Here is a 57,671-nt window from a genome sequence, read left to right on the forward strand (position 1 = left end):
AGTCGGTAAACGTTTGCACAATGTTATCCACGCTCCCCGAAGCAATAATCCTTCCGGAACCAAGGAATGCGACATGGTCGCACACTCTTCCCACATCAGCCATGGAGTGTGTCGAGAAGAATACTGTCGTGCTGCGACGAATGGCTTGAATCAGATGGAGGACTTCGACGCGTGCGATGGGGTCCAGTGCCGAGGTAGGTTCATCCAAAACCACCACCCGCGGACCGTGGACGAGAGCGTTGACAATGCCAAGCCGCTGGCGCATACCTCGAGATAGCCCACCGATGCTGCGGTTGACATTGCTGAGGTTGGCTAATTCAAGCGCCGCGGCCACCCGCGGGGTGACTTCTTCGGTGGGCACACCCGTGAGCTTGGCTGTTTGGCGCAAGTATTGCTCTGGAGTTAACCAAGGGTCGAACACGGGTACGTCCGGTAGATATCCGACGTCATGACGTGCCTGGACTGCGGTCGATGGAATGCCAAAAATGCTGACGTGGCCAGACGATGGTTGGGCAAAGCCCATGAGGATGCGCAGCGCAGTGGTTTTACCAGCGCCGTTTTGTCCCAGAAGTCCGAATATGGTTCCGGGTGGCACAGTCAGGTTCAAGTCATCCAAGACCGGATGGGCGCCAAATCTCTTCGTCACCGCGGAAAAATCGATGGCACTGTTGGTAGTTAAAGAGCGATTCTGGCGAGGGAAGAGAACGTCAACTGGCTCCAAAGCAAGCGCGGAGCGCTTGGCTGCAACGAGCGGTGCACGACGGCGTTCTCGGCCAACAATGAGGAAGGCAAGAGGTCCGGCAAAATTCGCCAGAACGATGACAATAAGCCATCGTATTTGAGTGAGTTCCCGCAGGTCCTGCTTTGGTGTGCGAAACAGGACAACAATAGCTACAGTCATCAAGATCAGCTGTAGCGTGCCTGCCGCCACAATCCATGGGATGAGGTCGTGGGGGATGGTGGAGTTCATAGTCCGGCGCTCCTTAGTGTCGACGGATGAGATCTAAAAACTCATTGTGCTACTTATGCTAGCACTTTAGTCCTATTGAAAGCCAGTGTTTTCGAATAGCCAAAATTTAGCGCCGCAACAGTGAGAACTGCGCGGCGAAATTCCGGGGCGTGACAACGCCCAGTGGTGTTAGTGGTTACGAGGAACAGCGCTCAGGTGCTTTTCCTGGGCAGATACCACCTTTGTTTCGTAGTCGTTGTGTTTGTCCAACCACTTCTTCACATAAGAGCACACCGGGACAACCGAAAAGCCCTGCGCGATTGCATCTTCTACAGCGAACTGGACCAGCTGGGAAGCTAATCCCTTTCCGCCGTAATCTTCAGAAACTTCGGTGTGGAACAGTACTCGGTCGCCGGGGCCCTCCTCCGCAGGGACATCGACGTACTCCTCCTTGCCGATCACTTGGTCGCCTTCTGGCAGCTCAGTGTCGAGCAATAAATAGGCGTTTTGTTGAGGGGAAAGTCGGACAACAAATTGATCGTTCATGTCGGACATTATCGAATCACCTTTCCGGCTACGTCACGGGGACGAACCTGATGGCCGCTCAGAATCGAGATCCGATTGAACATGTTGATCGCCGCAGCAATCCATTCCGCTGCCACAAACTGCTCGTCGCCAAGCAGCTCCTGTGCGTCAAAAAGCTCAATCCTGGAATCGTCGGTGAGCGGTAGGGACGTGGCTGCTTCCGCAATGGCCAACACCGCCTGTTCGCGGTCACTAAATAGCTGGGAATGCCGCCACAGCGGCAGTAAATCCAACTTCTGCTGCATCACGCCGGCTTGGCGAGCCTGCCGAGCGTGGAGGTCTAGACAAAAAGCGCAGCCGTTTAACTGCGATGCACGAACCTTAATCAGTTCGCTTTCCTCCGCGCTGATACCGGCAGCGTCCGCGGCATCGCGAACAACCGTTGAAAATTTGGTGGCGCCCCGCCACGCATCCGGCATCAACTTGTCCATATACGGGCGCATTATGCTCCTATCCGCGGCTGAACCTTCAGCACCGCTCACCATCCACTGTAGGCATGAGCGACAATCCGTGGATACGGAAGCAGATGTTCGTCATTCTAAGTCAATGCCGGGGTGGCCCAGAAGAGTCCGCTGCTGCCAACATCGCGGCGAACAATCCATTAGAGTGCGCGAGCGAGTTGAAAGTCCCTTGTTCTACAACCCGACCTGCCTCAAGAACATAAATCTGGTCCGCGTGTTGGAGCGTTGTCAGCCTATGCGCGATGAGAACAACAGTGGCACCGAGACCACGCACTTGTGCGATGATGCGTTGCTGCGTCAGCGGATCCTGATGGCTGGTTGCCTCATCGAGAACGAGGATGGCATTACTCAAGTTGGCGTTGTTCAGATCGACACTATCTGAGCTGGCGGTGGCGCGCACCAACGTTCTAGCCAAGGCTAGGCGTTGCTTCTGTCCACCACTTAAATTGTCGCCGCGACGGCTAATGCGTTTGTCCAGCGAGAATTGATTGCGATCCAGCTCAGCGATGCCCAGTGCCCAGAGCAGCGTATCTTCCGTCGCTGTCGGTGCTCCCAGGCGGAGGTTTTCTGCAATGGTTCCTTCGACGATGAACGGGTCTTGGTCTGCCACCGCGACAAATCGATGCACGTATTCCGACCCGAGGTCGGCCACGTTGACACCGTGAATGCTCACAGTGCCCGATGTTGCATCGAAGTGCCTCTGCACGAGTCGAGCAATAGTGGATTTACCTGACCCGGTTGGGCCTGCAATGCCCACGAAGTGGCCCGTGGGAATGTCAATGCAGACCTTGTCGAGAACTGGCGCATCCGCACCGGGGTAGCGGTAGCCGACGTTGTTCAGTCGCACAGAAACATCGCTATGCGACGGCACCTGCTGTGGCTTCTTGGGTTCAGTAACACTGGGGTCGGCATTGCCTAGCTCACGGATCCGCCGTACAGCTTCGAGACCGGCGGGTAGCGAACCCGCGAGTCGCTCTATAGAGTTCATTGAATTGGCTGTGCCCGCGACGAGAGAGGCTGCAAGCAGAATTCCAGGTAGCGCACTCATATTAGAAGTCAGTGTCGGAATGCCTGCCGCCAGCATCAGAACTGTGCCACCCCATACCCGCAGCGTATTGACGCCATATCTCACTCCCGCTGTCGCGCCAGAGGCAGCGAGTTTCGCGCCAAGCTCGCTATCAATTTCGGCGGCACGGTCAAGCCGGTGCGGAACAGAATCGTAGACGAGAAGATCCTCTCTAAGACGAATGCTGTCTGCAATGAATTGAGCGAGATCGGCCCGCGTAGCTGTTGACTCTTTAGCTGCCAGACGGCTCTTCTTGGCCCCTGCCAGAGCCACGGCGAATCCCACCGCATAGACAGCAGTCAGTGCGAGGGCGGGCAGGAAACCAGCAGTCATGAAGACGGTGATGACACTGACGAGCGGAATTAGTACCGCAGTGATCGCCGGCGCAATAGTGTGGGCGAAGAAGACTTCGACCCGGTCGACGTCCCGCACCGCAATGGTATGAATACGTGCCGCGCCGAGGCCATCGGTGACGGCTGGTGCCTGGGGGATGAGCCGATCAATAGTCCATACGCGCATTTCCCCCATCAGACGGAAAGCGGCTAGGTGGCCGAGGAACTGCTCGACGTATCTGAGGACTGCTTTGGCCAAGGCTGCCAGGATGACCAGTGCCACGACCCACCATACAAAGCTGCTATCTGTACTAGCCGCACTTGAAGTAGGTACATCTATATTGGGCGGTGATGTCTGCGACTCTAAGGCGTCGACGGCTAACGTCCCGACTGCCCATGCTGGCACTGCCAGAGCAATAGCACCTAGCGTATGTCCAAGTATGCGCGCGAGGATTGAACCGAGCAGTGGAAGCGAAGCCTGCCGTGCAAAAAGTAGTAACCAGCGAATCTCACTCATCGGTCTGGCCCCTTCCAGTCAGAGAATTCGACTCCGCGCGCAGCGCATTTAAGAAGTAACCATCGGAGCTTTTCAACTCTTCCGGAGTGCCACTGGCGACGACGTGGCCGTCGGCAAGCACGATGACCATGTCAGCGTCGGTGACTGCGTCGAGCCGGTGGGCGACTGTAATAGTTGTTCGACCGTGGGTGAGCTCGGCCAAACTACGGTGGATGAGTCGTTCGGTTGTGCGGTCCAAGTCAGCCGTAGGTTCGTCGAGAAGCACAAGCTGGCTAGGTCGCAGGAACGCTCGTGCTATCGCGAGGCGGCGGCGCTGTCCACCCGAAAGCTGACTGCCCCGATCTCCGACAGAACTTTCCAGCGCTCCGGGGCGATCCGCAATCTCATCCCACAGGTGCGCGCTGCGGAGAGCTTCTTGGAGTTCCTTGTCCGAGGCTGTGGGGTTGGCCACGCGGAGGTTGTCGGCGACAGTTGTGCTGAATATTCCAGGTACTTGGTTCGCGAGGAAAACCTTCCCGCGGCGCGACGCACAATCCGTGAGTTGGTCATTGAAAAGTACTTGACCGTCGCATTCTTGGAGTCCGGACAGAACGCGCAGCAGGGTTGATTTTCCGGAACCGGATGGGCCGACGATAGCGACGTGTTTGCCTGGGGCAACATCTAGAGTGATATCGCGCAGGATGTGGTTGCCTGCTATGTGGACGTTGATATTGCGGAGGCTGACAGACAGGGGTGCCGAAGCTGTACTGTCCTGCGCGGACTGCAGTGCTCTGCAGCTGGTACATGTGTCGGCCGTGCGATAGTCGGGCTCTCCGACCATAGCGACGAGACTATCCCGGTGGGCGCGTCCTCCAAGTCCGATGTAGAACGTGCGGCCAACGCGGTCAATTGGTTCGTACAACAGCACGGATACAAATACACCGGCGAGTGCATCACCTGGGGAAATCGCGCCGTCGTGCAGCCGATAGAGAACAAGTGCGATAGCAGTGCCAGACATGAGAATGCTGAAGACCGCGTCATTGACCACAATCATGAGCTGGTTCTGTGCCAGCAATCGGGTTAACTCCCGCATTGCAGTGCGCGCACTAGCGGCAAAAGAATCGCGAGCTTTGCCCATAGCTCCAAGTACCTTTAAAGTGCCAAGCCCTTCGAGCATCTCCAGATATCTGTGGGTGGCATGGGCTTCCTTACGGCGGTATTCCGCGTTTGAACGCCGAAGTAACTTACCTGCCCAGTAAATGACGAGCGGTACTGCCACAATAAACAGTGCGAGCAAACCAGCGCTGACGGCGTCGATAAGCAAAGCCCACAGCAGCAGAATGATTAACGGAGAGGTGAAAGAACCAAGTGTCGGAGTGAGAAAGGTAGCGCGGTATCCCGCCGTTTGCGCGACGCAGCTGGTCGCAGCGTCAATAAGTATGCCTTCCTTTGTCTCCTGTGATGTGGACTCCTGTGGGGTCGGGCTTTGCCCCGGATGACCACTTCGCGGGCCCGGAGGCGTTGCCTTTACCTCTCCCGCAATCGCTGCGGATAGGACGGCACGCCGCCATAGTTTTTCTTCTCTGCCAGCAAGGTATCCAGGCTGTGCTTCGGCGAAACCACCGCACAGCGCCGCTGTGAGAGCGGAAACTCCAGCACCAATTAGTGCGCTGGTAGCACCGGTGTTGCCGTCGAAAAGCAAACTGTCAACGGCTGCGCCAATAAAGACCGCGCTGATTGTGAGCAACGCTGAGCGTGCCCACCCCAGAAACAAGCCGAGGCGGGAACCTCGAGGTGGGGAGGTTAATGCCTCGTGAATCCACATGGTGTAGTCAGAGCTTCTTTCCGGGGAACGGATGCGTTATTTCTTCTGGTGTAGCGCCTCGGCGACTTCCTGGAGGCCCTCCCCAATCTTGGTGCCAGAGGTTCCAGATGTGGTCTTCGCATTTACAACGCTCACACGGTCGTCCTTGATGGCCGGGACATCCGCCAGCGCTGGATTTGAAAGCAAATCCGCGAACTGTTCCTTACCGGCACCGTGGAATCCTTGAATGAGAATGACATCTGGGTTGAGCTTCACAATCGTCTCCGGATCCGCTGGCACTGCGCCCGGGCGACCTCCCTTAGGTGAAAGGGCCTCACCGCCTGCGAGTTCGACCAGGTTCGTCGTCGCAGAATTCACGCCCATAATCATCTTCTTGCCACCGCGAGCAAAAAGTGTGAGCGTGCGTGGCTTGTCCTTTGCATCCTTGGCAGCTGCCAGTGCCTGCTCGGTATCGGCATTGAGCTTCTCGACAAGCTCCGCAGCCTTATCCTCCGCACCGAGCAAAGCGCCGAGGGTGGTGATGGATTCAGCTACTGCCTTGGGGGATGCGAAATCAGCACTGGCGAACTGAGCGGTCGGCACTCCGGTACCTTCCATGAGCTTTGCTGCGGATTGCTCCTTGTCGTGACGGCCAGTGATGAGAACCAAGTCAGGGTTGAAGGACAAAATCTGCTCTGGTTCTGGCTTGGTGGCGTTAGCGATGGAGTTTTCTACCTTCTTGGCCAGCTCCACCTGATTACCTGCCTTGTCGTCCAGAGCGGTCTTTGGTACTGCCACAACGCGCTCCGGGCCGACCAACTGCAGAGCGAGGTCTGCCGTTTCCGTCGACAGCGCAACTACACGCTGTGGTTCTGCGGAAACTTTGACCTCGTGCTTGCCAACCTTCACCGAACGCGGCCACTGTGCCTGCTCGGCAGGGCTGGATTCGGCACTGCCGTTGGTGCCACTATTTGTCGTTTCGGTGGAGCCGCAAGCTGACACCGTTGCGAGTGAAAGGGCAGCGAGACCAGTTACTGCAATCAGTTTGGCAGCATTCTTGCGTGCCGAGGCAATGCGAATGTTCTTCAATGTCTTCCTTCTTGTCTTTATGAGGATGGGTCCGTGAGTGAATTGGGGTGGCAATCCTGTCGACCTGTCAGCGGTTGGCGAGTCAGTGCTGTCACTCGAAGCGAGGTGGTCGCCGGATCGATGTCAACCGAACTGGTAATGCCATAGAGCTCGTTCACTACTTGTTCGGTGAGTACGTCCTCGGGCGGTCCTGTCTGCCTCACGACCCCGTGGTGTAGAACCGTCAGTCGGTCACAGAATCGCGCAGCTAGGTTCAGGTCATGCAGAACTACCGCAATACCGTGACCTTCGAGGGCTAGTTCTCGGAGCAGCTGTAAAACCTCTAGCTGGTAACCGAGGTCGAGTGCTGATACCGGTTCGTCGAGAAGCAGCACACGAGATTGTTGCGCCAACTGCTTGGCGACGAACACCAACTGCTTTTGGCCACCGGAAAGTGAGACGATGGCACGCTGCGCTAGGTGTGCGATACCGACGCGCTCGAGTGCAGCATCGACTGCTGACGAGTCCTGCTTAGTTGAGCCAGCACGAAAACGATCAAGGCGTGACTGGTGTGCATAGCGGCCGAGAGCGACGACCGTGCGTACGTCGAGGGCTGCGTCGACGTAGGTGTGCTGGGGGAGAAACGCGAGGCCGCGGGCGCGCTGCTTGGCGGAGAGACTATGCAAGTCAGATCCCAGTAGCGAAATGGTGCCGCTGTGCGGTCGAACTAACCCGGCTAGGGTCTTGAGCAACGTCGATTTGCCGGTGCCGTTAGGCCCAATGATGCCGTGGACTTCGCCGGCGCGAGTTGCAAAATCGACACCATCGAGGACGGTGCTACTGCGGTATCGGAAGGTGAGTCCGTGTGCTTCCAACAGCGGTGGGTGGTCGCCTTGCGAGTGGCCGCCCGACGAGTGGTCGGCCGGGAAAGTATCGGACAATGGTTCGCCGACACGTGGAGAGTTAGGCATTCCGGTTAACTCCTTGACGCAAGATGAGTGCGAGCAATACTGGAGCTCCCAAGAAAGCTGTCACGGTGCCAGTTTGTAGAACAACTGGGCTAAAAAGATTCCTGGCGACGACGTCTGCGAGGATTAAAAACACTGCGCCAAAGCCCATCGAAACTGGAAGCAAGATGCGGTGGTTAGGGCCGATGACTAGTCGGATGAGATGGGGTACCACCAGCCCGACAAAGGAGATCACGCCGGTGACAGCCACACCTGCGGCCGTGACGAGCGCTGCGAGGGCAAGCAGAACCTGGCGCATCCAGGTTGCTCTTACGCCGGTGGTGGAGGCGTGTTCATCTCCAAGTAGGAACAGGTTGAGTTCTGGAATGAGTACCAGCATTCCGATTGTGCCGATGAGAATTGGCGTAACAGCGAGTGAGACATCATCCCAGTTGGCTGCGGTGAGATCACCATTGAGCCAGAACATTGCCTGCTGGGCATCTTCACTGTGCGGTGCGTTCGCGATTGCTGCCGAGATTACGGCGCCGAGGAATGCGTTCAGTGCAATGCCGACGAGTAGGAGTGTGGCGCTGCTGCCGCCCCGAACACCAGCAACACTTTGCACAAAAGTCACTGCGATCAGTGCGCCGAGAAAAGCGCCGAGTGGCAGGATCCAGGGTGCTGTCCCCGCCACACCTGTGATGATAAGCAGCACAGCTACCACTGCGGCGCCAGAGGAGACACCTGTGATTCCCGGTTCAGCCAGGGGGTTGCGAAAGACTGCTTGCATGACAGCACCGGCTACCGCTAGCGACGCACCGACGAGGCCTGCCAGCAGTACTCGAGGTAAGCGAATATTCCACACCAGAGTGGCTGAGGTTTCGGAAGTCCAAAAACCGCCACCGGCTGGGCCAATAGAGATTGCGCTCAGCACAGTCAGAGGAAGAATCACGAGAAAGAGCCCACCAATAAGGACTGCATGCTTGATTCTAGGGGAGGATATCACTTCGATAACATTGCTAAAATTGAAAACAATTGTCAATAACGTGACTATTGAAATGCGTTTACAGGAGTAGGCAAATACCCCGGTAGGTATGACCGGTTATACTGGTTGTCATGTCAACAGCAGAATTTTGGAACGAAAGATTTAACAAGGACGAAATCGAGGGCGGGGTGTTCGCCGGTGGACCGAATCCAATCGTCGAAAAGCTCATTGAACCGCTAGCGCCTGGACGTGCGATTGACCTTGGGTGCGGTCGCGGCCGTCACGTCGTGTGGCTGTCTGCTCAGGGTTGGGAAACCACCGGTCTCGACTTTTCGGAAGTAGGTATCCAGCACACCAAGCAGGCGCTCGATGCCAAGGGGCTCGAGGCCACCTTGATTCAGTCGGACCTGGACGGTTGGACCCCAGAGCCGGAGTCCTTTGAATTGGTGCTCAGCTCGTTCATGCATTTCGCGCCCGAAGTGCGCGCCGCACTGTGGCGAAAAATTGCGGTATCCCTCGCGCCGGGTGGTCACTTGGTGCTCATCGCACACCATCCGGACAATACCGGCCACGGTCCGAAGGACCCGGCAGTGCTTTACGACGCCGATGAGGTGGCATCCGTCTTTACTGCAGTGGGGAAGGACCTCGGCGCGCAGTTTGACGTGAAGGTCGCGCAACGACGAGTTATTAAAGAGACCGCGAATGAAAAAGTGGTCGACGCTGTCGTAATGATTCAACGTCGACCACAGGACTAATTAGCAGCACCTAGTCTTCGGGTGGGCCAGCGCCCCTAGGGTTGAGCACTAGCTGGAAGCCATCGCGCACGCAGAACAAGCGTGTCGGAATGCCCGTGCTCGGATTAGATAGAATTCTTGCGTAAAAACTTCACTGAGAACCGAGAATTCATGTCTACTTCATCAAACACTGCCGTGAGCAAGGAAGACTCCTCCGCGAAACTCGCGGTTACGGTGTTCCCGTTTATCATCCTCGTTGCGTTCGCACTGGGTTTCTGGCTGCCCGAAACCATCAAGCCTTACTCAGGGCAGGTAACTATCGCGCTGGGCATCATCATGTTCGGCATGGGGCTCACGCTGACATTGCCGGACTTCGGCTATGTCGCAAAGCGCCCGCTACCGGTGCTCATCGGCGTGATTGCACAGTTTGTCATCATGCCTGGTCTGGCCATCCTGTTGGTGAAAATCTTCCGTCTATCACCAGAACTCGCAGTCGGTGTGGTGCTCGTCGGTTCTGCGCCAGGCGGTACAAGCTCCAATGTGATCTCCTATCTGGCCAAAGGCGATGTTGCGCTGTCGGTTACCATGACCACAATCTCCACGTTGCTTGCGCCCATTTTTACTCCACTGTTGACGCTGTGGCTGGCGGGGCAGTACCTTCCTGTTTCTGCTTCGGCCATGTCAATCTCTATCGTGAAAATGGTGCTTGTCCCGGTCGTCCTGGGGCTGGCGGTACGAATGCTGCTGCGCAAGAATGTGGACAAGATTCTGCCGGCGCTGCCATGGATTTCCGTCCTCGGCATTGCCTACGTGGTGGCGGCTGTCGTGTCGAAGTCTGCAGACTCGCTGGCACACGCTGGCCTGCTAGTGTTCGCCATCGTTGTGGTGCACAACGCGCTTGGCTATGTCCTCGGTTACTTCTCCGCTAAGTTCTTGAAGCTCGACGAAAGTGCAGCGCGCACTACTTCCGTCGAGGTCGGCATGCAGAACTCCGGACTTGCCGCAACATTGGCAACCACCTACTTCTCCCCACTATCTGCTCTGCCAGCGGCCGTATTCAGTGTGTGGCATAACATTTCCGGCGGCCTGCTGGCATTGCTTTACCGACGCATCGATGCGCGACGGCAGGCTCACTCCGAGTCAATCGGCTAGCAACCTGCCCCCCGGAGCTTGCCGTATGGGGTTGATGCAACCGGGGTTCGCAGTGGCGATGGAACGGCCGCCTGCTGATGGCGGCCTTGTGAGCCAAGGAAATCGGTACTCGGCCCCAGAATAAAAAACGCCCTTGGCCTCACACGGAAGCCAAGGGCGGATTAGGGGTGACTGACGGGGCTCGAACCCGCGACACCCAGGATCACAACCTGGTGCTCTACCAACTGAACTACAGTCACCATCACTACCCGTCTGGGTAGCGAGATACATGTTAACCCACAACACTGTGAGTAACCAAAACGCCTGCCCCCGAAGGGATATCCGCAGGTTACGCGCCTGGAATTGGGAAGCGGTCGGCAGCTTCTTCGGCCGCGGCATCCACTAGTTCAGCCGTGGGACCATCTGCTGGCACGAAGGCACTGCGGCGGTAGTAGTCCAGTTCCCGAATCGATTCGACAATGTCAGCGAGCGCACGGTGCGACATGCCTTTTGGTGGCTGCCCGAAGTACACACGTGGGTACCAGCGGCGCGCCAGCTCCTTAATGGAGGAGACATCAATCATGCGGTAGTGCAGCCAGTTATCGAGTTCCGGCATGTACTTGGCAATGAACGCGCGGTCGGAGGCAATGGAGTTGCCTGCTAGTGGCGCCAACCGTGGCACTTCCACCCACTGTTTAATGTAAGCCAGCACCTGCTGTTCCGCCTCGGCCACGCTGACTTTCGACGCGCGGATTTCAGTGTCCAGCCCCGACTTCCGGTGCATTTTCGTCACCACATCATCCATGCGGGACAGCTCTTCCTCCGTCGCGGAAATGACAATGTCAATGCCCTCTCCGAGGATATTCAGTTCCGCATCGGTGACATGTGCAGCGATTTCCACCAGCACATGCTGCTGCGGATCCAGCCCAGTCATCTCGCAGTCAATCCAGACGATGCGGTCCTGCCGAGCTTTCTGATTCGGTGTAGTTGGGTTCTCCACCACCGGTTTTACGCCATCCCCTCATAGAATTTGCCAATAATCGGCGCCGCCACCCGCCGTGGCACATAGGTCGATGCCAGGTTCATGCCCTTCGACAAAATCCCAGGCACCACCCGCAGCCTGTTCTTCGCTAGGGCGTTTAATGTGTCGCGCGCACATTCATCCGTGCTGGTCCACAAGAAGTCCGGCACGGCTTCATCGACTTCATTTGCGCCATCATCGCGGGCATCTGGACGCACTGGTCCCGGCGCCAACAAGGTGCAGTGCACCCCGGTGCCCTTCAGGTCATAATGCAGCGCTTCGGTGAAGGTGTTCACAAACGCCTTGGTGCCGACATAGGTGGCATTGCCTGGAATAGCGGTGTTTCCGGCCGCGGAGCCAACGTTGCAGATAGCGCCCGACTTACGCGCCAACATCCCCGGTAGCACCACCGCGGTCAGTTCATAGAGCGCAGTGGCATTGAGCTCAAACTGCATCCGTTCGCCAGCTGGGTCCTGGTCTTGGAACTTGCCGAACGTTGCGATGCCCGCCGAGTTGATCAAAATGGATACGTCGGTGCGTTCCAATTCGTCAATAAGCTCCTGGCGGGCGGTGGCATCAGCCAAGTCGCACGGACGCACGTCGATGGTCACCGTTGGGTTTGCAGCTTCCAGCTCCGCTTTCAGTTCATTGAGCTTATTGACGGAACGGGCCACAATAATCTGGCTGTGCCCCTCCCGCGCAAGCTGTCGTGCGATAGCTTTTCCGATACCGCTAGATGCTCCGGTCACAACGGCGCGGACATCGGATGAAGGTGGCGGCAATGCCATAAAAAGCTCCTTAGCTCAGGGTTTCGGAGATGAACTGCTTGACGGCGTCGGTGTCATTCGGCATGTCAGTGACGTGGCGTGGGCCATCGAGGATGCCTTCGAAACGCTCCGGAACCTCTGGGTCACGGCCAATGGCTTCCTGGATGGTTTCGCCGAACTTCACCGGCAGCGCTGTTTCCAAGCAGACAATTGGGGTGCCGACCAGTTCGCGGTTATCGCGGGCGGCCTTAATGCCGTCAGCAGTGTGCGGATCGACCACGACACCTAGGCGCTTCCAGCAATCCGCGATGGTGTCTAGGCGGTCCTGGTGGGTGGAGCTGCCGGAGAGGAAACCGTACTTGACGGCAACGTCGTGGAACACGGCGTTGTTGGTCAGGCTGAACCCACCAGTTTTAACGCGGTTACCGAACAGGTCCGCGGTCTTCTCTGCGTCGCGGCCAAGCAGGTCAAAGATGAAGCGCTCAAAGTTGGAAGCGCGGGAAATATCCATCGATGGGGAAGAGGTTGCCAAGGTTTCGTCGGCGGTGCGCACGCGGTAGGTGCCGGTGCGGAAGAACTCATCCAACACGTCGTTTTCGTTGGTGGCCACAATCAGACGGTCAATCGGCACACCCATCTGACGGGCAATGTGGCCGGCACAAATGTCACCAAAGTTGCCGGTTGGTACCGAGAAACTCACACGCTTGGAGTTGTCATCGGTGACATGAATCCAGCAGTTGACGTAGTACACGACCTGCGCCATGAGTCGGGCCCAGTTAATCGAGTTCACGGTGCCAATACGCCACTTATTCTTGAACTCTAGGTCGTTGGATACGTCCTTGACGATGTCCTGGCAGTCGTCGAAAACCCCGTCCAGTGCAATGTTGTGGATGTTTGGGTCATCCAGGCTGTACATCTGGGCCTGCTGGAATGGGGTCATGCGGCCTGCTGGGGTGAGCATGAACACCGAAATACCCTTCCGGCCACGCATCGCGTACTCGGCGGAAGAGCCAGTGTCGCCGGAAGTTGCGCCGAGGATGTTGAGGGTTTCACCGCGGCGGGCGAGCTCGTATTCGAAGAGTTCGCCGAGCAGTTGCATCGCCATGTCTTTGAATGCGGCAGTCGGTCCCATTGACAGGTGACCGATGTACATGCCGTTATCCAGCACGGTGACCGGCACAATGTCTTCGTCCGAGAACTTCGGAGTGGTGTATGCACGAGCACAGATGGCTTTGAGGTCGTCGGAGGGAATGTCGTCGACGAAGAGGGAAATAACTTCGGCGGCCAGTGCGGCGTAACCCTCGTCTTTAAGTACATTGCGCCAACGAGTCAGCGTGGCGTCATCTACCTGTGGGTATTCCTTCGGCAAGTAAAGGCCGCCGTCGGGCGCAAGCCCTCCGAGCAGGATGTCCGAAAACTTTGCGGGCGTAGCCTGCGGATCGCGTGTCGAAATGTACTCCATGCAGCTAACCGTACCTTTTCAGCAGCAGCTGTGGTGAATAACATCACCTATGAAATCTAATCGAGATGAAGCTGCAGGGAGCGCGACCTGCGGATTGGGAGATTAGCGGGAGGGGTACCCAAACTCGTTACCGAGCCAGCGCGCCAGGAGCTGACTTATTCTTCAAAGAGCGAACTACTGGAAGGCGGCCCACCCATGCAGGCGAATTCTTTTGCGGTCATCGATCTGGAAACAACCGGGTTTGGTTATACCGACCGCATCATCGAAATCGGTGTGGTGCTGCTGGACCAGGACGGCAACGAAGAGGGCCGCTGGGAAACGCTCATTCAGCCGCACCGCGATATTCCGAACACCTTCATCCATGGCATCACCGCCACCGACTTGGTGCACGCCCCAACTTTCGCAAGTGTCGCCAAAGACCTAGCGGAAGTGCTCAACGGTCGGACAATGGTCGCCCATGGTGCATCCTTTGAATACCGTTTCCTTAATAATGAGTTCCAACGAGTCGGCCTGAGTTTTCCGGAATATGGCGGCTGGACACTTGACACGGCAATGCTGGCTCCGAAGCTGCTTCCGGGGCGCCCGAAATCGCTGAAGCTGGCGCTTGCGGTCGCGGGGATCGTCAATAAGCAACCGCACCGGGCAATTACTGACGCTGAAGCTACCGCCGAGCTATTGCGCTACCTGCTGCCGAAAATTGACACGCTGCCGGTGAACCGGGGTGCTTTTCAGCTGGATACTGCGCAAGCAGCGGCGATGGATTGGCAGCCAGTAGTGCGTGGGGATGTGTCCGTGGCGACGAACTGGGTGGGCAAGATTGCGCGGAAACTCGGCACCACCGGTGATGGTGCGCTCAATAAGTACCGGGCGGCACTGCAGGCCGCGCTGGCTGACCGGGAGATTACGGACACCGAGCTCGCGCATCTGCAGCAGCAGGCGGAAGAGTTGGAGTTGGGGGAGCAGGACGTTGCCGACATTCACGACGAGTTCATTCGGCAGTTGGCGGTCGAAGCCTGGCTCGATGGTGTCGTCACGGCGGAAGAGAAGGCTGTGTTGGAGGCCGCAGCGCAGCGGCTATGTGTGGACGCGGGCACCGTGGCGGCGTTGCTGGCCGCGCCGGTCAGCGGCACGGCGCCGCAAGAGTTTCAGTTGCGGCCAGGTGACCGGATTGCGCTGACGGGGCAGATGGAATTGCCGCGTGACCAGTGGGAAGCGCGCATTTGTGCGGCGGGGATGTCCGTTGGTGGTGTGTCGAAGCGCTGTGTGCTGCTGGTTGCCGCGAACCCGGACACTCAAAGCGGCAAAGCGAAGTTGGCGCGGCAGTACAACATCCCGGTGATTAATGAGGTGACGTTTGCCCGGCTGCTGGGCGCAGCAGTCGACCAGGCGGACACAGAGGGGTTGGCAAGCGCACGATTCGGCAGCTTCGCAGAAGTCGACGGTTTTGATGACAGCATCTATTACGACGGTGGGGACCAGTCGGCGGTCGGGGAGAACTTCGCGACCCGCTTCCCGTGGCTCGCGCACGTCGATGCCGCGCCGGGGACGGCTGAAGCAGTGGCTGCGGCGTGGATCAGCCAGTTCGCCGGCAAGATGCTAGCTGAATTGTCGCCGACATTGACTGCAACGCAAAAGCCGGAGCTCATTGGTGGGTCGGCGCTCATTTATAGCCGGCTACTGGGCCGTTTCGAACACCCGCTGATGGCGACGGTGCACGACCTGCAGGATATCAACGGGGTGGGTCATAAGCGGCTGCATGACCTAGTGGTTGGTGTGGTGCTGATGGCCTTGGACGCGCAGGAACAGCAGGTTGCGCCGGATGCGGAAGCGGCGCAGGAGAACCAAGCCGGTGCGCAAGAACAAGTATCCGCAGAGGACACTGCCCGCGCCGCAGAAGAAGCTGCCCGCGCCGCGGCGGAGCTCCTTGCGCAGGGGGAGCAATCGTTGCGGGATTCAGCGCTTCCGACGGATGCGGGCAATCAGCTGCTTGCCCAGCTCGGTGACCAGCTTGATGCCATGTTTGCCGCGGGCGACGCACGCTACGGCGATATTTTTGTCGGCCGCTTGGTGCAGGGCAAAACGTTGGATGAGCTCGGTCAGTCTTTGAATGTCACCCGGGAGCGGGTGCGGCAGCTGGAAAAGCAGATGCGTGAGACCATCGCTGAGCAGGTCCCGCTGCAGACGACGGTGGAGGCTGCGCTGGCAGAGCGCTGCTGCCCAATGACCGCAATTATGCAGGTTCGCCGGGATTTTCCGCAGTTGAGCCGAGAAGTAGTTGGGGTCGGCATTACGGTTGGGCAGTTGCTTTCGAGCTTGTCGACGAAATGGGAGCTGTCTGATGAATGGGTTATCGAACCCGACTTGGACCAGCGGATTAAGACTGTTTGCCAAGAACTAGCGGACCCGTATGGCGTGGTGGAAGCTGCGGCGGTCGCAGGTGAGCTGGGAATTTCCGTCGGAGATTTGAAGCAGCGCATCGAAACTGGGCAAGGCTACCGCTACCTCATTATTGATGAGCAGATTTTGACGATGGCGAATTCGCATAACGACCGCGCGGCGGCCGTCCTGTCAATGCACGGGCAGCCCCTGCCAGTCGATGAGTTGGCTGCCCTGACCGGCACGGATCAGACACGCTCGCTCGGCAATGCTCTTGCGCAAGATGTGCGGATGCACAAGGTGACGGCGAAGAAGTGGGCGCTCGCGGACTGGGGACTGGAAGAGTTCGTCACCATCGCTGACTGGATTGGCAAGCAGGTCGATGACGCCGGTGAAGTGCCATTGGCGCAGCTGCTGGCGCAGTGTTCTCGGCTGGAAGTGGCAGAGAACTCCATGCGCGCTTATGCCAGCTCCGGCGAGTTCGTGGTTGAATCCGGCATGGTGACGCGGGGATCTGGGGACGTCATCATCAGTGACCCGATCGAAGAAGCAAAAGCGGTGTACCTCCGGGATGAGCAGTGGCATCTGCTGGTGGAAGTAAACCGGGATCATTTGCGCGGCAGTGGATTCCCAGTGCCGCGGGCTATTGCTGGCATGTACGCAGTGCCGTTCATGGGTGCGGTTACGCTGACCAGTCGGCTGGGCGACCAAGAAGTACGCTTCAACCGAAATCAGCAGGTGAGTACTTCGACAATTCGCCGTTTCCTGCTGGACCTAGATTCCCAGGAAGGCGACCGCGTATGGCTCAAGTTCGGCGATGACCGCACCTTCGATGTCACCCCGGCGACACCATTGAACCCTAACGCGCTGGGCATGGCCTTTGTGCTGAACCAAATGGGTTTGGACGACCGGGAGTATGCCGATGATGCTGCCGCAATGGCAGCGGTGAATGAGGCAATAGGGCTCGACGCAGGAATTGCCCGACGGCGAACGGTCAGCCGGTTGCGCTACCGCTATCAAGACGCACTAGCCGACGCTATCGTCGGATTGCAGTAGCGTCAGCTTGTCGGCAGCCTTTGCTATCGTGGCGAATATGTCAATTGCCGCAACCGCAATCAACGAACAGATCGTGCTTGTCACAGGTGGTGCTAGAGGTCTTGGCAAAGCCGTCACCGAGGCATTCCTCCGAGAAGGCGCGAAAGTTGTCATCAACTACTTCTCCTCGGAAAAAGAGGCGGCGGCGATCGTCGATAAGCACCCCGGCCGGGCCGTGGCCATCCAGGCAGATGTCCGTGACCGCGATCAGATCGATGCCCTGTTCACACAGGCCCGCGACGTATTCGGCGCTCCGGTAACGACAGTTGTTTCCAATGCGCTCATCGACTTCTCCTTCGACGGCGACGCCCGCCCGAAGGCCGACGAAATCACTTATGAGCGTTTCGAGTCACAATTCGCGGGCGCCATCCAAGGCACCCTGAACGTCACCCAAGCGGCACTGCCAGGCTTCGACGAATTCGGTTCCGGACGCGTCATCACCATTGGCACCAACCTTTTCCAGTACCCAGTTGTGCCTTACCACGACTACACCGCTGCGAAAGCCGCGCTGCTTTCCCTGACCCGGACGTTGGCGTCCGACCTCGGCCCCCGCGGTGTCACGGTGAATATGCTGTCCGGCGGGCTGCTGCGCAAGACCGATGCTTCCGCAGCCACTCCTGACGAGGTCTTTGACTACATTGCGCAGGGCACACCGCTGCAGTCAGTGACCACGCCGGAAGAGTTCGCTGATGCAATTCTCTTCTTCGCTTCCCCGTGGGCGCGGTCCATCACTGGTCAAAACTTGGTCGTCGACGGCGGGTTGGTCAAGGACTAACCTTCGACGGCAGCCTTCATGCAGCGCATGGCAGCGTTTAAGCACACAAGGATACAAAAAGCGCCCCCAGCAGGATTCGAACCCGCGACCAATCGGGTAGAAGCCGACTGCTCTAATCCACTGAGCTATGGGGGCAGTAGGTCAGAGTTTAGCGCCAACTGCTAACCCCACGGTTTCCGGGTCGGCATTGTGCGACGTAACCTTGGGATTATGTCCAACACGACAGCTGTACGGTCTTCTTCATCCGATACGTCCGGTCCTGATTCCACTCGACGAGCGAGCAGTGCAGTGCGCGCTGCATGGCCAATTTTTGTTGCGCTGGCGCTGCTCGCGGGCCTAGTCGCGGCAGCCATTAGCCAGCAGTTCCTTGGTGAATCGCTGGCGTTGCTTGGCCTGCCGGACCCCGGTAAAGCCACCACAATCGGTCTGCCGCTGTTCCGCGGCGCCGGTTGGATAGTTCTGTCCCTAGCCTTAGGGTCATTTATGCTGGCGGCTTTTGGCCCGCGCCCGAACGCCGACGGCGATTTGGCCCTTGATGGGCACTTAGCTAGCCGCACCGGTACTTACGCTTTGGTGGCATGGGCGCTGCTGGCGATAGGGCAGATTCCGATGGTGCTATCGGATGTGTCTGGTTCCACCCTGGCAGAAACCCTGAAGCCAGATATGTGGTTCATTGCGCTGGAGCAGATTTCTGAGGCCCGCGCTTGGGCTTGGGTGGCTGGTATTGCGCTATTCGCCGCGTTTTTTGCTGGCATGTCGCACCGCTGGATTTGGCAGCCGGTGTATTTTGCATTGACGTTGCTGTCGATGGTGCCGCTGTTTGCGGTCGGTCACAATGCTGCTGGCGGCGACCACGATATCGGCACGAACTCGCTGATTATCCACCTGGTGCTGATGGCACTGTGGATTGGTGGCCTGATGGCGATGCTGGCGCACGGCATGCGCCGCGGCGCCGATATGGATGTAGTGGTGAACCGCTACAGCTTCGTTGCCCTCATCGCATTTTTCGCGATGGCCGTCTCCGGTGTGGTTAACGCACTGCTGAAGGTGCGTATCGAAGATCTTTTCTCCATGGAATACGGCAATGTGCTGGTGGCTAAGACCGTGCTGCTGATCGTGTTGGGGATTTTCGGTTTCGCCCACCGTCAGCGCACGATTCCGCGGCTGAAGAAGGATCCGTACAACTCGGGTGCGTTCCGCAAGGTCGCCATCGGGGAGCTGGTCATCATGGCGGTGACCGCCGGTTTGGCTGTCACGTTGACGCGTACCCCACCGCCACCACCACGTGACCCGAACCTGTCCGTGATGGATATTGAGCTCGGTTTCCCGCTGTTTGAGCCAGCGAACTGGGCAAACATTTTCCTCATGTGGCGCATCGACATGTTCTTCTCGGTGGCTTCCGCGGTTGCCGCTGCGATTTACCTCTACTGGTACATCAAGCTGATTCGCCGCGGTGGTCAGTGGCCAATCCACCGGGTGCTGTGGTGGGTCGGCGGCTGCTTCATGCTCTTCTTCACCACGTGCTCCGGCCTTGGCATGTACGGCATGGCGATGTTCTCGTGGCACATGTTGGCGCATATGTCGATGTCGATGCTCATTCCGGTGATGTTGGTGCAGGGTGGCGTGATTACGCTGGCGCTGCGTGCGCTGGAGCCGGCCGGCAAGAATGGTGTCCCCGGTATCCGCGAGTGGCTGGTGGCGTTCATTAACAACCCAGTGTCCCGCTTCTTGACGCACCCGATTACTGCCGCGGTGCAGTTCGTGTCTGGGTTCTACTTGCTGTATCTGACCCCGCTGTATGACTTGATGGTTGATGAGCACCTTGGCCACTTGTTCATGAATATCCACTTCCTGATTTCTGGTTACATCTTCTACTGGGTCGCCATTGGTGTGGATGCGGCGCCGCGCCAGGTTCCGCCGTATTTGAAGCTGGTCACGGTGCTGGGTACGCTGCCGTTCCACGCGTGGTTTGGCATTATCCTCATGCAGTCGGCCACCCCAATTGGCCTGGATTTCTACCAGAAGCTGGACCTGCCGTTTTACGTTGATTTGCTGCAGGACCAGAACTGGGGTGGTGCCGTTGCGTGGGGTGCTGGTGAAGTGCCGCTGATCATTGTGGCGCTTGCGCTGTGTGTGCAGTGGCTGAACCAGGATCGCAAGGAGTCCAAGCGGTTTGACCGCCAGGAGGAGCGCAGCGGCGATGCGGAGCTCAACGCCTACAACGAGATGTTGGCGCGGCTGTCCGGCCAGACCACTGACGCTGAACCTGCGGAGCAGGACTATTACAACCAGGAGGTCACCAGCTTCGAGCTGCGACCAACCATCGACCCAAATAAGAGCCGCCACCAGCAGCATTAGGCGAGGCGGTAGCACATCGCCGTAAAAGATTGTGCTTATTGACGGATACACCCCCGGCCAGTTGTGGATAACTGGCCGGGGGTGTTGTCATCCACAGACTTCGGCGACATTCCGGCGGCACATAAACGTCACTATGCAAATGTGTGGGGTGCCTGCCCACGGGGCGGGCGAACAGTAACAGCTGAAGCAGATTTGCTAACGCAGATTGACTGACCCAAAGGAATAGCTATGACTAATGCCACGACCACGATTGTCGGAAATATTGTTAAAACTCCCGAACGCCGAACCACCCGGAATGGTGAATCCATGGCGTCGTTTCGGGTGGCCGCGGACCGGCGGTATAAGGGCGATGATGGGAATTGGTACTCCCGCGACCAGGTGTATATCGGGGTGAACTGCTACGGAACGCTGGCGGACAATGTGCTGTCGAGTCTGTCGCTGGGCACCGCGGTGGTGGTGTCCGGCCGGATTATTACCTCGGAATGGGAAGACAAGAAGCAGAAGAAGCAGTCCGCGATCTTCCTGAAAGCGCATGCGGTGGGGCCTAACTTGGCGCAGCATGGCGTGAAGGTGATGGCGCGGGCGAAACCGATTGCGGAACCTGCAGAGCAGCTGGTGGCGCCAGCACAGGCAGCACAGGCAGCACAGCCAGCCCAGCCAGTACATTCAGCACAGCCGGAGCCAACTGGACACATCGGGCATGTGGACCAGCCGGAGCAGCAGGAGCAGCGGGAACCGCAGTTGGTCGGCGCTGGGGTAGGCGGCGATAGCAGCGGTTCCTTCTATCCGCCGAAGGCCGAGGCGCCGATGTAAGCGGCGATGTTGGCGATAACGTACCCACACATTGAGAAGGCAGGCGGCGTTGATTAACCTTTGGGGGTAATGCAATCAGCGAAGCCTGCGCCTTCTGCGCAATAAAATGCCCGGGTACCCAGGGTGTCTGGTCGGCACAGCTCAATTAGTGAGGTTTTCATGGCGGAGTTCATCTACACGATGAAGAACGTGCGTAAAGCGCACGGCGAAAAGTTAATCCTGGACAACGTCACCATGGCGTTCTACCCAGGCGCGAAGATTGGTGTCGTTGGTCCTAACGGTGCCGGTAAGTCGTCCATCCTGAAGATTATGGCCGGCATTGACCAGCCATCGAACGGTGAAGCCTTCCTCGACCCAGGCGCAACCGTCGGTATCTTGCTGCAGGAACCGCCACTGAATGAGGAAAAGACGGTCCGCGGGAACGTGGAAGAAGGCCTCGGCGAGATCTACGAAAAGCTGCAGCGCTACGAAGCGATCGCTGAAGAAATGGCGACGAACTACACCGACGAGCTCATGGAAGAAATGGGCAAGCTGCAGGAAGACCTCGACGCAGCTGACGCGTGGGAAATTGACTCCAAGATTGAGCAGGCAATGGACGCGCTGCGCTGCCCACCAGCAGATGAGCCAGTGACCCACCTGTCCGGTGGTGAGCGTCGCCGCGTTGCACTGGCGAAGCTGCTGCTGTCTGAACCTGACCTGCTGCTGCTCGACGAGCCTACTAACCACTTGGATGCGGAATCCGTGCTGTGGCTGGAAAAGCACCTGGCGGACTACAAGGGCGCTGTCCTCGCCGTCACTCACGACCGTTACTTCCTGGACCACGTTGCACAGTGGATCTGTGAAGTGGACCGCGGCAAGCTGCACCCATACGAAGGTAACTACTCCACCTACCTGGAGAAGAAGGCTGAACGCCTGGAAGTTGCTGGTAAGAAGGACGCCAAGCTGCAGAAGCGTCTGAAGGACGAGCTGGCATGGGTCCGTTCCGGCGCCAAGGGCCGTCAGGCCAAGAACAAGGCTCGTCTGCAGCGCTACGAAGAGATGGTGGCTGAGGCTGAGAAGTACAAGAAGCTGGACTTTGAAGAAATCCAGATTCCAACCCCACCACGCTTGGGCAATGTGGTTGTTGAGGTCAATGACTTGGAGAAGGGCTTCGATGGCCGCACTCTGATTAAGGACCTGTCGTTCACCCTGCCTCGTAACGGCATTGTCGGTGTGATTGGTCCAAACGGTGTCGGTAAGTCGACCCTGTTCAAGACCATTGTGGGTATCGAGGAACCAGACGCTGGTACCGTCCGCGTTGGTGACACCGTCAAGCTGTCCTACGTGGACCAGAACCGTGAGAACATCGACCCAGAAAAGACCGTGTGGGAAGTTGTGTCCGACGGTTTGGACTACATCGTGGTGGGCCAGAACGAAATGCCATCGCGTGCATACCTGTCTGCCTTCGGTTTCAAGGGTGCCGACCAGCAGAAGCCATCGAAGGTGCTGTCCGGTGGTGAGCGCAACCGATTGAACCTGGCGCTGACCCTGAAGCAGGGCGGCAACTTGATCCTCCTTGACGAACCGACAAACGACTTGGACGTCGAAACCCTCGGTTCCTTGGAAAACGCTCTGGAAAACTTCCCAGGTTGCGCCGTAGTCATTTCGCACGACCGTTGGTTCCTGGACCGCACCTGTACCCACATCTTGGCGTGGGAAGGCAACGTTGCTGAAGGCCAGTGGTTCTGGTTTGAAGGTAACTTTGAAGGGTACGAGAAGAACAAGGTGGAGCGCCTGGGTGCGGAAGCTGCCCGCCCATCGCGTGTGACCCACCGTAAGCTGACTCGCTAGAGTCCCCGGGGGTCGGCGCGCCCCCACCGCAGAAGGAGAGTGCCGTGTCCGCTGAGCCATTTGTTACTCGAGTGCCAGTTCGCTGGTCAGATTTTGACCGGTATGGGCACGTCAACAACATCTCCTATCTGAATTTCGCGCAAGAAGCCCGAGTGCACCTAGTGCGAGACTCACAGTCCGCGGGTGCGCCGCTGCCACCAATGGTGGTGCGGTCCATCCGCGTCGACTACCTGCGTGCGCTGCTGCCCGACACCGTTGAGGTGCGGGTGGAAAGCGAAATCACTCGGATTGGCCGCACGTCGTATACGCTGCGCCAAACCATTTCGGATGGCCACGATAATGCGGCTGCAGTGGTGGACACAGTAATGGTGTTCGTTGATTTGGACACCGCCAGCCCAATGGCGTTGACCCCGTCGACTCGGCAAATGCTGCAACAGTTCGCTTCCGACGAGGCCACTGGCGATGCGGATTCCGCACCGACTGAGCACTCTCCGAAACGTAGCTGATGACAGTGCGCACCCTTTCGCTTTTTGACGAAGCCAGCGTGCGAAACCTCGGTGTACTGACGCGCCGGGCAATGAAGCTGGACCATCGAGCAGTGGTTCGTTTCCGGAATCTGGACTCTGGCCGCACCACTGACCACCCCGGCGATCACAGCACCGACTACACCACCGAGCACACCGCCGAGCACCCCGCTGATCTTTGCCAGGCCTGGCTCACGACCCCATTTGGCTCACTGGCTGGCCGTACTGTCCGTGGGCGGGCCAGCGTCGATGGCATGGTGGTCTACGCCGATGCGCTGGCCACTGGTACCGCTGACGCGCTAGCAAAACTGCAAGGGGCGGAAGCGCCGTCTCCCGACAACCCAATTGAGGTGTCTGCGGGAGTACCTGCGGACGCGGCGTGGTCGGCAGGCCCGATGCCACCAGCCACGGGCTGGACTGTTGTGGACGAGGTTCCGGCGCAGCAGCTACGTCAGCTCGAGCGCCAGGGGCAGCAGCTGACGGAGAAAGAATCCGGGCCCATGGGCCCGCCGCAATCGCTGCTGGAAAGCGTGGTGATTGAAGCTACCGCCGATACGGATCCAGAGGCGGAAACTGTGCGGGTGACGATGCGTGATGTCTTTGCCTTGACCGCTATGGGTTTTGTGCCTGAACAGCCAGCGGCAGGGGAGTTGGTGCGCGTCTCCCAGAAGGGTCGGTGGCACCGACTTGACGGCCGCTTCGGTGCCGTCGCTGCCGCATCGGGCAACCTCGGGGTGTTGCCGCTGTAAACCGGGCCGGTGAACTACGCCTCGTCGAAGTGGTTGATCACCATATCGGCGACCTGAACCATGTGATTCCACACGGCAGTTCGGTACTCTTCTGGCAGATCCTCATCGGAAATTTCGGCCAGCGATGCCGCCATCAAATCCAGCCAGCGTTGCCGGGCGACAGAGTCGATGACAAACGGCATATGTCGCATCCGCAGGCGCGGGTGCCCGCGTAGTTCACCGTAGGTCCGCGGCCCACCCCAGTACTGCTCGAGGAAGGTCCGCAGCCGAAACTCGGCCCCTTCCCAGTCATCGTCGGGGTACATCGGCCCCAGCACATCATCGACACGCACGCGCTGATAGAACCCAGCGACCATACGGTCAAAGACCTCCGGCCCAATGGCCGCCCACAAACTGTCCGCGGATGACTTTTGACTCATACCTCCACCATACTGAGCAAACTCGTGGCCGTGGCATCGGTTTCCTGCAGCAGTGTCGCATCTGTACCCGGCGCCGGGCTAATGGTGGTGTCTGGCTCTTGGGCGTAGGTCGGAATCCCAATGACATGCAGCCGCGGATCGATGCTGCCGTCGACTCGCACGACTCGACGGGTACCCCGGTCGATTTCCGGTGAACCAGTATCAGCCCAGCTGCCGCCAGCCGCTGGCACCTGAAAAGGCCGCACCCGCCCGGCGCCCACCAACTGTTGCCCCAGCTGGGTGCCTGGTCGTCGGATATCTGGCGAGTACATCCAAGCATCAGCTAGGGCCGTAGCGCGGAACTCGTGGCCTTCGGTGGCGTCAGACGTCATCACGAAGCTTGCTGCGCCGTCGCCGTCGCGGTCAATGCGCACGGTTGGTCGGCCACCGACAAAAGACACTATTCCGGCATCGACCAGCGCGAGAAGCTGCTGGGTGCGAAACGCCGGTGGGCCAGAACCAGCTTGGCGTGCCAACGCAAAATAGTCCGCCACTAAGCCGCGGCTGCCAGGGGTGGTGCGGCCGCCAGCGGTCTTTAATGCCACTGCCTGCCTCGATGCCGCGAGCTCCCACAGCCCGTTTTTCACTGGACTGGTGCGCGCTGCATCAGCTGCAGCAAGATCGGCGGTGACTTGTTCGGCGATGAACTCAGTGAATTCTGCTGGCGGTAGTTGGGTGCGCCCGACTCGGTCTGCTTCGTGGGCCAAGCTGAGTCGGTCGGCAGCATTCGGCACCCACGCCGCAGCTGCTGCAGTGAGCCCTTCATCGAAATGGCCGATTGGCGCGGCGTCCAGGGCAGCAATGAGCTCGTCGACGCTGCCGACGATGGCTTCGGGGCGGGTGTCAGCCAGGGTGCGGTAGTAGGCCTCATGGGCATCGCGGGCCAATGCTGGCCACACGGTGTCAGCGAAGTCGATGGTGCCTTGGGCGGCGTTATCCGGCAGCGCCGCGAGTGCTGGTCGGGTGCGCCATAGTTTCGGCGCTGGCGGCAAGGAACCATACCGGGATTTTGGTAGGTAGGGGTAGCCGCGCCCAGAGCTGACCAGCAGGTGCGGTTCGGCGCCCGATGGTTGATAGCGCAGGCCGGAGCGAGCGTGCTCATCGGCAATGAACCTGCCACCCCGGTTGATGGTCACCAGTGCCATCAGGTCGAAGAATCCCATTCCGAGGCCCCGCACCAACACCGGCTGGCCTGCTGGAAGTTCCTCGACGTGCTGCTCCACGGGGTTGCCGTGCCGTACCCAGGTCAGGCCGGTGTCCGCGACGATGTCAGCAAGGTCCGCTTCGGATGCGGTGAGCGCGGGTTGGGTCCAGCCGGTTGCCAGAACGGTGGCGTCCGCTGCCAGCATGCTGCCATCGTCACAACGCACCATGTCGTGGTTGCGGCCGGAAGGGGCGCTGACTTCGGTGATGCCCACAACTTCGGCGACGCGGTGGCGCACGGTCACATTGTCCGGCAGTCGCGCTTCGGCAACGCGCAGGCACCACTGCAGGTAGGCGCCGTAGAGCGCGCGGGAGGGGTGGGTATCGATGGTGGTGGCGGCGAATTCGACGGCGAAAGCGGCGCGGACCTGCGGGTCGGTAGGGAAGGCGCGGTACAGCTCAGCGGTGTGCTTGGTGACGTTTACCGGGTGATCTCCCCGGGAGAGCTGGATCCATTCCCAGATTGTCGGGCCGGGGAACACCGGCTGTGTGACCGTGGCGCCTGGTTCGGTGAATAGGGTGACTGCGCCGGCGAGAGTGTTTTTGCATAGCGTGCGGGTTTGCTGAGTTTGCCAAATGGCCCCGGCGCCGACTTCATATTTGTCGATGAGTTCGATGGTGATGGGGCGGCGGAGCTGGCGTTGTTCGGGGCGGCCGTGCTGGGCAGCTATGAGGGCGGTGCCGAATCTTTCCAGTACAGAGATGCCGCGCGGGCCGACGCCGATGATGGCGATGGTGATGCCGGGAGTTTCTGGGGTGACCATGGCTTTTGCCTCCAATCATTGGCGCGTGAGGTGCGGTGCGTTGTTTACGACTTTCACATACCAGTAAAACAGACTAGTCTGTCCATCCATAACAGACTGACTTGTCTACCGCGATGGTCTGTTGTGACTACACCCGAACCGACTGGAGAGCACCATGACACACCCACCCCGCACCCTCGCGGCGGTAGTTAGCACCGCCCTAACCGCAGGCATGCTAACCGCATGTGCCGGCGCCACCAGCGGGAACACCACCAACACCATCACCTACCTCGACTCGGCCCCCTACACTGGCCTGTACCCGCCAACCGCCGGGTATTACCCCAACGGCGGCATCGTCAACAACATCACCGACCGGCTGCTCTACCAAGACCCCAACACCCTAGAACTGCACCCGTGGATTGCGACCGAACTGCCGGAGATTAACGCCGACGCGACCGAATTCACCTTCAACATCCGCACCGATGTCACCTACTCTGACGGCAGTAAACTCACCGCAGCAAATGTCGTACACAACTTTGACCTCTACGGCGGCGGCGACAAAACTCGCAAACTCACCGCCTCCGAGCAAATCTCCAATTACGACCGCGGTGAAGTCATTGACGAAGACACCGTTCGATTCCACTTCAAAAAGCCAGCACCCGGCTTCCCACAAGCCACCTCAACCATGAACGCTGGACTGCTGGCCGACAGCACCCTCGCAGCAGACCTCGACGGCTACGGTCCGGGCAACGCCACCACCATCATCGGCTCTGGTCCCTTTGTCATCACCGGTGAAGATGTCGGCACCAAACTCACCCTCACCGCCCGCGACGACTACAACTGGGCGCCGCCAGCACTGCCACACCAAGGCAGGCCAGCCATCGACGGCATCGAATGGATAGTCGCCCCAGAAGCCTCTGTCCGCGCGGGCGCACTCATCGCCGACCAAGCAGATGTTGCCCGGCAAATCGACGGCCCAGTGGAACGCCAATTGCGGCAACGCGGCGTCGGCATTTTCACCGCTCGCACCAACGGCGTCAACAATGGCCTCGACCTTCGTTTCCGGCATCCGCTACTGCAAGATATTCGCGTCCGCGAAGCCATTGCGGGGGCCGTGAACCGCGACGACATCGTCGACAAGCTCTTTACCGACAGCTACCCAGCGGCCACCTCGGTGCTGGCAAAGAACGCACCCGGATACCAGGACAATTCCGCCAAACTGCGCTACGACCCAGAAAGATCCAAGGAGCTGCTTGACGAAGCGGGTTGGCAGCCAGCCAAAGACGGAATTCGAGTCAAAGACGGCCAGCGTTTAAGCCTGGGCATTAACCACGCCAACGTGCAGCCGCGGTCCCGAGAAATCGTCACCATGCTGCAACAACAACTCGCGGCCATCGGCATCGAACTGCAACTGCTACCTGGTGACCGCGCCGCTCAAAACGCCGCCATCAAGGACATCAACAAAGTGCAGGTGCACCACAGCATGGTGGCCCGCGCGGACCTCGATGTCATTAAAAGTGAATTCGCCGGTGACAACCGCAACTCACTCCTGAACGTGGCGAAAGACAAATCAGTCGGCGACGAAAAACTGGCCGAACTGCTCGACAAAGTCGCCATCACCACCGATAACGGTGAACGCGCAGCACTAGTCGGCACCATCCAACGCCACCTACTCGACGACTTCTACTCCGTGCCCATTTTGGAAGAACCACAAATGTTCGGGGTCAACCCCCGCGTCGAAGGCTTCTACACCGAGCCCGTGGGCCGCCCAACCTTCTACCAAACCAAGGTAGTGAACCAGCACAATGACTAACCGCATCCTCGGCCGCATCATCCAAGCACTCGTGGTGTTGTGGGCAACGTTCACGCTAGCGTTCCTCCTGCTGGCAGCACTGCCAGGCGACGCGGTCGGCGCCCGCTTCGACAACCCAGCGCTCGGCCTGAGCCCAGAACAAATCACCGAACTACGCCAAACCTACGGCACCGACCGGCCACTGCTCGTGCGCTACTTCGACGTGCTCGGCAACTTCCTCACCGGCGACTTCGGCAACTCCGTCAACTCCGGCGCAAAGGTCACCACTCTCATCGCCAAAGCCCTGCCCGGCACCATCCAACTCGCAGTCGCCGCCTTCCTGCTTGCCATCGTGTTGGCATTGGCACTGGCAGCAGTCGCCACCTTGCCCAAAGCAGCACCGCTGCGTGACTTCTTCCGCGGCCTGCCCCCAATATTCTCCGCGCTGCCAACATTCCTCGTCGGCATCGTGCTCATTCAACTGGTCAGCTTCCAACTGCGCTGGGTACCAGTCGTCAACACCGGTACCTGGCAAGGCCTCATCATGCCGGCCATCGCACTAGCGCTACCGATTACCGCGCAGATATCTCAAGTCCTCATCCGCGGCATCGATGACGCCGCCACACAGCCCTTCGCCCGTGTTGCCCAAGCCCGCGGCGGTTCCCGCTTCGACATTCTCATCCACCACACGCTGCGCAATGCATTGCTGCCAGCACTCACCATCGCCGGCGTGGTGTTCGGCGAACTCATCGGCGGGGCAGTGGTCACCGAAACCGTGTTCGGCCGCGCCGGCATTGGCCAACTCACCGTCGCCGCAGTCGGCAACCGCGACACCCCAGTGATGCTGGCCATCGTCGTGATAGCCGCAGCTGTCTATGTCCTGATCAACCTCATCGTCGATCTGCTCTACCCAGTAGTTGACGCTCGTCTTCGGAGGAACGCATGACACTCATCGCCCCACGACGCACCACAACGTCAACAAGCCCCTGGACCGTACCGACCATCCTGTCCGCAATCATTATTGCCTTGACCGTGCTGGCCACCGCCGCGCCGCAACTTTTTACCTCCGGTGACCCGGCCGTCGGTGTGGACAACGCGCTGCTCACACCCTCCGCTGACCACTGGTTTGGCACCGATTCTGTCGGCCGCGACCTATACACCCGGGTGGTATACGGCACCCGGCAGTCCGTGCTCGGCGCGCTGCTGGCTGTCACCGTCGGCGCCCTAGTCGGCACACTCATCGGGCTCATTGCCGGCACCTCGCGCGGCTTGCTCGACACCATCCTCATGCGCCTGACCGACGTCATGCTGTCCATCCCGGCACTGCTGCTGTCCCTCAGCGTCATTGTCATCGTCGGGTTTGGCACCCTCAACGCCGCCATCGCCGTCGGTGTGACCAGCATCGCCATGTTCACCAGGCTGGTGCGCTCCCAAGTGCTCAGTGTCTCCCGTTCCGACTATGTTGAAGCAGCCTACGGCTCCGGCGGCACCCGCAGCACTGTCCTATGGCGGCACATACTGCCGAACTCACTGACCCCAGTGCTGGCCACCGCCGCCTTGCAATTCGGCAACGCCGTCCTGCAACTGTCAGTCCTGGGGTTCCTCGGCTATGGCGCGCCACCACCCACACCAGAATGGGGCCTGATTATCGCCGAAGGCCGCGACTTCATCGCCACCAGCTGGTGGCTCAGCATCCTGCCAGGCGTAGTCATCGTCGCCGTGGTGCTGTCTGCCAATCAGCTATCCACCGTGATTCAACGGGAGCTAACCACATGAGCGCACTACTCAACATCAGTGACCTGCACATTTCCTACCGCACACCGACCGGCCACGTGGAAGCGGTCCGCGGCGTCGACCTGACCGTCGCGCCGGGCAAAATCACCGCCATTGTCGGCGAATCCGGGTCCGGCAAATCCACCACCGCCCACGCCGCCATCGGATTGCTACCAGAATCCGGCACTATTTCCTCCGGCAGTGTGCTTATTGACGGTCACGACACCGCAAACCTAAACGACGCTGGGTGGCGGGCGATCCGGGGACCAAAAATCGGGCTGGTCCCACAAGACCCCAACAACTCACTTAACCCACTGAAAACCATCGGCGCTTCCGTGTCCGAAGCGCTGCGAATTCATACCAACCTCAGCGCCGCGCAGCGCCGCAGTCGGGCCATCGAACTGCTGGACGAAGTGGGAATCGACCGGCCAGCACAGCGGCACGACCAGTTCCCGCATGAACTCTCCGGCGGCATGAAACAGCGCGCACTGATTGCGGCGGCCCTAGCTTTGGAACCGGAGCTCATCATCGCTGATGAGCCGACCAGCGCGCTAGATGTCACCGTGCAAGCAAAAATATTGGACCTGATTGACCGGCTGGTGCAGGAAAAAGACATTGGCGTGCTGTTCATCACGCACGACTTAGCGGTAGCCGGGGACCGCGCTGATGACATTGTGGTGATGCAGCACGGTCAAGTCCGGGAGACCGGTTTGGCGGCCCAGGTGTTGGCTGACCCACGGGATGAGTACTCCAAGCGGCTGGTGGCAGATGCGCCGTCGCTGTACGTCAATACTGGGCAGGGCACTCGGCAGGGCACTCGGCTGGGCACTCGGCCGGGCAATGCTCAGCCTGGCGTCCAACTGCCAGGAGCAGCAACGGTCGCCGCCGGAAAAACTGCAACCCACGCTGACGAAGAGCCATTGCTCACCGTCACTGGCCTGCGTCAAGAATTTGGTGCCGGTGGTGGCAGGCCGTCGCGGTGGAACAAGCACAACAAGCAGGTTGTTGCCGTAGATGATGTCAGCTTTACTGTCGCACGCGGCACTACACACGCGATTGTTGGCCAGTCAGGCTCCGGCAAAACCACCACTGGCCGGGTGATTTCGGGGTTCTTGAAGCCAACCGCCGGCGAGGCCCACGTGGGGGAGCTGCCGATTCACGAGCTGCGCGGGGCGGCGTTGCGTGCCGCCCGAACCAAGGTGCAGCTGGTGTACCAAAACCCTGCGTCATCGCTGAACCCTCGGCGCAGTATTCGGGCAGCGATTGCCGAGCCGCTGCATAACCTCACCGACCTGACTCGCGCGCAGATTGCAGCGAAGGTGGATGAGTATGTGAATCTGGTGCAGCTGGACCCACAGTGGTTGGACCGGAAACCGCGACAACTGTCCGGTGGCCAGCTTCAGCGCGTAGCGATTGCCCGAGCGTTGATTGTGGAACCAGAACTGGTGGTGCTGGATGAAGCCGTCTCTGCCCTGGACGTGACGGTGCAGGCCCGCATTTTGGAACTGCTGTCATCGCTGCAGCACAAGCTTGGGCTCACCTATGTGTTCATTTCCCATGACCTTGCCGTCGTACAGCAGATTTCGGACACCGTGTCCGTCATGACCGGCGGCAAACAGGTCGAATACGGCCCGACCCGAGAAATTTTCGACCACCCAACGACGGAGTTCACTAAGCAGCTCATTGCGGCTATCCCAGGTTCGCGTTACCGCGCTGGTGACCTCAACCTTGGGTTGTAGCCGAAGTAGCAGGCAAGGAGTAATAAGGACAACAAGGAGAAACAATGTCAGACATCATTGACCACCTCGCCGGGATCACCGGCACCGACATCGCCGAGCTGCGCACCGCCCGCCCCGACGCAAAGACGAACGCGCAACTTGCTTTCGACGCACTGCTTGAGCCAGAAGAACCGCACGGGTTCCCACTGTCCGAGCGGTATGCCATTGCCAGCTACACCGCTGGGTTGCACCGCGATGCCGTTGCGGAAGATTTCTACCTTGAACTACTCGATGACGAAACCTCCACCGAATTCGCCTCGAAACTGGCGGCCTATACTCGCGCGTCCCTAGCCTCTGGACCGTATGGCACCTACCGGGAGACCGGGTTGCAGACGGAGAATATTCCGGGGCCGACAGCGCGGGCGGGTGGTTTCGGCACGCGGCTAGATGCGGCGTTGGATTTTGTGCATCTGCAGGTGTTTCATCCGCGCGATAGCAGCCCGCGAGCCATTGCGAAGCTTGCTGCTGCCGGTTGGACCGCGGACCAGGTTGTTAGCTTGGCACAGTTGGTGACCTTCTTGGCTTTCCAGCTGCGCGCTATTGAAGGCCTGCGAGTGCTAGCTGACCGCCCGAAAGTGCCACTGTCCGTTGGGATTGCGCGGGCGGGGCACGCATCTGCCGGAGAGCCGTTGGTGCCGACCCATCCAACCTTTGAAACACTGACGTACCCGGATTTGGTTCGACCGGAGCGCTTTGTCGCCCATTCGTTGGGGTGGCAGCCCTGGGTGCCCGCGCCTGATACCGCCGACCTGACCGAAGCACAGCGCGATGCCTTGGTGGACCGCACTCGCACCGGTTCGGCGTATTTCCGATTGTTGGCCCGCGACCCCGTCGCGTTGCGCGCCCGGACCCGACTGGATTTCGACATTTTTCAGAATCCGGATGGCGGTTTGCCACGTGCGGAACGCGAACTCGCCGCCACCGTCACCTCACGGCTGAATGGTTGTGTCTACTGCGCGTCGGTGCATTCGGTCCGCGCGATAGATTACGGTGCGCCAGCCAGCGCCATTACGGAGCTTATTGACGTTGGGGTGACCACTCACTTTGAGTCACCGCTCTGGAACGCGGTGGCACAGGTAGCGGTAGCTGTGACTGCCACCCCAAGCCAGCTGAATCAGTCGCACATTGAGCAGCTGCGCAGCGCTGGCTGTGATGACCTCGCAGTGTTGGACACAATCTACAGTGCTGCGTTTTTCAACTGGGCGAATCGCCTGATGCTGTGCCTGGGCGAACCTGAACTGCCACAACGTTTCCGTTAGGCAGACAGGTCCGCAGCACGATCTCGCGCAGCTGCTCTAATTCGCGGCATCGGCGCGACGAGCAGCAAGGGCGCGGCGCACTTCATCGCGCCCTTCCTCAATTGCGCGTGCGACTGGCGTCGGCAGCTGACCAGACAGCACATCATCGGCATTCGCGAGAGCTTCCTCGCGGATATCCCACCCTGGGTACAGTGCTTCAGCCATCCGCTGTGCTGTGTCGGAGGAGTGGGTACCCCACCAGCCAGTGACTTCACTGAAGTAGCGACTAGCCACACCGGCCGCGCGCAGGGCAGCTGCCGCACCCGGTGCGACCAAGCCCAGTTCCCAAGCCCGCAGCGTTGCGTTGGACGGGGCGTCATCGCCGGTGGCGGTAGCTTGCCGCCAAATGCTTTCCTTCGCGGCAGCGGTTGGTACGGCCGCGCGGGCGCGCGCAGCGGACTGTTCACCCAGCGCCGAGACATCGGCTGCTTCTTCTTTGACGATGGCAGCTTCATCGAGTTCACCGGCAGCAACCAACGCGATAAGCGCAGTCCAGCGCACTTCTTGGTCGACAGTGAAGCCAGCCAATCCGGCGTCGTTGGCATCGCCTTCGAGGAGCGTGCGGAATACAGTCTTGTGTTCGTCACCAAGCTCTGTGGCGGCCAAGGCATTGACCAGCGCAAGCTGTAGGTCCGAACCTGCGGCAGCGTGCCGGGCCAACTTCAGCAGGCCAGAGGCCCACTTGTCATTGCCAGTGCTTTCCGCCCACGCAGGGTCAGCGTAGCGGTGTAGGGCAGTACCGCCCTGGCCAAGAACACGCTGGATGACGGAAACCTCCGACTCGGCACCGACACCAGCGAGCACCAGAGAAATAAAGTCGCGGGCGCGCATCGCACCCGAACGGGTCATTTGCCATGCCGCGGACCAGCACAAGGTGCGGGCCAATGGGTCTTCGATCGCCGCAATATCGGCAATGACGGTTGCCAGGCTGCGCTGATCGAGCTCAAGGAGGCAGTAGGTGAGGTCATCGTCGTTGACGAGGACCAGATCGCCTGCGGTGACTCCGGTGAGTGCTGGGACGTCAGTTAGCTCGCCAGTGACATCAATTTCGGTGCGGAACGTCCGCCGAATCTTGCCATCAGATTCGCGGGAATACACCCCGACAGCTACTCGGTGGTCACGCAGCTCACCAGCGCCCGGAGCCGCGCCGGTCTGACGAACCGCAAACGACTGGTAGGTGTTGTCATTGCCGACGGTGAACTCGGCGGCCAGAGTATTAATACCAGTGGTGGTTAGCCACTGCGCTGCCCAGTTAGACAGGTCACGGCCAGAGGTTTCGCTCATGGCCGACAGCAGATCGTCGAAGGTGGCGTTGGCGAAGCGGTGCCGGGCAAAATGCAGCCGTGCGCCAGCCAGGAAGGCATCATGGCCGACCCACGCAGCCAGCTGCTTGAGCACCGACGCACCCTTGGCATAGGTGATGCCATCAAAGTTCTGCTCGACAATTTCAATGCTGGAGGCATCCGTCGAGATTGGGTGGGTGGTCGGCAGCTGATCTTGCTGCACTGCCCACGCCTTTTCGACGTTGGCGAAGGTGGTCCAAGCGCCGTCATATTCGGACACTGCAGCCTGTGCCAGCACTGATGCCAAGGTGGCGAAGGATTCATTGAGCCACAAGTCATCCCACCACCGCATTGTGACGAGGTCGCCGAACCACATATGTGCCATCTCATGCAGGATGGTTTCGTTGCGACGCTCATAGCTGTATCGGGTCGCCCGAGACCGGAAGACATACTCTTCTCGGATGGTGACCGCGCCAGCGTTTTCCATTGCGCCCCAGTTGTATTCCGGGCAGAAAATCTGGTCGTATTTTCCGAAAGCGTATGGTTCACCAAAGTGGGCTGCGAAGTAGGCAAAACCCTGCTTCGTTTCGGTGAAGAGTCGTTCGGAGTCCATGTGCTCAAAGAGGGACTTGCGGCAGAACAAGCCGAGCGGAACGGTCATCTCGCCATCTGGTTGGTGCTCACCTGGAGTTTCCGGATGCGCCGACACCGTGCCCGTCCACTCATCAAATACCGAAGCCCATGGACCAGCGCATACCGCGACCAAATAGGTAGAAAGTGGCACATCGACCCGGAACGTGTGGATCCGGTTGCCAGAGCTGACATCGTGAATTGTTGGGGCGGAGTTCGACACCACCGTCCATGACTGTGGTGCGGTAACCGCAATGTCATAGGTCGCCTTAATATCCGGCTGGTCAAAGCATGCGAACACTCGCTTGGCTGCCGCTGTTTCAAACTGCGAGTACAGATACACCTCGCCGTCAGCAGGGTCGACGAAACGGTGCAGCCCTTCACCAGTGCGGGAGTAGCGGCATTCCGCGTCCACGACCAAGGTATGCCGGCCCACCGGCAGCGAGCCGAGCTGCAGGCCCCGGGTGGCGTCATAGGCGCAGTCCGTCAGCGGCACTGCTTGGGAAGTGATGTCAACGCCATTGAGGGTCACAGCGCGGACCGAGTCAGCGTTCAGGTCTAAGAAAGCGGCATCATCCCCAGCTGGAGACGCCAGCACCTCGAAGTCAATGGTGGTAACAGAGCGGAAGGTATCCGCTCCTGGGTTGCCGTGGCCATCAGTTAAGTCCAAGGAAATAGCGTAATTGTGAACGTCAAAAAGCTCTGTTCGGCGCTGGGCCTGCTGCTGGGTGAGGTTAAGGGAAGTCATGAAAACCACATTAGGCGCAAACACAGATTCGGTGAGGAAACTAGGCTGGGGCTCATGACTGAACAAGTGAGCTTCTACTTCGACGTATCTTGCCCGTACTGCTGGGTCACTTCTCGGTGGATGAAAGAGGCCGAAAAGGTCCGCGATATTAATGTCACCTGGCTGCCGATGAGTCTGTCAGTGCTCAATGAGGGCCGTGACCTGCCCGAAGACTATCAATACATGATGGACTGTAACTGGACGCCAGCGCGGCTATTTACCGTCGTACAGCTGGAAGACGGTGGCGATGCGGTGGATAAGTTGTACACCGCGCTGGGCACCAAAATTCACAATGAGGACCGCATTGACCGACATGCGCGTTTCGACGACCCGAATTCGGCATTTGATGAACTGATTACCGAGGCGCTGGCTGAAGTGGGGCTGCCACAGGAGCGGCTCGCGCAGGCGAAAACCGGGGACTTTGATGCGCAGCTGCGGGAGAACCAACGACTGGCGATGGAAGGTGTTGGGGACGAAGTGGGCACTCCGGTGGTCAAACTGGGGGACAATGCATTTTTCGGCCCGGTCATTACGCGGATTCCACGTGGGGAAGCAGCCGGGCAAATGTTTGACGCAGCGGTGGGATTAGCTCAGTTCCCGTACTTCTTTGAACTGAAGCGGTCTCGTACTGAATCTCCGCAATTCGACTAGGTTAAACTGAACCCATGCGCGTATACCTTGGAGCTGACCACGCCGGATTCGACATGAAGAACCTGATTAAGGCCCACCTGACGGAACAGGGCCACGAGGTTATCGATTGCGGCGCACACGAATTTGACCCTGCTGATGACTACCCAGCGTTCTGCATCGAAGCTGCTTCCCGCACCGTCAACGACCCGGGCTCGCTGGGAATCGTGCTCGGCGGATCCGGCAACGGTGAACAGATCGCGGCCAACAAGGTGAAAGGCGCTCGGTGCGCACTTGCCTGGTCGGTGGAAACCGCGAAGCTGGCCCGTGAGCACAACAACGCACAGCTGATTGGCCTCGGCGGCCGCATGCACTCCGAAGAAGAAGCACTTGCGATTGTCGATGCTTTCGTCGCTCAGCCATGGAGCGAAGAAGAACGTCACCAGCGCCGTATCGACATCCTGGCTGAATACGAGAAGACCGGTGTGGCACCGGCACTGCCAGAAGCGTAAAACTGCAGCAAGACTGGCCACACTAAGAACGTCGAAACCCCGAGCACAATGTGGGAAACCACAGTGCTCGGGGTTGCTGCGTTGTTGGGGAATTGCTGGGACTAGAAGTCGAAACCGCCGAAGTCGAAGCCGCCATCGCCACCAAAGTCGAAGAAACCGCCGCCGTCGCCGCCGTCCATGCCACCGGCATCACCCATATCGCCACCAGCTCCGGCATCGCCCATGTCACCACCGGCGTCCCCGGCAGCGTCTCCAGCGTCACCTCCGGCAGCATCCAAACCATCCTGGTAACCCTCGCCGTAACCGTCAGCGAACTGGTCAGCAGAGTAGCCGACGCCAGCCATGCCGCTAAACATGGCGCTGAACATCATGAACGACGCCGCCGACCACATGCCGGTGGCCAACGCGTCTGCCCACCATGGAGTGGAATACCAGCCAGCTGGCACTGGGCGGCCAGCCACCCGGCCGCCAGGGTAGTAGTGCGTGGCAGTGCTCGTTGCGTACGGCGAAGCGGTGATTTCCTGACCTTCGTGTTCGATGGTGCGAGTCTCGGTGACCTTACCCGCAATGCGCTGGCCTTCCAGCGGTGGCAGCTCTGGCCCAGCAGGCAAGTCCATAATTTCGCGGGCGGCATTGATGTAGTGCATGCCTTCCAATGCCGATTCGCGAGCCATCTTCGCCTGGGCAGTGGTCGTTGCCGAGGTGATCTGGGAATTCGCGGCAGTAAACCGCTCTGAAGCATCCGCGATGGCCTGCGAGGACGCGGCGTCCGAGCCAGTCAGATTCAGCACCTGGCCACCTAGTCGTTCAATCCACCGACGGGCGTCGGCAGCGGCATCGTGAAACTCCATTTGGTTCTTCGCTTCCACCGCCTTAGAGGTGCTGGACTTGTTGATCTGCGAAATGACGACAACGGCGATGGCCACCGCACCAAAGATTAGGAGAACCGCTGACATAGACAAACCTCTGCAAACTAATAGACGCCGGAAGAACAACTACGCATATATAACGTCAGATGCTGCCAAAAAGTTCCGCCAAGACAACGGCTGCATCCTGGGAAGTGCAGCGGGGAACCGCCGCAGAGGGCAGATGAGACAACAAAAAACGGGAGGACAGCACGTCCTCCCGTTATTTTCCTTGGCGATCGACGCCAAGTTCGTACTTGAATTTACTTGGACTCCTTGTTGGCTTCGCGGCGCTTCAGGCGGCCATCGTGCCATTCCTTGATGTCGTCAGAGTCCCATAGGGTTAGTCCGTGCATCTTGGTGGCAGGCGTTGGGGCCTTACCGCGGCCAGCATAACTAGTGAAAGTGCCTCGCGCAGTGCCGGAAAACTCGGCACATTCGGAAGCAGTCCACAGCTCGCGACCTGTGTCCTGATCAATGATTGTTGGCTTCATGAGCATGAAGTGTACATCATTAAATGGCCAAAAACCGCTACTGACTAGCACTTATGCAAATCTCATATTTGGCACCTGTTAATTTTCGGTGTTTGTGGCAGCAAGTTAGCAGGTAGTGGCGATGCTTAGCTTTCTTTACGAAAATATAAACGGGTGTAAATCGGGGTTAACTTTGTTTCGCCCGCGTCTTTTCTTACAGTTTATTAACGTTTGTAAACTGGGTGGCTGCGCTGACAAACGTCGAGAAAAACCGTCAAAAAAAGAAGTTGATAAAACTACTCAAGGGTGGGCGAATGAGAAAAGCCCTAGTCCAAAAGGACTAGGGCTTCATATGTGGAGGGAACGACGGGAATCGAACCCGCGTCTTCAGCTTGGAAGGCTGAGGTATTAGCCACTATACGACGTTCCCAATTCACTAACGCAGAAGTGAACCTTCTGTGCAGTGCTGGCTCATAGTATAACAACGCGCGGGAACCACCAAAATCTCCCAGTAGTCCATGGTTGCCGTGACCGGTGGGGAAGTGGTCCTTAGGGCTTGGTGGTGTTCTCCTCCCTGGCGGGGCATCTTTGAGGTGTTGATGGACATCTTTGGGGATGGAAGTTGCTTGGGCGGAGCTATTGGCTTCAGGTGGCGCTTGCGTTTATGCAGGTAGGCGGGGCGATTTCACTTTTCCGGTGGTATGTGAGTAATGTTCTTACTCGTTGCAGCGAACAACGCCGTAACAGCCGGGGTATGGCGCAGTTTGGTAGCGCATCCGCTTTGGGAGCGGAGGGCCGGGGGTTCAAATCCCTCTACCCCGACAAGCCCAAATCTGCCATGAGTGTTCTCATGGCAGATTTTTGTTTAAATGGGTGGATAATGTGCACATGCAAATCCAATCGCCACACAGGAGTGTGAATCAGTGAAGAGCTCCGTAGAGCAGCAAAACGAAACCCGGGCAAAGCTGACCATCGAGGTCCCATTCGATGAACTGAAGCCTGAATTCGACGAGGCCTACAAGGCACTGGCACAGCAAGTTCAGGTTCCTGGTTTCCGCCCAGGCCACGCTCCAGCGAAGCTGATTGAATCCCGAATCGGCCGCGGTCCTGTTCTCGAGCAGGTCATTAACGAAATGATTCCATCGCGCTACCAGGCAGCCCTGGAAGAGCACGATGTGCAGGCTATCTCCCAGCCAGAAATTGATGTCACCAAGATTGAAGACGGCGACGTCGTCGAATTCACCGCAGTCGTGGACGTCCGCCCAGAGATCACTGTCCCAGACTTCTCCGCAATTTCCGTGGAAGTTGACCCACTGACCGCAGACGAAGCAGCAGTCGACGCAGAACTGCAGAACCTGCTTGCACGCTTCGGCACCCTCACTGGCGTGGAACGCGAAGTTCAGAACGGTGACTTCGTCTCCATCGACCTAGCCGGCGAACTCGATGGCGAAGCTATCGAAGAAGCCTCCACCGAAGGTCTGTCCTACGAGGTCGGCTCCGGTGACCTCATCGATGGCCTTGACGACGCACTGCTTGGCCTGAAGTCCGGCGAATCTAAGACCTTCGTCGCAGCCCTGGTTGCTGGTGAGCACGAAGGCAAGGACGCTGACATTACTGTCACTGTCCAGTCGGTCAAGGAACGCGAACTGCCAGAAGCTGACGATGACTTCGCACAGATGGCTTCCGAATTCGACACCATCGACGAACTGAAGGCAGACCTGGCACGCCAGGTAGAAGCCACCAAGAAGAACGACCAGGCTACCCAGATTCGCGACCGCGTTCTGGACGCAGCTCTGGCACAGTCTGAATTCCCGCTGCCAGAAAAGGTTGTCGAAGACCAGGTTGAAGGCCAGGTTCAGCAGCTCGTTGGCCAGTTCGGTGGCGACGCATCCATCCTGGATACCCTGCTGCAGGCACAGGGCATGGACCGCGAAGCTTTCGACAAGGACAACCGCGAATCCGCCGAAAAGGCAGTCCGCACCCAGCTGTTCTTGGACGCCGTTGCTGAAGAGGAAAAGCCAGAAGTCTCCCAGCAGGAGTTCTCGGACCACATCCTGTTCACCGCACAGTCCTACGGCATGGATCCAAACACCTTCATGCAGCAGATCCAGCAGGCCGGTCAGCTCGGCGCGCTGTTTGCTGACGTCCGTCGTGGCAAGGCTCTGGCTGCAGCCATCATGAAGGCAGAAATCAAGGACACCGAAGGCAACGCTGTCGATGCCTCCGAGTACTTCGGTTCTGAAGAACCAGAAGCTCCAGCACAGGAAGAAGCTGCAGCAGACGCTGAATAAGCCAAGCACAGCGTCCGCCGATAGCGAACGTAACGCATAAAAGGGCCGTACCGGAATACTGGTGCGGCCCCTTTTGGTTAGCATCGAATAGAAGGTTGCACACGGACCGCTTCGTCAAAAAGCGTAGACCGGAACCAAAACCTAAAACCTTAAGAACGAAGGGAAGCATTTCTCCTATGAGCGCCGAAATCCCGAATGGCAACGAGTACCTCTTCAACAAGCTGTTGCAAGAGCGCATTCTGTGGCTGGGTGAACAAGTGGATGACGACATCTCGAACAAGCTGTGCGCACAAATGCTGCTGCTGGCTGCCGAGGACCCAAACAAGGACATCCACCTGTACATCAACTCTCCAGGTGGGTCGGTGACCGCAGGTATGGCCATTTACGACACCATGCAGTTCATCCCATGCGACGTCCGTACCTACGGCATGGGCTTGGCGGCATCGATGGGCCAGTTCCTGTTGTCCGCAGGCGCCAAAGGCAAGCGTTACGCACTGCCACACGCCCGCATCATGATGCACCAGCCATCCGCTGGCATCGGCGGTACTGCAGCTGACATCACCATCCAGGCAGAACAGCTCGCACTGACCAAACGCGAACTCGCACAGCTGATTTCCGACCACACCGGCCAACCACTGGACAAGGTACAGGCAGACTCCGAACGTGACCGGTGGTTCACCGCGGACCAGGCGAAGGAATACGGCTTTGTTGACCACGTCGTCAACAGCCTGAAAGACGCCGAATAAACCGCACGCAACTTCAGCTTTAGACACGGCCCGGAAAGGTCACCCACATGATTAACCCGCAGAACATGCCACAGTCCCGCTACGTGCTGCCATCCTTCATTGAAGAAGCACCATTCGGTACCAAAGAAACCAACCCATACTCCAAGCTCTTTGAAGAGCGCATCATCTTCCTGGGCACCCAGGTTGACGACACCGCAGCCAACGACATCATGGCGCAGCTGCTGGTGCTGGAGAGCATGGACCCAGACCGCGAAATCACCATGTACATCAACTCGCCTGGTGGCTCCTTCACCTCGCTGATGGCGATTTACGACACCATGCAGTACGTCCGCCCGGATGTCCGCACCGTCTGCCTTGGTCTGGCAGCATCCGCCGCGGCTGTACTGCTGGCTGCTGGTGCACCAGGCAAGCGTGCGGCACTGCCAAACGCACAGATTCTGATTCACCAGCCGGCATCGGAAGGCACCCGAGGTCAGGTTTCCGACCTTGAAATTGCCGCCAAGCAGATTGAGCACATGCGCAACCGCATGGAAGAAACATTGGCTCAGCACACCGGCAAGCCAAAGGAACAAATTCGCATCGATACCGACCGTGACAAGTTCCTCACCGCAGAAGAAGCAGTCGAATACGGTCTGATTGACCAGGTCTTCGACTACCGCAAGCTAAACCAGGTTTAACCTGCGGTTATAGCTGCACTGCTGGGTGTTCGAAAACGCTTCCGGCGGGCCTTGCCGGAAGTGTCTGACCCACCCGCTAGGCTGAGAAGCCACTGACACCTTGGAGAGGGGACCACAGCATATGGCACGCATGCAGGAAAGCGCCGATCTGCTCAAGTGTTCTTTTTGCGGAAAGAGCCAGAAACAGGTTCGTAAGCTCATCGCCGGGCCCGGCGTCTACATCTGCGACGAGTGCATCGAGCTGTGCAACGAGATCCTAGAAGAGGAACTCAACCCAGTTGCCACCAACTCCGAATCCGGCACCGAACTGCCACGACCAATTGAAATTGCCAAGTTTCTAGACAACTACGTCATTGGTCAAAACGACGCCAAGAAGGTGCTCGCCGTAGCGGTCTACAACCACTACAAGCGCATTCAGGCCGAATCCCACTCGCTTGGTGACCGGCGTGATGACGACGAAGTTGAACTGTCCAAGTCCAACATCCTCATGCTCGGACCAACCGGCTCGGGTAAGACTTACCTGGCTCAGACCTTGGCTCGGATGTTGGACGTCCCCTTCGCGCTTGCGGACGCAACCAGCCTCACCGAAGCTGGATATGTCGGTGAAGATGTCGAGAACATTCTGCTGAAGCTGCTGCAGGCCACCGACTTTGATGTGAAGAAAGCCGAACGCGGCATTATCTACATCGATGAAATCGACAAGATTTCGCGGAAATCGGAAAACCCATCCATTACCCGCGATGTCTCCGGTGAAGGTGTCCAGCAGGCACTGCTGAAGATTCTCGAAGGTACCGTCGCTGCAGTCCCACCACAGGGCGGCCGCAAGCACCCGAACCAGGAACTCATCCAGTTCGATACATCCAACGTGCTGTTCATTGTCGCTGGCGCCTTCGCTGGCCTGGACAAAGTCATCGCGGAGCGTACCGGCAAGAAGGGCCTTGGTTTCGGCGCCGAGATCAGTTCCGCACAGGAACAAAAGACCAAGAACCCATTCGACAAAGTGCTGCCCGAAGACCTCATTCGCTTTGGGCTCATCCCAGAGTTCATTGGTCGTCTGCCAGTCATCGCATCCGTGGAAAACCTGGACCGCGCAGACCTCGTCCGCGTGCTGACAGAGCCGAAGAACAGCTTGGTCAAGCAGTACCAGCGACTTTTCGAAATGGATGGGGTAGAGCTGGAATTTGAAGACGCCGCCCTTGACGCCATCGCGGAAAAGGCGCTGTCTCGCAACACTGGTGCCCGCGGTTTGCGTGCCGTCGTGGAAGAAATCTTGGTTCCAGTGATGTTCGACATTCCAAGCCGCGACGAAGTCACCGGCGTACGCGTCACTGCCGAAGCCGTCACCGATGGGGCAGACGTCGAAGTGATTGTTGACGAAGGCGGCCGTCACCGCGACAGCGCTTAACCAGCGCGAGCGCCCAGCTAATGGAATACCACCTGGGCAACAACTGCCCGGTGGTCCGATTGGGGCTGCTCCACAACGTCAAAACGCTCAACGACTACCGGTCCGGAGCCTGCCTTGACAAGCACATGGTCAATCGGAGTGCCGAAGAGCGCCGGGAGGTTCTGTGGCCAGGTGCCAATCGGGAAACCTCGAAGGCCGGGACCAGTAGTCGCCAGCGCTACCGCACGCGCATCCTGCAATGACGCTAACTGCGTCATGGCGCCGTGATGCCGCGTGGCGTTAAAATCCCCGGCCATAACCACCGGCCCGGAATGAGCCTCACCCCAACGCACCACACGCGACACATCCGCGCGCCACTCCGCCATGAGCTTCGGCAACGGCGGAACTGGGTGCAGCGCCACAATCGTCGGCCGCGTCGCATCCTCAACGGGCGCCAACGTCACAGAACCAATCGCAGTGACTGGACCAGCAACCTCGCGATACCGCCCCAAACTCTTATGGACCAGCACCGATGTCGGGGTGGATCGACCATTCGTCGACTGAAACGCCGTGTAGTCCTCAGCAAGATCCGTCGCCACCAAGCGGGCAATATCGGTACCACCCCCGGAACGCCCACCAGGAAACACCTCAGTTTCCGGCAGCGCAATGACCTCCGGCCGATGCGCCGCGACCAACTCGGCCAGCTCCGCTGCTGCATCGCGGCCCTGGGTATTCCACGACAACACGGTCACCGGCACAGCAGTAGCCGGATGCGAAACGCTCAGCTGCGCGGCCGCCAAATTACCAGAACTGGAGAGCGGCACTGGAACCAAAAACAATGCCCCAGCCAGCACAGACACCACGCCAGCTGCCAGCGCCGTACTGCCCACGGGTTGCGACACCTGCGTAAAACTAGGACGCAGTGCCACGACTCCCAGCCACACATAAGCTCCCCCAAGCAGCACCAACCCGCAGCCCAGCGCCACCGGGAATGCTAAGGCATGAGCAACCCCCATGTAGGTGGATAAGGCTGCGGACCACTGCCAGCCAGGGGCCCACGCAAGGACCAAGAAAAGGACAGCGGCAACTAGGAGCGCACTGGCCGAAACTAGGTAAGTCGCGTTTCGTTTCGTCAACACGCTCTAAAGACTAGGGCAGGCTACTCCACATAGTCGACGAAAATCGGAGTGAACATTTCTGTCGGTTCGCCGGCATCAAGGCCATACTCTGCTGCAAGCTGAGCCCGCCGGGCAGCATGGTCATAGGTGCTGCTATTGACATCCAAGTAGGACGTGCCGTGCTCGGTTTCGGTGGTCAAGGTAAGGAAGCCGAGCACAATGTCAATCGACATTTTCTTCAGGCCCTCAAGATTGCTGGCCGACTGCGGATTAACTCCGTAGAAAGCGCCAAGCGTATTCGGCAGCGCGAACATCGGCAGCACCGTGCCGTAAATCGTAAACAGCAAGTCCTGGCTACTAATATTCGGCCGGAACACCCCGGCCTCTTGGCCAAGCAGCAGCACCCGGTCCAAGTTAATGCTCGGGGTCGTCGGAGTAGTCATCGCCGTAATATCCGTCAAATCCAAAACGCTGTTGACGTTTTCGGTGATGACCAGGCGGACACAGTCGCTATTTTCCTGGAAACAATCAAACAGCAACGACACCAGCTGTTTGACGGCGTCGACCGGCCGGTCAGTGTCCGGTTCCAGAACCTCTGCTGGCGGGGTGAGAGTATGCACCGCGTGAATCAAGGCAGCTCGATACAGCCCAACCTTGTCCGTGAAGTGATAGTGCAGCATGCGCTTGGAGACATTGGAGGCTTCCGCAATGTCACTGAGCTTGGTGTCAGTGAAACCCTTCTCAGCGAAAATGCCAATGGCCGCGGCGAGGACAGCTTCTTTTTCTTCAGCTGCGGACCGAGCACGGACGCTTCGGTCGGCGTCGTCCGGGCTTTCAATATGTGAGGTCTTGTCGCGGTGCGGCATTGGCCCTCCCTTGTATCTGCCTGCGATCACTGGGTGCGGATCTGACTTACATGCTAGCGGCGGAGTTTTGATCATTTGGGATTCGGGATAAACGGGGGTAGTGCATGGGCCCGTTGGCCGGTGGGCAGCACAAGAATTGGTCGCTGCGCAGCAGAAGAATTGGCCGCTGCGCTACAGCCCGAACGTCAGTACAGTTGAAGACGTATCGCTTCGAAACCGACGATTAATTTCAACTCTTCAAGAATTGGAGACCACATGACTGTCGCACCAAAGAAGGTTGTTGTCACCGGCGCTGCAGGCCAAATTGCCTACCAGCTACTGTTCCGCATTGCAGACGGAGACGTGTTCGGCAAAGACACCCCAGTGAAGCTGTCCCTGCTGGAAATCCCACAGGCTGTGCGCGCCTCGGAAGGTGTCGCCATGGAGCTGGAAGACTCTGCCTTCCCACTACTCAAGGGCCTCGAAATCACCGACGATCCGAATGTTGCCTTCAAGGACGCCAACGTCGCGTTCCTGGTCGGCGCGAAGCCGCGCGGTAAGGGCGAGGAGCGCTCCGCGCTGCTGTCTGCCAACGGCAAGATTTTCGGCCCACAGGGCAAGGCCATCAACGATCACGCAGCTGACGACGTGCGCGTCCTAGTGGTGGGTAACCCAGCCAACACCAACGCCCTCATCGCCGCCAACGCGGCCCCAGATCTGCCGGACTCCCGTTTCAACGCGATGATGCGCTTGGACCACAACCGTGCCATCTCTCAGCTGGCGAAGAAGCTGGGCCGCGACGTGACTGATTTCAAGCAGGTTGTCGCTTGGGGTAACCACTCCGCAACCCAGTTCGCTGACGTGTCCTACGCAACCGTCGGCGGAGAGAAGGTCTCCGGACTGGTCGAAGAAGCGTGGCTGCGCGATGAATTCGAGCCACGTGTTGCCAAGCGCGGCGCGGAAATCATTGAGGTTCGTGGTTCTTCCTCGGCAGCGTCCGCTGCATCCGCCGCTATTGACCACATGCACGACTGGTGCCTGGGCACCCCGCAGGACAACTGGGTGACCGCAGCGCTGCCGTCGGATGGCTCTTACGGTGTGCCAGAGGGCCTTGTCTTCGGTTTCCCTGCCCGCTCCGTCAACGGCGAGTGGCAGATTGTGCCGGACCTCGAGCTGACCGACTACCAGCGCGAACGTATCGCCCAGAACGTTGCTGAGCTGGAAGAAGAAAAGGCCGCAGTTGTCGACCTGCTGAAGTAATTCGCTTTTTGACGAAAACTTTGACAGTTGAGCCGTCAGTTCCCGTCGGGACTGGCGGCTTTTGTCTCGATGGGGCAGGCCAACCACGGCCTTACTTATTCATTAGGGGCGTGACCATCTAAACTGGCCAGCGTGACCAACGTTCAGAACTCTGCCTCCGAAAACGTCAACCGCGCCGACCTCCTGCCAAAAAGCTGGGAGCCAAGCACCGTTGAACAGACGCTCTATGAAGGTTGGGTGAAGTCGGGCTACTTCACCGCCGACGTGGCTAGCAAGAAGCCACCATTCTCGATGGTGCTGCCACCGCCTAACGTCACTGGCCAGCTGCATATGGGACATGCCCTGGACCACACGATCATGGATGTGATGGCCCGCCGGAAGCGGATGCAGGGCTTTGAAGTGTTGTGGCTACCGGGCATGGACCACGCTGGTATCGCCACTCAGACGAAGGTCGAAAAGCAGCTCAAGGACGAAACCGGCCAGGACCGGTACGACCTTGGCCGAGAGGCTTTCGTCAACAAGGTGTGGGACTGGAAGCACGAATATGGTGACAAGATCACCAACCAGATGCGCCTTATTGGTGACTCGCTGGACTGGAGCCGCGAACGATTCACCATGGACGATGGCCTGTCCCGTGCGGTGCAGACCATCTTTAAGGAACTGTTTGACCGCGGGATGATCTACCGCGCGAACCGGTTGGTGAACTGGTCCCCAGTGCTGCAGACCGCGATTTCTGACATCGAAGTGAAATACGAAGATGTCGACGGCGAACTGGTGTCCATTCGCTACGGCTCCCTGAACGACGATGAACCACACGTTATTGTCGCCACCACCCGCGTGGAAACAATGCTTGGTGACGTTGCGGTGGCTGTCCACCCAGACGACGAACGCTACACCGACCTGATCGGTACCGAGCTGCCGCACCCATTCCTGGCAGACCGCACCATGGTTGTGGTCGCCGATGACTATGTTGACCCAGAGTTCGGTACCGGCGCAGTGAAGATCACCCCAGCGCACGACCCGAATGACTTTGAACTGGGCCGCCGTCATGACCTGCCAATGCCAACCATCATGGATGCCACCGGCAAGATTGCCGACACCGGCACCCAATTCGATGGCATGGACCGTTTCGAAGCCCGGGTGAAAGTGCGCGAAGCACTTGCGGAACAGGGCCGCATCGTCAAGGAAGTGCGCCCATACGTGCACTCGGTGGGCCACTCGGAGCGTTCCGGCGAGCCAGTTGAGCCACGCCTGTCGCTGCAGTGGTTCGTGAAGGTGGAACAGCTGGCGAAGATGGCCGGCGACGCAGTCCGCGAAGGCGATATGGTCATTCACCCACAGAGCCAGGAACCACGCTGGTTCGACTGGGTCGACGACATGCACGACTGGACTATTTCCCGTCAGCTGTGGTGGGGGCACCGCATCCCAATCTGGTACGGACCAGAAGGCGAAATCGTTTGCGTGGGGCCGGACGACGAAGCCCCAACTGGTGACGGCTGGACCCAAGACCCAGACGTTCTGGACACGTGGTTCTCCTCGGCACTGTGGCCATTTTCCACCATGGGTTGGCCAGCACAGACCGAAGACCTCAAGCGGTTCTACCCAACGTCGGTCCTAGTCACTGGCTACGACATCCTGTTCTTCTGGGTCGCTCGCATGATGATGTTTGGCACCTTTGTCGCCACCATCGCCGCCGAAAAGGGCGAAGAGCTTGGCAGCGGCCCGGCTATGGAAAATGGTCGCCCAGTGCCACCATTTAAGGACGTGTTCTTGCACGGGCTTGTGCGTGACGCACAGGGCCGCAAGATGTCGAAGTCGTTGGGCAACGGCATCGACCCATTGGATTGGGTCGAACGTTTCGGTGCGGACGCATTGCGGTTTACTTTGGCACGAGGTGCGAACCCAGGTTCGGACCTGCCGCTGGGTGAAGACGCAGCGCAGTCATCACGTAACTTCGCCACCAAGCTGTACAACGCCACCAAGTTCGCGATGATGAACGGCGCGTACGTCGGTGAACTGCCGGCCCGCGACACCCTCACCGACGCTGACCGCTGGATTCTGGACCGCTTGGAAACTGTCCGTGCGGAAGTTGACTCCGCCATGGACCGTTACGAGTTCGCTAAGGCACACGAAGCGCTGTACCACTTCGCATGGGACGAAGTGTGCGACTGGTACCTAGAAATGACCAAGTCTGACTTCCCATTCAACTTGGAGGAAGCCACCGCAGCGCAGCTTGAACGCGCTGCCTCCACCCGCTTGGTGCTTGGTCGGGTATTGGAAACTTTGCTGCGGATGCTGCACCCATCCATGCCATTCGTCACCGAAACTCTGTGGAAGGCACTGGTGAACGGCTCTGACGTCATCGACTCGGAGTCTCTCGTGGTGAGCCAGTGGCCAGACGCGTCCATGACGAACGGTGGTGTCCCGACGGATGAAGATGCCGCCCGCCGCATGGCTTTCGTCGAAAAGCTCGTCACTGAAGTCCGTCGTTTCCGCAACGACCAAGGCGTCAAACCAAGCCAGCGCGTACCGGCTCGCATTGACTTTGCCGCAGTGGATCTGGTGGCGCAGGAAGATATGGTCCGCTCCCTGGCACGCCTGGAGCAGCCTGCTGACGATTTTGTGGCAACTGCTTCGATTGAACTGCGCCTCGGCGACACCACCCTGACTGTGGATCTGGACACCTCCGGTACCGTCGACATTGCTGCTGAACGCAAGCGTCTGGAGAAGGACTTGGCCACCCAGCAGAAGGAGCTGGAGACTGCGCAGAAGAAGCTGGCGAATGAAAACTTCCTAGCGAAGGCCCCAGAAGCCGTGGTGCAGAAGATTCGCACTCGTCAGGAAGTTGCAGAGCAGGAAGTTGCGCGAATCACGGCGCGTCTGGAGGGACTGCCGAAACAATGAGTAAGCGTAACCCAGCTGAAAACAAGGACTGGTCGAAGGACGGGCTGGAGGAGTACGGGCCGGTTGGTCGCGGTGACACTCCGCCAGTGCTGAATATTCAGATGCCTAACTCACCGGACCCACTCGACAACTTGGACTTGAATGCCATCGCCGAGTACGACGCCGATGAGCTGGCAGACGCCCTCGACCCAGAGGTATTGGCGGCGCTGAGCCCGCAGGCACTGGCCAAGCTTGGCCTGGAAGAGGCCGCGGCACAACTCAAACGCGACCAAGCGGCAGCGGACACCGCCGGTACCGAAGACGCTGAGGACGCTGAGAGTGCGGAAGGCGCGGAAGGAGCAAGGGGCGACGACAACGCCGCCGGGAAGCTGACGCTAGATAGCGAAGGTCTGACTCTGCCCATCCAGATCGGGGCTGGGCAAGCAGCTGACCCGAATAACCCGATTCCGCAGACCCCCGTCACCGCTGAAGACCTTGCTGACCTCCAAGAAGTCGAAGCTGAGCTGAATACTCGGTGGAGCGAAGAGAAGATTGACCCGACGCTCGAGCGGATGGAGCAGCTGGTTGATATTCTCGGCCATCCAGAGCGGTCCTTCCCGTCGGTACATGTTGCCGGCACGAACGGTAAAACCTCGACAGTTCGAATGATTGAGTCACTCTGCCGCGCACTGGGGAGCAGCACTGGCCGCACCACCAGCCCGCATCTGCAAACCCCAACGGAACGGATCGCCATTAACGGTGAACCGATCTCCCCTCGGGAATACGTGGATGCGTGGCGGGAAATCCAGCACGCCGTGGAGTTAGTCGACGAACGTTCCATTGCCGGTGGCGGACCGCGGATGAGCAAATTTGAAGTGCTTACCGCAATGGCATTTTCGGTATTTGCTGACCGACCAGTTGACGTCGGCATTGTCGAAACCGGCATGGGTGGCGCATGGGATGCGACCAATGTGATGGACGGCGATGTCGCAGTCATCACCCCCATTGGTTATGACCACATGGACTACCTAGGGGAGACCCTGACGGATATCGCCACGGAGAAGGCCGGCATCATCAAGTCCCGCTGGGATATGGATGACTTGTTGGCGCCGCCCGACAACGTCGTCATTGTCGCCGCGCAGGAAGCGGAAGCGATGTCGGTGATTTTGCACCGCGCGCAGGAAGTCGATGCGTCGGTGGCACGAGCTGGCAGCGAGTTCGGCGTGCTGGAACGGCGCATGGCAGTCGGTGGGCAGGAGCTTACTATTCGTGGTCTCGGTGGCGAGTACACGGACATCTTCTTGTCGCTCTCCGGTGCCCACCAGGCGGATAATGCTGCAGTGGCGCTCGCCGCTGTCGAAGCGCTGTTTGGCATGGGTTCTGGCCGCATGTTGGACATTGATGCGGTCCGGATGGGGTTTGCCCAAGTTGAATCGCCGGGCCGGTTGGAGCGGGTCCGCTCGACACCATCGGTGTTCGTTGATGCCACCCACAATCCACATGGCGCTCAAGCCCTGGCAACCTCTATCGAAGAGGAGTTTGAGTTCCGACGCCTCATCGGTGTGGTCGGTGTACTGGGCGACAAGGATGCCCGCGGGATCCTGCTAGCCCTTGAACCAATCTTGGATGAAGTCGTGATCACCCAAACTTCGTCACCACGCGCCTTGGACACCTACCACCTTGCCGACCTGGCACGGGAAGTATTCGGTGAGGAACGGGTACACACGGTGGAAAACCTGCCGGGGGCAGTTGAATTGGCCATCGCTTTGGCTGAAGATACAGAGTTAGAAGGCGAAATCGTCTCCGGCTCCGGTGTGCTGATTACCGGCTCCGTGGTCACGGCCGGGGAAGCGCGGACCTTGTTCGGAAAGGAACCAAAATGACCCAAGGCGACGCAGATAACGCGCGATTTTCTTCCATTGAAGACGAACTAGCTGCCTATCGTTCTGGTGAGGACCTCTCCGAAGGCGGCAAATATGGTCCGCTCGGCAAGGGTCACGCACCGGCGAAGGACCCGCTAAAGGGGCTGCGTGGTGTGCTGGCTGGCACCTTGGTGCTGGAAGCGATTTGTATTCTGCTGGTGCTCACCGTGATTTCCCGTGTCGATGAAGGTGCTTCCTGGTCGACGTTCAACATGGTGTACGTCACGGTGCTCGGGGTCGGCATGTTTGTTGCCGCCGGATTCCAGGGCCGCAAGTGGGCGATTCCAGTGGATATTGCGCTGCAGGTGCTTGCAGTGGGTGGGTTCATTGTGCATCCGTCGATGGGCGTAGTTGGGTTGGTATTCGCCGCGGTGTGGGCGTACATCCTCTACCTGCGCAAGCAGCTCATTGAGCGGATGGAAAAAGGCATGCTGGTCACGCAGCACATTTAGCTGAGCACTTGTGGCCCAGCTCAACCGGTACAGCCCGACCGTCCCAGCACATCTGCGGGGGGCAACGCATGACCATGTCCTGCGGGGTTTTTCCGACCATGTAAGCTATTCGACATGACTGAGCGTACTCTCATCCTGATTAAGCCAGACGGTGTCAAGCGTGGTCTGGTCGGCGAAATCATTGCCCGCATCGAGCGCAAGGGCCTGACCCTGACTGCTCTGGACCTGCGCGTCACCGACCGCGCTACCGCCGAAAAGCACTACGAAGAGCACACCGACAAGCCGTTCTTCGGCGACCTGGTGGACTTCATCACCTCCGCACCACTGGTTGCTGGTGTTGTGGAAGGCCCACGTGCCATCGAGGCATGGCGCCAGCTGGCTGGCGGCACTGACCCAGTGTCGAAGGCAACCCCAGGCACCATCCGCGGCGACTTCGCACTGGAAGTTTCCGAAAACGTTGTGCACGGTTCCGACTCCCCAGAGTCCGCAGAACGCGAAATCGGCATTTGGTTCCCAAACCTGTAACAGCACTTTGACGCTGGCCGCGATGGCCACGCGTGGTGCGCCATCCGCCTGAAGCTCGTCCCAGGGCACCATCCCCGGACAGCTTTCAGGCGGATTTTTTGCTTTCAGTCATGGCAGTGAAAGGCCCCGAGTCAGTTCTGTGCCACAATGGGGACAGCCCGAATCTGTTCGCTCCGCTGCTGCGGAATCGCTGAAACGATTTCGGCTGATTGAGGCTTGAAGAAGAACTGAAAAATACGCTCGTGTGGCGGCGGCAATGGTGGCCAGCGCCCGGGCGACAACCAAAAGGAGCCATAAGTGGCGCTACCTGAAGTACCAAAAACTGCACCTGAATTGAATCGCGAGGAACTGCCCGAAAAGCAGCGCGTATATAGCCTGGCCAAGCAGATCGGGCTGACCTCGAAGGAACTGTTGCAGGTCATCCAGGAAGCTGGAATCTCCGGCAAAGTGGCCTCATCCACACTGACTTTGGCTGAGCAGAACTCGGTGCTCGATACCCTGCTCGCCGCCGACACCGCGGCAGCAGCGCCAGAGAAGGCAGCAGCGCCAGAGAAGGCAGCAGCGCCGGAGAAGGTAGAAGAAGCAGCAGAAGAAGAACAAAAAGAAGAGCGTATTGACGATAATCAGCCGGAGTCCTCGGAGTCCGCGCATGCTGCCGACACGCCCGAGGAATCGAACCAGGACGCAGTCGACAACCCGCTCGTTGAGCTGATTGCGGAAGCGGAAGAGGACGGCTCGTTGTCAGAGGTCCTCTCCGACATCACTCCACCGCCACCAGCAGAACCTCAAGCTGCCGGACCAGTGTTCCAGGCCCCAGTTTTCTCTGCACCGACATTCACCGCGCCGCAGGCACCAACGGCAACTGACGTTGCAGCAGCGCCAGGTGAGAGCAGCGTTCAGCCGGAACGCAGTACCGAAGCTTCCGACAGTACGGATGAGAAGCAAACCGAATCCGGTGCCGACACCACAGAGGATTCTGGCAGCCAGGACGGTGGCAAGCGTCGTCGCCGCGGCTCTCGCGGCCGTGGCCGTGGCCGCGGCTCCCAGTCCGCCAACCGCCGTGAAGATGACACCTCGCATGCAGCAGGCGCTGGTGACCAGGAACCGGAGATCGAGGAGATTTCCGAACCGAAAGCCATCCAGGGTTCTACCCGGATGGAGGCACAGCGTCGCCGCCGGATGCAGCGCAAGGCTGCGGAAGACCGGCCAGCGATTTTGTCGGAGGCTGAGTTCCTCGCTCGCCGCGAATCGGTGCAGCGCCGCATGGTTGTCCGAGACCGGAAGCGTCGCCATGGCCTAGGCAACAGCAATGGTGAAATCATCACGCAGATCGGCGTGTTGGAAGATGACCTGCTGGTGGAACACTTTGTTGCTACCTCTGAACAGGCGTCCCAGGTGGGCAACATCTACCTCGGCCGAGTCCAGAATGTGCTGCCAAGCATGGAAGCTGCATTCATCGATATCGGAACGGGCCGCAATGGTGTGCTCTACGCCGGTGAACTGGATTGGCGTGCCTTCGGTAAAGCCGGACGTTCGCGCAAGATTGAGAAGGCACTGAAGTCCGGCGACCAGGTTTTGGTTCAGGTAACCAAGGACCCGATCGGCCATAAGGGTGCTCGACTGTCGACGCAGATTTCCTTGGCGGGCCGCTTCTTGGTGTACGTGCCTAACGGCCGTAGCGCCGGTATTTCCCGGAAGCTCCCAGCCCCAGAACGCAAGCGCTTGAAGTCCATTTTGCGTGCCGTCGTTGCTGAGGACACGGGCATTATTATTCGGACAGCAGCTGAGGGCGTCGAAAAGCAAAAAATTGAACGGGATGTGCAGCGCCTGGCCAATATCTGGGAAGACGTGCAGCAGCGCACGGAAACCGAGATGGCGTCGAAGGGTGCCAAGCCGGTCCTGATGTATGAGGAGCCGGACACACTGATCAAGGTGGTTCGGGACCTGTTTACAGAGGACTTCGACCAGCTCATTGTGGAGGGGGAGCGGTCGTGGAACACGGTGCAGGACTACGTCCACACGGTAGCGCCGGACTTGGAGGAGCGCCTAGAGCGTTACTACCCGGAGCAGCACAATGGCGCGGATGTGTTTGAGCATCACCGCATTGATGAGCAGATTGCGAAGGCCCTGGAGCGCAAGGTCTGGCTGCCATCGGGCGGCACGTTGGTCATTGACCGTACTGAAGCAATGACGGTTATTGACGTCAACACCGGCAAGTTCACCGGTACGGGCGGCAACCTGGAGGAAACCGTCACGGCGAATAACTTGGAAGCGGCGGAGGAAATTGTCCGCCAGATGCGGTTGCGTGACCTTGGCGGCATGATCGTTGTCGACTTTATTGACATGGTGCTGCCGGAGAACCAGGAGCTGGTGCTGCGTCGCCTGCGGGAGTTCCTTGGCCGAGACCGCACTCGCCACCAAGTCAGTGAGGTGACGTCGCTGGGGCTGGTGCAGATGACACGGAAGAAGCTGGGCACTGGCCTGTTGGAGACGTTCGCGACGCCATGTACGGCTTGTGGTGGCCGCGGGTTGATTCTGCATGAGGAGCCGATTCAGGAGGAGACCGAGGATGAGCGGCCGTCGCGTCGGGAGCGGCCACGTCGTCGGGGCAAGCGTCCGAATCAGGATCCGAAGGAGCATCCAGCAGCGTTGGCGATGACGCACCATGACGAGGACAGCGATGCGGGCGATGCGCCTACTACCGCCGACACCACTGCGGCTGCCACTGTTGATGCCACTGCGGCTGCCACTGTTGATGCCGCTGCGGCTGCCGTTGATCCTGCCGATGCCCCTGTTCCTGCCGAGTCCCACAAGCCGGAGGGCCGTCGTCGTCGCCGCGTGACCCGCAAGTCGAATAGCGCTGGCTCGTCGGTGGCGGAGATCGCCGCGGAAGCTGTTGCTGCAGCTGACGAAGCCGATCCGGATGAGCCATCGGGCGCCAACTACGTTCCGGAAGCAGATTTCGTTGTTGACCTGCGCGAGGACCGTGAAGATAAGGGAGGGCGTACGGTTCGCCGTCGTCGGACTCGTTCCGGTCGGCGGGGCACAACGTCAGTGCTTGTTGACGATGCGAAGCAACGGAAGCAGCAGGCTGAGCAAGTCGCTACTGAGGACGAGGAAGCATCAGCGAAGTCGGAGGATAAGCCAAACGCTAAGTCTGCGGCTCCGGTGCAGCAGACGGTGGGGCGTCGCCGCCGCCGCGTGCGGGTATCCCGCGAGTTTGAGCAGTCAGCCGCGCAAGCTAAGCCAAAGTCTGAGGGCAAGCCGAAGGCAGAGGCTGAACCAGCGGCTTCCTATGAGGAGCAGCTGGCGGAGTTTGAGAAGTCGCCGCGCCGTAAGCGCCGTACTCGCGGCCGTTCAGCGTCGGACTTCCCACCGCAGCCAGAAGCAGAAACACAGCCAGAAGCAGAAACGCAGCCAGAGGCAGAAACGCGGCCGGAAGAGAAGCCAACAGCGAAGGCAAAACCAGCTGTCGAGGAGAAGGCTGCTGATGCGAAACCTGCGGAGGAACAAGCCGCTGCTATTACCCGTAGCCGTCGGGGTCGTCGGACCGTGCGCCGGGTGACAAGCACTTCGTCGAAGCAGTCGGGATCACGTCGTCGACAAGCGCCAAAGGCGGACGCCACGGCAACGCCGAAGGGGGCTGACCACGCCGAGGTGAAGTCCACCGACACGGCAGCTGAAGCACCTGCCACGGTGAACGTACAGCGACGGGGACGTGGCGGTCGTCGAGTCGTGCGACGCGGTTAGCTCAAAACCCGCTGCTAGTAGCGATTTTTGTTTTCGTTATGGTAGCGGGTACAGTGAACGAGTCGCAGTTCCGATCCTCATGCGCGCCGATTTTCGGTGAAGCGTGGAGTTGCCATGCGCAAATGTGCGAGATGGTGGCCGGAATGCAAATTTTAGTCCAGTCAGTCGGTGCAGCTGTGCCGCTGAGTCAAGCAATAAGATTTAAGGGGTAGCCCTCCTATGTACGCGATCGTCAAGACCGGCGGCAAGCAGTACAAGGTTGCCGAAGGTGACCTCGTCAAGGTCGAGAAGATCGAGGGTGAGCCAGGTTCGTCCGTGGCTCTCACTCCGGTCTTGCTCGTCGACGGCGCAGATGTCACCTCCGACGCTGATGCATTGTCCAAGGTTTCTGTTAACGGTGAAATCGTCGAGCACACTAAGGGCCCGAAGATTCGCATCATGAAGTACAAGAACAAGACCGGCTACAAGCGCCGCATCGGTCACCGCCAGAAGCTGACCGTTGTGAAGATTACCGGCCTGACCAAGTAACGGATTCCCTTTCGACCTTACGGTCGGATAGGATTCCACCAATAAGATTTTCCGAGGAGGGAAAACGACATGGCAACCAAGAAGGGTGCGTCCAGCTCTAGCAACGGTCGCGATTCTGAGGCAAAGCGCCTTGGCGTGAAGCGCTTCGGTGGTCAGCAGGTCAAGGCCGGCGAAATTCTCGTTCGTCAGCGCGGTACCTCGTTCCACCCAGGCGAGAATGTCGGTCGCGGTGGCGACGACACTCTGTTCGCTCTCAAGGCTGGTGCTGTTGAATTCGGCACCAAGCGCAACCGCCGCACCGTCTCCATTGTGGAGTCGGCTGAGGTTTAATTCGCTCCGGTTGGTTCGACGCTGGGCTGTTGTCCCGTCGACCACGCCGCACGAATACTTTATGCATTCACCGTCCGTGTGACGCGCCGTAGAGGTGCTGGCACTGGGCGGTGTTTTGCTATCTTCCGGATAAACTTTCCGGTAGACATCCCGGTCCGCCCGGCTGGCCGAATTGTGAAAGGTAGGCAAGCATGTCCCGCTTTATTGACCGTGTAGTGCTGCATCTGCAGGCCGGTGACGGCGGCCACGGTGCTAATTCCATTCTGCGTGAAAAATTCCGACCAATGGGCGGCCCGGACGGTGGCAACGGCGGCCACGGTGGCGACATCTTCCTTGAAGTCGATCCGCAGGTCCACACGCTGCTCGACTT

The 57,671-nt window shown here is 59.0% G+C and carries 47 protein-coding genes and 4 tRNA genes (2 of these 51 only partly in view); 30 read left to right on the forward strand and 21 right to left on the reverse strand.

Annotation, left to right across the window (positions count from 1 at the left end; all coding sequences use genetic code 11):
• From A3EC_RS12470 to A3EC_RS0106740, 8 genes are all read right to left on the reverse strand, one after another.
• On the reverse strand, positions 1-970 hold the 5' portion of the coding sequence (locus A3EC_RS12470) for an ATP-binding cassette domain-containing protein (RefSeq protein WP_018024412.1). It extends 158 nt beyond the left edge of the window; only the first 970 of its 1,128 coding nucleotides appear in the window; its start codon is at positions 968-970; the stop codon falls past the left edge of the window.
• Between the two features lie 168 nt (positions 971-1,138).
• A complete protein-coding gene (locus tag A3EC_RS0106710) occupies positions 1,139-1,504 on the reverse strand; it encodes a GNAT family N-acetyltransferase (protein ID WP_018024413.1) in 366 nt (121 codons plus the stop codon).
• Positions 1,504-1,977: a carboxymuconolactone decarboxylase family protein gene (locus tag A3EC_RS0106715; RefSeq protein WP_026162268.1), complete on the reverse strand. Its 474-nt coding sequence runs from the start codon at positions 1,975-1,977 to the stop codon at positions 1,504-1,506. Before A3EC_RS0106715 ends, A3EC_RS0106710 begins: the two co-directional genes overlap by 1 nt.
• Before the next feature lie 100 nt (positions 1,978-2,077).
• Entirely contained in the window at positions 2,078-3,910 is a 1,833-nt protein-coding gene (locus tag A3EC_RS0106720) for an ATP-binding cassette domain-containing protein (protein WP_018024415.1), read from the reverse strand.
• On the reverse strand, positions 3,903-5,636 hold the full coding sequence (locus tag A3EC_RS11660; protein WP_245532958.1) for an ATP-binding cassette domain-containing protein: 1,734 nt from the start codon (positions 5,634-5,636) through the stop codon (positions 3,903-3,905). Before A3EC_RS11660 ends, A3EC_RS0106720 begins: the two co-directional genes overlap by 8 nt.
• A gap of 114 nt (positions 5,637-5,750) precedes the next feature.
• Positions 5,751-6,782, reverse strand: coding sequence for an ABC transporter substrate-binding protein (locus A3EC_RS0106730; RefSeq protein WP_018024417.1), 1,032 nt, complete (start codon positions 6,780-6,782; stop codon positions 5,751-5,753).
• A gap of 17 nt (positions 6,783-6,799) precedes the next feature.
• The gene (locus A3EC_RS11665) at positions 6,800-7,732 is read right to left on the reverse strand and encodes an ABC transporter ATP-binding protein (RefSeq protein ID WP_018024418.1); all 933 of its coding nucleotides are present in this window, start codon (positions 7,730-7,732) and stop codon (positions 6,800-6,802) included.
• On the reverse strand, positions 7,725-8,660 hold the full coding sequence (locus A3EC_RS0106740; protein WP_018024419.1) for a FecCD family ABC transporter permease: 936 nt from the start codon (positions 8,658-8,660) through the stop codon (positions 7,725-7,727). The genes A3EC_RS11665 and A3EC_RS0106740 overlap by 8 nt, the downstream gene beginning before the upstream one ends.
• Positions 8,661-8,824: 164 nt before the next feature.
• On the opposite strand from A3EC_RS0106740, the gene A3EC_RS0106745 reads away from it, so the two are divergent.
• Together A3EC_RS0106745 and A3EC_RS0106750 are read left to right on the forward strand one after the other, a co-directional pair.
• A complete protein-coding gene (locus A3EC_RS0106745; RefSeq protein ID WP_018024420.1) occupies positions 8,825-9,448 on the forward strand; it encodes a class I SAM-dependent methyltransferase in 624 nt (207 codons plus the stop codon).
• A 150-nt stretch (positions 9,449-9,598) separates the two neighbouring features.
• Positions 9,599-10,579, forward strand: a complete 981-nt coding sequence (locus tag A3EC_RS0106750) for a bile acid:sodium symporter family protein (protein WP_026162270.1) — start codon at positions 9,599-9,601, stop codon at positions 10,577-10,579.
• A gap of 166 nt (positions 10,580-10,745) precedes the next feature.
• Here the strand turns inward: A3EC_RS0106750 and A3EC_RS0106755 are convergent.
• From A3EC_RS0106755 to thrC, 4 genes are all read right to left on the reverse strand, one after another.
• Positions 10,746-10,818 (reverse strand) — tRNA-His (locus A3EC_RS0106755).
• Positions 10,819-10,907: 89 nt separating this feature from the next.
• Positions 10,908-11,492 carry an oligoribonuclease gene (gene orn, locus A3EC_RS0106760; protein WP_156812898.1) on the reverse strand — a complete coding sequence of 195 codons (585 nt, stop codon included), beginning with the start codon at positions 11,490-11,492 and terminating at the stop codon, positions 10,908-10,910.
• Positions 11,493-11,566: 74 nt separating this feature from the next.
• Entirely contained in the window at positions 11,567-12,367 is an 801-nt protein-coding gene (cmrA, locus tag A3EC_RS0106765; protein ID WP_018024423.1) for a mycolate reductase, read from the reverse strand.
• A gap of 10 nt (positions 12,368-12,377) precedes the next feature.
• Entirely contained in the window at positions 12,378-13,808 is a 1,431-nt protein-coding gene (gene thrC / locus A3EC_RS0106770) for a threonine synthase (RefSeq protein ID WP_018024424.1), read from the reverse strand.
• Positions 13,809-14,003: 195 nt separating this feature from the next.
• On the opposite strand from thrC, the gene A3EC_RS0106775 reads away from it, so the two are divergent.
• Both A3EC_RS0106775 and A3EC_RS0106780 read left to right on the forward strand, forming a co-directional pair.
• Positions 14,004-17,240 carry an exonuclease domain-containing protein gene (locus tag A3EC_RS0106775; protein WP_018024425.1) on the forward strand — a complete coding sequence of 1,079 codons (3,237 nt, stop codon included), beginning with the start codon at positions 14,004-14,006 and terminating at the stop codon, positions 17,238-17,240.
• Between the two features lie 37 nt (positions 17,241-17,277).
• A complete protein-coding gene (locus tag A3EC_RS0106780; RefSeq protein ID WP_018024426.1) occupies positions 17,278-18,054 on the forward strand; it encodes a 3-oxoacyl-ACP reductase in 777 nt (258 codons plus the stop codon).
• 61 nt (positions 18,055-18,115) lie between these two features.
• On the opposite strand, the gene A3EC_RS0106785 is transcribed toward A3EC_RS0106780, so the two are convergent.
• Positions 18,116-18,189: transfer RNA gene (locus tag A3EC_RS0106785), tRNA-Arg, on the reverse strand.
• Between the two features lie 75 nt (positions 18,190-18,264).
• Between A3EC_RS0106785 and A3EC_RS0106790 the strand changes: the two genes are divergently transcribed.
• The 5 genes from A3EC_RS0106790 to A3EC_RS0106810 all read left to right on the forward strand — a co-directional run bounded on the left by A3EC_RS0106790 (position 18,265) and on the right by A3EC_RS0106810 (position 24,328).
• Positions 18,265-20,412 carry a bifunctional copper resistance protein CopD/cytochrome c oxidase assembly protein gene (locus A3EC_RS0106790; protein ID WP_083879983.1) on the forward strand — a complete coding sequence of 716 codons (2,148 nt, stop codon included), beginning with the start codon at positions 18,265-18,267 and terminating at the stop codon, positions 20,410-20,412.
• 228 nt (positions 20,413-20,640) lie between these two features.
• Positions 20,641-21,225: a single-stranded DNA-binding protein gene (locus A3EC_RS12475; RefSeq protein ID WP_018024428.1), complete on the forward strand. Its 585-nt coding sequence runs from the start codon at positions 20,641-20,643 to the stop codon at positions 21,223-21,225.
• 159 nt (positions 21,226-21,384) lie between these two features.
• A complete protein-coding gene (gene ettA, locus A3EC_RS0106800) occupies positions 21,385-23,055 on the forward strand; it encodes an energy-dependent translational throttle protein EttA (protein ID WP_018024429.1) in 1,671 nt (556 codons plus the stop codon).
• Positions 23,056-23,099: 44 nt separating this feature from the next.
• Positions 23,100-23,561, forward strand: a complete 462-nt coding sequence (locus tag A3EC_RS0106805; protein WP_018024430.1) for a thioesterase family protein — start codon at positions 23,100-23,102, stop codon at positions 23,559-23,561.
• Between the two features lie 5 nt (positions 23,562-23,566).
• Positions 23,567-24,328 (forward strand): DUF8185 domain-containing protein, encoded by a 762-nt coding sequence (locus A3EC_RS0106810; protein ID WP_026162272.1) that lies wholly within the window; start codon positions 23,567-23,569, stop codon positions 24,326-24,328.
• A gap of 14 nt (positions 24,329-24,342) precedes the next feature.
• Here A3EC_RS0106810 and A3EC_RS0106815 read toward each other — a convergent pair whose 3' ends face one another.
• Positions 24,343-24,747: a globin domain-containing protein gene (locus A3EC_RS0106815; protein ID WP_018024432.1), complete on the reverse strand. Its 405-nt coding sequence runs from the start codon at positions 24,745-24,747 to the stop codon at positions 24,343-24,345.
• Positions 24,744-26,753 carry an FAD/NAD(P)-binding protein gene (locus tag A3EC_RS0106820; RefSeq protein WP_018024433.1) on the reverse strand — a complete coding sequence of 670 codons (2,010 nt, stop codon included), beginning with the start codon at positions 26,751-26,753 and terminating at the stop codon, positions 24,744-24,746. Before A3EC_RS0106820 ends, A3EC_RS0106815 begins: the two co-directional genes overlap by 4 nt.
• Positions 26,754-26,907: 154 nt before the next feature.
• Between A3EC_RS0106820 and A3EC_RS0106825 the strand changes: the two genes are divergently transcribed.
• From A3EC_RS0106825 to A3EC_RS0106845, 5 genes are read left to right on the forward strand one after another with little or no spacing between them, the layout of a single operon-like run.
• On the forward strand, positions 26,908-28,545 hold the full coding sequence (locus A3EC_RS0106825) for a TIGR04028 family ABC transporter substrate-binding protein (protein ID WP_018024434.1): 1,638 nt from the start codon (positions 26,908-26,910) through the stop codon (positions 28,543-28,545).
• On the forward strand, positions 28,538-29,470 hold the full coding sequence (locus A3EC_RS0106830; RefSeq protein ID WP_018024435.1) for an ABC transporter permease: 933 nt from the start codon (positions 28,538-28,540) through the stop codon (positions 29,468-29,470). Before A3EC_RS0106825 ends, A3EC_RS0106830 begins: the two co-directional genes overlap by 8 nt.
• Complete coding sequence (locus tag A3EC_RS0106835; RefSeq protein WP_018024436.1) at positions 29,467-30,300, forward strand: ABC transporter permease; 834 nt, start codon at positions 29,467-29,469, stop codon at positions 30,298-30,300. The genes A3EC_RS0106830 and A3EC_RS0106835 overlap by 4 nt, the downstream gene beginning before the upstream one ends.
• Positions 30,297-32,036: a dipeptide ABC transporter ATP-binding protein gene (locus A3EC_RS0106840; protein WP_018024437.1), complete on the forward strand. Its 1,740-nt coding sequence runs from the start codon at positions 30,297-30,299 to the stop codon at positions 32,034-32,036. Before A3EC_RS0106835 ends, A3EC_RS0106840 begins: the two co-directional genes overlap by 4 nt.
• Positions 32,037-32,080: 44 nt before the next feature.
• Positions 32,081-33,334: an alkylhydroperoxidase domain protein gene (locus A3EC_RS0106845; protein ID WP_018024438.1), complete on the forward strand. Its 1,254-nt coding sequence runs from the start codon at positions 32,081-32,083 to the stop codon at positions 33,332-33,334.
• A gap of 36 nt (positions 33,335-33,370) precedes the next feature.
• Here the strand turns inward: A3EC_RS0106845 and pepN are convergent, their stop codons facing one another.
• On the reverse strand, positions 33,371-36,034 hold the full coding sequence (gene pepN / locus A3EC_RS0106850; protein WP_026162274.1) for an aminopeptidase N: 2,664 nt from the start codon (positions 36,032-36,034) through the stop codon (positions 33,371-33,373).
• Between the two features lie 54 nt (positions 36,035-36,088).
• Between pepN and A3EC_RS0106855 the strand changes: the two genes are divergently transcribed.
• Together A3EC_RS0106855 and A3EC_RS0106860 are read left to right on the forward strand one after the other, a co-directional pair.
• The gene (locus A3EC_RS0106855) at positions 36,089-36,724 is read left to right on the forward strand and encodes a mycothiol-dependent nitroreductase Rv2466c family protein (RefSeq protein WP_018024440.1); all 636 of its coding nucleotides are present in this window, start codon (positions 36,089-36,091) and stop codon (positions 36,722-36,724) included.
• A 14-nt stretch (positions 36,725-36,738) separates the two neighbouring features.
• Complete coding sequence (locus tag A3EC_RS0106860; RefSeq protein ID WP_018024441.1) at positions 36,739-37,212, forward strand: ribose-5-phosphate isomerase; 474 nt, start codon at positions 36,739-36,741, stop codon at positions 37,210-37,212.
• Between the two features lie 101 nt (positions 37,213-37,313).
• Here the strand turns inward: A3EC_RS0106860 and A3EC_RS0106865 are convergent, their stop codons facing one another.
• The 3 genes from A3EC_RS0106865 to A3EC_RS0106875 all read right to left on the reverse strand — a co-directional run bounded on the left by A3EC_RS0106865 (position 37,314) and on the right by A3EC_RS0106875 (position 39,020).
• On the reverse strand, positions 37,314-38,168 hold the full coding sequence (locus A3EC_RS0106865) for a hypothetical protein (protein WP_018024442.1): 855 nt from the start codon (positions 38,166-38,168) through the stop codon (positions 37,314-37,316).
• Positions 38,169-38,380: 212 nt separating this feature from the next.
• Positions 38,381-38,611: a hypothetical protein gene (locus A3EC_RS0106870; RefSeq protein ID WP_026162275.1), complete on the reverse strand. Its 231-nt coding sequence runs from the start codon at positions 38,609-38,611 to the stop codon at positions 38,381-38,383.
• 334 nt (positions 38,612-38,945) lie between these two features.
• Positions 38,946-39,020, reverse strand: a tRNA-Gly gene (locus tag A3EC_RS0106875).
• 318 nt (positions 39,021-39,338) lie between these two features.
• Between A3EC_RS0106875 and A3EC_RS0106880 the strand changes: the two genes are divergently transcribed.
• The 5 genes from A3EC_RS0106880 to clpX all read left to right on the forward strand — a co-directional run bounded on the left by A3EC_RS0106880 (position 39,339) and on the right by clpX (position 43,709).
• Positions 39,339-39,412: transfer RNA gene (locus A3EC_RS0106880), tRNA-Pro, on the forward strand.
• Positions 39,413-39,513: 101 nt separating this feature from the next.
• On the forward strand, positions 39,514-40,881 hold the full coding sequence (gene tig, locus A3EC_RS0106885) for a trigger factor (RefSeq protein WP_018024444.1): 1,368 nt from the start codon (positions 39,514-39,516) through the stop codon (positions 40,879-40,881).
• A gap of 176 nt (positions 40,882-41,057) precedes the next feature.
• Positions 41,058-41,627 (forward strand): ATP-dependent Clp protease proteolytic subunit, encoded by a 570-nt coding sequence (locus A3EC_RS0106890; protein ID WP_018024445.1) that lies wholly within the window; start codon positions 41,058-41,060, stop codon positions 41,625-41,627.
• A 47-nt stretch (positions 41,628-41,674) separates the two neighbouring features.
• A complete protein-coding gene (locus A3EC_RS0106895) occupies positions 41,675-42,304 on the forward strand; it encodes an ATP-dependent Clp protease proteolytic subunit (RefSeq protein ID WP_018024446.1) in 630 nt (209 codons plus the stop codon).
• A 121-nt stretch (positions 42,305-42,425) separates the two neighbouring features.
• Positions 42,426-43,709, forward strand: a complete 1,284-nt coding sequence (clpX, locus tag A3EC_RS0106900) for an ATP-dependent Clp protease ATP-binding subunit ClpX (protein WP_018024447.1) — start codon at positions 42,426-42,428, stop codon at positions 43,707-43,709.
• 17 nt (positions 43,710-43,726) lie between these two features.
• On the opposite strand, the gene A3EC_RS0106905 is transcribed toward clpX, so the two are convergent.
• Together A3EC_RS0106905 and A3EC_RS11675 are read right to left on the reverse strand one after the other, a co-directional pair.
• Positions 43,727-44,590 carry an endonuclease/exonuclease/phosphatase family protein gene (locus tag A3EC_RS0106905; protein WP_169331396.1) on the reverse strand — a complete coding sequence of 288 codons (864 nt, stop codon included), beginning with the start codon at positions 44,588-44,590 and terminating at the stop codon, positions 43,727-43,729.
• Between the two features lie 257 nt (positions 44,591-44,847).
• Positions 44,848-45,672, reverse strand: a complete 825-nt coding sequence (locus A3EC_RS11675) for a TetR/AcrR family transcriptional regulator (RefSeq protein ID WP_018024449.1) — start codon at positions 45,670-45,672, stop codon at positions 44,848-44,850.
• A gap of 255 nt (positions 45,673-45,927) precedes the next feature.
• Between A3EC_RS11675 and A3EC_RS0106915 the strand changes: the two genes are divergently transcribed.
• The 9 genes from A3EC_RS0106915 to obgE all read left to right on the forward strand — a co-directional run.
• The gene (locus tag A3EC_RS0106915; protein WP_018024450.1) at positions 45,928-46,911 is read left to right on the forward strand and encodes a malate dehydrogenase; all 984 of its coding nucleotides are present in this window, start codon (positions 45,928-45,930) and stop codon (positions 46,909-46,911) included.
• 183 nt (positions 46,912-47,094) lie between these two features.
• On the forward strand, positions 47,095-49,815 hold the full coding sequence (locus A3EC_RS0106920) for a valine--tRNA ligase (RefSeq protein WP_425386772.1): 2,721 nt from the start codon (positions 47,095-47,097) through the stop codon (positions 49,813-49,815).
• A complete protein-coding gene (gene folC, locus A3EC_RS11680; RefSeq protein WP_018024452.1) occupies positions 49,812-51,677 on the forward strand; it encodes a bifunctional tetrahydrofolate synthase/dihydrofolate synthase in 1,866 nt (621 codons plus the stop codon). Before A3EC_RS0106920 ends, folC begins: the two co-directional genes overlap by 4 nt.
• Positions 51,674-52,168, forward strand: a complete 495-nt coding sequence (locus tag A3EC_RS0106930; protein ID WP_018024453.1) for a DUF4233 domain-containing protein — start codon at positions 51,674-51,676, stop codon at positions 52,166-52,168. Before folC ends, A3EC_RS0106930 begins: the two co-directional genes overlap by 4 nt.
• 114 nt (positions 52,169-52,282) lie before the next feature.
• Entirely contained in the window at positions 52,283-52,693 is a 411-nt protein-coding gene (ndk, locus tag A3EC_RS0106935; protein ID WP_018024454.1) for a nucleoside-diphosphate kinase, read from the forward strand.
• Positions 52,694-52,990: 297 nt separating this feature from the next.
• On the forward strand, positions 52,991-56,443 hold the full coding sequence (locus A3EC_RS11685) for a translation initiation factor IF-2 N-terminal domain-containing protein (RefSeq protein ID WP_018024455.1): 3,453 nt from the start codon (positions 52,991-52,993) through the stop codon (positions 56,441-56,443).
• A gap of 219 nt (positions 56,444-56,662) precedes the next feature.
• On the forward strand, positions 56,663-56,971 hold the full coding sequence (gene rplU / locus A3EC_RS0106945; protein ID WP_018024456.1) for a 50S ribosomal protein L21: 309 nt from the start codon (positions 56,663-56,665) through the stop codon (positions 56,969-56,971).
• 69 nt (positions 56,972-57,040) lie between these two features.
• The gene (gene rpmA, locus A3EC_RS0106950) at positions 57,041-57,301 is read left to right on the forward strand and encodes a 50S ribosomal protein L27 (protein ID WP_018024457.1); all 261 of its coding nucleotides are present in this window, start codon (positions 57,041-57,043) and stop codon (positions 57,299-57,301) included.
• 191 nt (positions 57,302-57,492) lie between these two features.
• Positions 57,493-57,671: the 5' portion of a GTPase ObgE gene (gene obgE, locus A3EC_RS0106955; RefSeq protein WP_018024458.1), read on the forward strand. Its footprint extends 1,333 nt past the window's final position; only the first 179 of its 1,512 coding nucleotides appear in the window; its start codon is at positions 57,493-57,495; its stop codon lies beyond the right edge, outside the window.

This window comes from Corynebacterium ulceribovis DSM 45146, from assembly GCF_000372445.1.
GTDB classification, from domain to species: domain Bacteria; phylum Actinomycetota; class Actinomycetes; order Mycobacteriales; family Mycobacteriaceae; genus Corynebacterium; species Corynebacterium ulceribovis.

Excerpts from the sequence above, each read along its gene's own strand:
- rplU (WP_018024456.1), top strand. The coding sequence starts at position 56,663 with ATGTACGCGATCGTCAAGACCGGCGGCAAGCAGTACAAGGTTGCCGAA.
- ettA (WP_018024429.1), top strand. The coding sequence starts at position 21,385 with ATGGCGGAGTTCATCTACACGATGAAGAACGTGCGTAAAGCGCACGGC.
- A3EC_RS0106835 (WP_018024436.1), top strand. The coding sequence starts at position 29,467 with ATGACACTCATCGCCCCACGACGCACCACAACGTCAACAAGCCCCTGG.
- folC (WP_018024452.1), top strand. The coding sequence starts at position 49,812 with ATGAGTAAGCGTAACCCAGCTGAAAACAAGGACTGGTCGAAGGACGGG.
- A3EC_RS0106855 (WP_018024440.1), top strand. The coding sequence starts at position 36,089 with ATGACTGAACAAGTGAGCTTCTACTTCGACGTATCTTGCCCGTACTGC.
- A3EC_RS0106865 (WP_018024442.1), bottom strand. The coding sequence starts at position 38,168 with ATGTCAGCGGTTCTCCTAATCTTTGGTGCGGTGGCCATCGCCGTTGTC.
- A3EC_RS0106890 (WP_018024445.1), top strand. The coding sequence starts at position 41,058 with ATGAGCGCCGAAATCCCGAATGGCAACGAGTACCTCTTCAACAAGCTG.
- A3EC_RS0106860 (WP_018024441.1), top strand. The coding sequence starts at position 36,739 with ATGCGCGTATACCTTGGAGCTGACCACGCCGGATTCGACATGAAGAAC.
- A3EC_RS0106840 (WP_018024437.1), top strand. The coding sequence starts at position 30,297 with ATGAGCGCACTACTCAACATCAGTGACCTGCACATTTCCTACCGCACA.
- A3EC_RS0106930 (WP_018024453.1), top strand. The coding sequence starts at position 51,674 with ATGACCCAAGGCGACGCAGATAACGCGCGATTTTCTTCCATTGAAGAC.
- clpX (WP_018024447.1), top strand. The coding sequence starts at position 42,426 with ATGGCACGCATGCAGGAAAGCGCCGATCTGCTCAAGTGTTCTTTTTGC.
- A3EC_RS12475 (WP_018024428.1), top strand. The coding sequence starts at position 20,641 with ATGACTAATGCCACGACCACGATTGTCGGAAATATTGTTAAAACTCCC.
- thrC (WP_018024424.1), bottom strand. The coding sequence starts at position 13,808 with ATGGAGTACATTTCGACACGCGATCCGCAGGCTACGCCCGCAAAGTTT.
- A3EC_RS0106745 (WP_018024420.1), top strand. The coding sequence starts at position 8,825 with ATGTCAACAGCAGAATTTTGGAACGAAAGATTTAACAAGGACGAAATC.
- A3EC_RS0106815 (WP_018024432.1), bottom strand. The coding sequence starts at position 24,747 with ATGAGTCAAAAGTCATCCGCGGACAGTTTGTGGGCGGCCATTGGGCCG.
- A3EC_RS0106830 (WP_018024435.1), top strand. The coding sequence starts at position 28,538 with ATGACTAACCGCATCCTCGGCCGCATCATCCAAGCACTCGTGGTGTTG.
- A3EC_RS0106710 (WP_018024413.1), bottom strand. The coding sequence starts at position 1,504 with ATGTCCGACATGAACGATCAATTTGTTGTCCGACTTTCCCCTCAACAA.
- A3EC_RS0106820 (WP_018024433.1), bottom strand. The coding sequence starts at position 26,753 with ATGGTCACCCCAGAAACTCCCGGCATCACCATCGCCATCATCGGCGTC.
- A3EC_RS0106780 (WP_018024426.1), top strand. The coding sequence starts at position 17,278 with ATGTCAATTGCCGCAACCGCAATCAACGAACAGATCGTGCTTGTCACA.
- A3EC_RS0106715 (WP_026162268.1), bottom strand. The coding sequence starts at position 1,977 with ATGCGCCCGTATATGGACAAGTTGATGCCGGATGCGTGGCGGGGCGCC.
- pepN (WP_026162274.1), bottom strand. The coding sequence starts at position 36,034 with ATGACTTCCCTTAACCTCACCCAGCAGCAGGCCCAGCGCCGAACAGAG.
- A3EC_RS11665 (WP_018024418.1), bottom strand. The coding sequence starts at position 7,732 with ATGCCTAACTCTCCACGTGTCGGCGAACCATTGTCCGATACTTTCCCG.
- A3EC_RS0106895 (WP_018024446.1), top strand. The coding sequence starts at position 41,675 with ATGATTAACCCGCAGAACATGCCACAGTCCCGCTACGTGCTGCCATCC.
- ndk (WP_018024454.1), top strand. The coding sequence starts at position 52,283 with ATGACTGAGCGTACTCTCATCCTGATTAAGCCAGACGGTGTCAAGCGT.
- A3EC_RS0106790 (WP_083879983.1), top strand. The coding sequence starts at position 18,265 with ATGTCCAACACGACAGCTGTACGGTCTTCTTCATCCGATACGTCCGGT.
- A3EC_RS0106870 (WP_026162275.1), bottom strand. The coding sequence starts at position 38,611 with ATGAAGCCAACAATCATTGATCAGGACACAGGTCGCGAGCTGTGGACT.
- A3EC_RS0106845 (WP_018024438.1), top strand. The coding sequence starts at position 32,081 with ATGTCAGACATCATTGACCACCTCGCCGGGATCACCGGCACCGACATC.
- A3EC_RS0106775 (WP_018024425.1), top strand. The coding sequence starts at position 14,004 with ATGCAGGCGAATTCTTTTGCGGTCATCGATCTGGAAACAACCGGGTTT.
- A3EC_RS0106720 (WP_018024415.1), bottom strand. The coding sequence starts at position 3,910 with ATGAGTGAGATTCGCTGGTTACTACTTTTTGCACGGCAGGCTTCGCTT.
- orn (WP_156812898.1), bottom strand. The coding sequence starts at position 11,492 with ATGACTGGGCTGGATCCGCAGCAGCATGTGCTGGTGGAAATCGCTGCA.
- A3EC_RS0106825 (WP_018024434.1), top strand. The coding sequence starts at position 26,908 with ATGACACACCCACCCCGCACCCTCGCGGCGGTAGTTAGCACCGCCCTA.
- A3EC_RS11675 (WP_018024449.1), bottom strand. The coding sequence starts at position 45,672 with ATGCCGCACCGCGACAAGACCTCACATATTGAAAGCCCGGACGACGCC.
- rpmA (WP_018024457.1), top strand. The coding sequence starts at position 57,041 with ATGGCAACCAAGAAGGGTGCGTCCAGCTCTAGCAACGGTCGCGATTCT.
- A3EC_RS0106915 (WP_018024450.1), top strand. The coding sequence starts at position 45,928 with ATGACTGTCGCACCAAAGAAGGTTGTTGTCACCGGCGCTGCAGGCCAA.
- cmrA (WP_018024423.1), bottom strand. The coding sequence starts at position 12,367 with ATGGCATTGCCGCCACCTTCATCCGATGTCCGCGCCGTTGTGACCGGA.
- A3EC_RS0106750 (WP_026162270.1), top strand. The coding sequence starts at position 9,599 with ATGTCTACTTCATCAAACACTGCCGTGAGCAAGGAAGACTCCTCCGCG.